The following is a 43,984-nucleotide window of genomic DNA, read 5'->3' on the forward strand; positions in this document are numbered from 1 at the left end:
TCCCAGCGTGTTTTCGGCAACTAGGTCGGAAAGGGATGGATTTATGGATTTGGAATAGATCGCTTTTGTCCCAACAATATTGAGATAAGTTGAATAATTCGTGATGTTCGAGAACGGCTGTTCGCGAAAGACCGCTTTCGGCCAGAAGCAGTCATTCGGATATGGCCATAAACTAGGAGGATTCGAACGAGAGAGCAGGTATCTTTAGAGTAGAGTCCTTTAGGTCTAGGCCCAATATTTGACTGACGGCTTCTGCCCACAAGGGCGGCTAGAAACAGACATTGACCATTATCGATAATGCTCTCTCACTGGATTATAAATTTCAATTTCTCAGGAGTAAATCGATAGTATTTTTAAGATATTTATATAGTCTATCATGAGCGAGAGACTTATTTTTTATCCGGGTGATAGGTATGGATGCTGCGCTAAGCGAATTTTTTAGGTTTCTAGGATTGGTTCCCGATGTTGTTTGGTCTGGGATTATTGCTTCTTTGCTGACCTTTATAGGTGTGATGCTGTCCAATGGGAGCAATACTAAACGCTTAAAAATTCAACTTGACCATGATGCTAAAGAGAAAGCCAAAGAGCGCACATCCGTTCTTCGCAGAGATGTATATCTTAAGACGATTGAAGAACTTAATCGTGTGAATGCGAAGCTGGTGGCACTCGCGCAAGCTGATTTTGTTAATTCAAATCCAACAAATGATCTGCAAGATTTTTACGCTGCAGCATCTAAGCTGCAGCTGATAGCAGAACCGAAAACATCAATTCTCGCTAGCAAACTGGTGGCAGCTTACGGGATTTTAACGATGCGACTGCTGGCAAAGCTAGGACCGCTTAATGACATTAAAATTGAAATAAACATTAACGATCGCGCCTATGACGTTGCGGCTGCGGAAGTAGATAGAGTATTGGAGAAGCAACGCCTTCTTGTAGAGTCTGGTCAGCCTGATCAAGCACAAATGGCCGCGCTGAATAATGCCTACGATTATAGTAGCTCACAAGCAAAGAAGTATGCTGATCAACGTGCCGCAGCATGGGCAGCCTTTCATCTGCATCACGTCGAGTATGTGAAGATGGTGATGCTTGAATTAAAGATTATCGGTGAGCAGCACCCCCCCCTAATGATTGCAATTCGTAGGGATCTAGGACTTACAGAGCAGATTGAGATCCTTCAAGAGCATCTAGATTCACAATGGAAGGAAATGGAAGAGGCCGTCAATGAGTCTCTGGATTTAATTTCAAAGGATAGATAGGCTAGTAAAAAAGCCTTGTAATATAATTTCCGTCGAGTGAATTAAATCCGATTTAGTAGGTGTATTGAACTCCCGGTTTTGGTCAAGCGACGATTTTGGTACAAAGTCCGCTTTTGGCCGGTTAGCGATTCACTCATTGGGCAAGTGAACAGTTAGCGCTGCTCTTTAGTGCATCCTATCGCCAGCAATGCCTTGCGTAGTTCCTCGGTATCGATCCAGCGGACGCTGAGTTCATGGCGCTGGCGTCCCGGTTCGCCACCTACGTACGCTGCGTATCGAGGCTGCGAAGTTCCTGAAGCGCATCGGCCAGTGTCCGCCCACCCAACAAACGCGACACCGACTCATCGACTTCGTCAGCCAAATTCCCAAAGAACCGTTCAACATTACAACTGACGAGACAGCGGTGAGGGATATCGCTGCGCCCGACCCACAGCTTCTTGCCCCCCATCGACACCTTGTAGATATCGCGGAGCGTGATCGCAGTGGCGTCAACACCAAGGCTCACCCCCCCGTCTCGCCCCATAGTCGAGTGAACAAGGCCCGCCTGAATCAAGGGCACCAACAATCGTCTGACAAAGGTCGGATTGGAATCGACCCCCACAGCCAATTGAGCAGAACTCAAGCGTTCGACGCCTTCGGCCTGAGCCAGCGCCAGGCTGAGCATCATCTGCAAGGCCGTTGGGAAACGGACATCGATCATTTACGACTCCTGACATTTTAATATGCATCCATTATTGTTGCATATATGTCGCGATGGATGTATTTCTATGGGCACACATTATCCCCAAGGAGAACTCCGATGTCCGAAGAACGTGAAATTCAGCAGGTCATGGCGCGCTATGTCAGGGCGGCTGATTACCGAGACGGCGCGTCCATGAGCAACCTCTTCCTACCCGATGCCAAGGTCGAGGTTTTCTACAACAATGCAGGTACGCCTGAGCTTTTTGGCGAGTTGGCCGGATCGCAGGCCATTGGCGCAGCTGTTACCACGATGATGAAGCCCCATCCACCACGGGGTTGGAGCCACCACACCACCCATGACCCGCTCATCGAAGTGAATGGCAACACCGGAACGCTGGACGTTCATTTTGTAGTGTTCAACGTCGTCGGCGCAGAAAAGCCCGAAGACGGTTGGCCGCAAGGGGCGTTTGGCGCGCAAGGCACTATCACCCCGATCGAGAGTGGCTACTACCGGCCGATCCTGCAGAAAGTCGATGGGCGTTGGATGATCGCGCACATGCGCATTTATCACGACATCCCGTATGCCTTCTAGGAGAAGTACTATGAAGGGTGTTTTTTATAGTGGCTTCGGAGGATCGGAAGTCCTCCAATACGGTGATTTGCCAGAACCGAAGCTGTCGCAGAACTCAGTGATCGTGCGAATGAAAGCCGCGACCGTCAACCCGGCCGATATCGCATTACAGGCCGGTTTTGGCGAGCGCTTCATGGAGACCTGGTTTCCGGTAGTACCTGGATGGGACCTTGCCGGCATCGTCGAGCGTGTGGGGGCCGGGGTAGTCGAGTTCCAACCAGGTGATGAAGTCATCGCCTATACGCATCAAGACATCTTGCATAACGGCACCTATGCCGAACTGGTGAGCGTGCCCGTGGAACGCTTATGGCGAAAGCCGAAGAACGTGTCATGGGCCGAAGCAGCCGGACTGCCACTTGCCGGTCTGACGGCCTATCGTGCGGTGATTGAAACGTTGCGTGTGTTCGAAGCAGATACCGTTCTAGTGCTCGGTGCATCAGGAGGCGTAGGCTCGCTGGCGACCCAACTCGCGGTGCTCTCAGGCGCTACCGTCATTGGCAGCGCTTCTGCCCAACACCACGCCTATGTGAGGTCGCTCGAAGCAGAACCCATGCTGTCGAATGATGTCGCCGAACTCAGAAGGCACACATCCACAGACGTGACGGCCATCGTGGATTGCGCCGGCCACGGCAGGTTGGCGAAGGCTATGGCTGCTGCCCCAAATGCAAGAGTCTGCTCAATAGCGGACAGCGGCCCCGGAATAAGTACAGTTTTCGCCCGACACGATACTGAGATTCTCGCACGACTTGTCGACCTGGTTGAAGCCGGAGCTCTAAGAGTGACGGTTGCAGCCTCGTTTGTCTTGGCAGATGCCGCACTCGCACAGGACGTGCTGAAGGCAAGGACCTGCGGACCAGGAAGATTAGTCCTAGTTCCAGGTTTTACCTGACAGCATCGGATGGACTCGTGGAGGGTCACTGCTCACACACCCTCCTCAAAGATGGCAACCGCCCTCACAAAACCGGCCGAGGCGTGTTTAATCTTGTAGGGGAAACACGAGACCTCAAAGCCGTGGGCCGGCAACGTTTCCAGATTAGAGAGTTTCTCCATCTGTCCGTAGCCGATCTCCCGTCCAGCCTTGTGCCCTTCCCATATCAGGGAACTGTCCCCATAGGACCAGTAGCCGCAAGCGGAAAAATACTCAAACCAGCAGATTTTTTCGATAGAACTCGGTGAGCCTCGCTATCGCTGGCGTTACGTACTGCTCTTTGTCGTAGAGATCGACGTGACTCGCACCTTCTACCCAAAGTAACTCCTTCGGCTCTCCTGCCCTGGGGAAAGCCTCTTCCGTCATCCACTTGGTGGCGGCTTCCGTTCCTACAATGGCTAGCAAGGGACGTGGTGCAACCCTGTCGATGAAGCGGAAACCCTCAAATAGCGCCATCTTGTCGACGCTGACCCAAGGCATCTGTTTAGTAGATCGCGGATGATAAGCACGAGGAGTGCAGTAGTACTCCCATCCTTCGTATACGTACTGACCGAGCGTGCGGGCCGCCGCTTCATCAGACGGAAAAATCGGGAAGGTTTGTGTCCCCTCGCTGCGCTCTTGGGCAGTACGTGCCTTCGCAGCACTATCCAGCATCATCTTGAGAACCTCAGGAGGCTGCTTCCCGTCATAACCCACCCGGAAGAATTCGCCAATACTGACGCCACTAACCATAGCGACAGCTTTAACTCTATGGTCGGTCGCGGTGGCCGGAATCACATACCCGCCAGCGGCGCAAATACCCAGCAGGCCAATTCGCTCTGAATCAACGTCATCACGAACGCTCATGAATGAAACTGCAGACTTAATATCCTCAATGCGATGTGCCGGATCTTCCAAACCACGCGGCTCACCCGCACTTTCACCGCTGTAAGCTGCGTCGAACGCGAGCGTAATAAAACCCTGCTCTGCGAGGTGACGGGCATATAAGGCAGCGGTTTGTTCTTTGACGCCGCTGGCAGGATGCACCACTACAACTGCCGCTTGTGGCCCGCTCGCCAAGCCATCTGAGCTGTAAAGATTGCCCACGAGGTTGAGCCCGGCACTTTCGAAAGTAACGATTTTTTGCTTCATGTTGAAACTCCTTACCGGCTTAATTGCTGGAGTGAACGTGCTGCCTAAAGCCTGGCGACTGGCATTGACGCAATTGAACAATGCCAGGCAATTTCAGAGGTAGCCTGAAGCTGCCATTCATCTGCACAATCCTTCCAAATGTGATTTCATCGGGTACGCATCGTTTGCCGGCGAGGTAGAGTTTCGTCATGAAAAAGAACACAAGTTTGCTGGACGAGTTGAAGCAACTCATCCTTCGCCATGCCGCATCGCACGCTGCTCGACCCGCGCTGCCAAACGTCGTGTTATCGAGCTATTCCGCGCCGACGCAGCCAGTCCGCCACATCGCCGAACCCGCCCTGGCCCTCGTGGTACAGGGCGCTAAACAGGTCGCCCTAGGCGAGCAGGTATTTCGATATGCCACAGGGCAGTATCTGATTTACCTGGTCGATTTGCCGCTTAGCTCCAATGTGATACAGGCAAGCGAAGAGGAACCACTGCTGGGCCTTGGATTAGTCCTGAGGCCCGAAGCAATAGCTTCGTTGTTGCTAGAAAGCAGCGCGCCACAAAAAATGAAAGGTGAGCAGTCCAGTATTGCTGTAAGTGAATTAAGTGATGATTTACTTGATCCCGTTGTCCGGCTCATAAGGCTTTTAGATAAACCAAACGACATTCCAATTTTAGCGCAGTCAATTGAACGCGAAATTCTGTGGCGCCTCATTAACGGGGAACAAGGTGCAATGGTCCGGCAGCTTGGTCTTGCTGACAGCCGAACGATGCAGATCGCACGAGCGATTAAATGGATCAGAGACCACTACGCACAGACCATCCGAATAGAGAAGTTGGCAGACGTAGCAGGTATGAGTACTACGTCGTTTTATCGGCATTTCCTAGCGGCGACATCATTAAGTCCTATTCAATTCCAAAAGCATGTTCGACTCCAAATGGCTCGATCACTGTTGGCCTCTTCCTTGAGAGGGATAGCGGATATAGGTCTTGCGGTCGGCTACGAGAGTCCTTCTCAGTTCAGTCGTGAATACCACCGTTTGTTCGGACGACCTCCACGTGAGGATGGGAAAATACTCAGAAAAATTGAGAGTGACTAACATCCAGCAATCCTCCGTAGCATTGGTACACGCACCTTGGCCAAAGAGCTGTAAGCTAATGGACATCGTGTCGGGCGATACATGGCCCGCAGCTTGATGCGCGAAGCTGGTATCGCCAGTCGTCAGCGCCGGCGCCATAAGTACAAATCGCCCGGCGTTGAGGCGTTGGTGGCGCCGCACGTCCTCAAGCGCAAGTTTGATGTCACGGCGGCCAATCAAGTGTGGTGCGGGGACGTGACGTATATCAAGGTCGGTAAGCGGTGGCTGTATTTCGCGGCGGTTCTGGATTTGTACGCCCGCCGGATCGTGGGCTGACGACCGGCTGCAAAGGATCGGTTAGCGCCCGATCCTTTGCCTATGGGGTCCATGCTTGTCTCTCCACACATACGGAGGACACATCATGCCTAGTACAGCCTTCCAATCGAAAAATCCTTGGAACAAAGGAAAGTTGATAGGGCAGAAAGCTCCGCTCCGTCTCAGAGACATCTGGGAAATCCGGGTCAGGCTCCAGATAACGGGCAAAAGCAGAGACGAGGCGCTCTTCGATCTGGCCATCGACAGCAAACTACGTGCGTGCGATCTGACCAAGCTGCGGGTTAGCGACATCTCCCACGGCCAGCACGTCGCGCCTCGCGTAATTGTCATGCAGCAAAAGACTAAACGGCCGGTTCAGTTCGAGATAATGGAACAGACTCGAAAGGCGCTGGAATCCTGGATGCGGATCGCACATCTCAAAGGCGACGATTTTTTGTTTCCCAGTCGCATTCGAGATTCCGAGCACCTGTCTACGCGGCAATACGCCCGTATCGTCAAGGCGTGGGTGGCTTCAATAGGTCTCGATCCAGTTTTATACGGTACACATACGTTGCGCCGAACCAAAGCGACGCTGATCTACAGAAGAACCAAAAATTTGAGAGCGGTGCAGCTGCTCCTCGGCCATACCAAGCTGGAAAGCACGATACGCTACCTAGGTATTGAGGTAGACGATGCTCTGGAGATTTCTGAGCAGACCGAGGTATGAACTCTTGGCGGCGGGAGGGATACCGTCGCTATCCGACCCATAGCAGCCGGTGGTGAAAAGGTCTCAACCGACCTAAAGCGGACTGGGTCTCCCCAGCCCGCAAACTAGGATCAGCTTTGGCAGAACCGGATTCGATTGCCGAATGGGTCATAGACTTCCAGAACTTTGCCCCAGTCCTGCTGAACAATATCCGGGCGTCCATTTCCGTAGCGTTTGCCCTGTAACTCGTCCCGCAGCAGTTCGATATTTTGCATCGGAACAAATATCGTGGATCCCGGGCTCGCATCGCCATGATGTTCAGAAAGATGGAGCTGCAAACCGTTTCGGTTTATCCCCAAATACAGCGGTAGGTCAGCTTCGAATCGGTGCTCGAATTCGACGCTAAAACCTAGAAAATCAAGATAGAACTCACGCGCCTTGGTTTCGTCAAACATCCGCAAAATCGGGATGGCTTTGTCGAATGTAATCGCGGGTTGGGTATCTTCCAGGGGTAACATGGCTGACGCGGTGTTCCAGTCCTTGTAGCCCAGCTGGTGCGCTACCGTTTCTAGAGCCGTTGAGTGAGTCACTGCTTGATTGCGCGACTCTAGCGAGGCACGCAGCCTCTTGGCCATCTGCTTGGCTTGTTCGATTGAAAACATCGTTCCTCCTGTAGCCGAGGCATTTTGGTGCTCGCGTTGCCAAACCTCGACTCTCAAGAGATGCGACAGGATTTGGGAAGAGAAGAAATGCTTTCACCTATCCTTTCGGATGCGAGCGGCGGGCAGCATCAGCCCGCGCTGATGATACACAGCGGCTCCCGTCAGCGAAAGTTCTCCCGGTTGCATGTCTCCGGCGCGAATCATCAGTCCGCTTTTGGCTGTGGATGCAATCGGCCCAAGGTAACCTCGCCACCGTTCCAAAGCACGTCGCACTTAGGCATCAGGTGCAGCAAACGCTCTACTGGAGATAGAAATAGAATTGCCGTCCGGATCTTTAGCGTTAGCAAATGAATAGCCGTCCGCCCTGTGCGTCGCTCCAAATTTCAGGCCTTGTGCCATGCACTGTTCTTTGAAACTCTCGACGTCCTTGATATCAAAGATAAGCTTGACTGTAACTTGTCCTGTTTTAACGCTTTTCGCTGCTTGATGAGCCATCAGAATCGCCCCGCCGTTTGCCGACTTCAATTCGACGACGCGATCATCGGCATGTCTTTCACTGACAAAGCCGAAATGACGCTCATAAAAATCGCAGGTAGCTTGGACGTCTCTCACATACAACATTATCCGATTAAGTAACGGTTCCATATTTTCTTCCTTGATTACTGCTGACGATGAGATTTGAGAATCAGGGCATCTTCGATGCTTGCCGTTCGATTGTCGAGTGGCCGCTTCTGGCCGATAGCAGCCGGTCGTTCCGTAAGCTGCATGCCATCGTTGAGCAGGCAGCATCACGTGCTTAACCACCATTAGCCCGGTTGAACTGCCAACGCGTGGAACGACCCGCTATGCCGGTAAGTCTACCTGTATCTACTCATGGGTAAGGTACAGCGCAATGGATAAGACAATCACCGTCGATCAACTAGAGACCACCGACCTTGGATCAATCAATGAAATATGGCTTGGCGAGACGCATACCCAGCTATGCCTATGGCGTGGCGAACAAGTCTTCACCCACGAGATGATGAGCGAGGGCACCCACGATCAGAATGTCCAACGCCTGTGCTTGCAGTTGGTCAACCCTGACGATCAAACCGCCGTAGCCAGTGTCGAGGTAATTGTGCGCGAACGGCTGAAAAAAATGGGGAAGGAGGGCGAGTTTTACCCCGCAGAGGAGGCTGATACTCATCAATAAGAAAAGGGGTATCGGTCATTCAGGGGGAGTTGATCCAAGGCCTGTTGTCGCTTGGAGGCGTATCTTTCGATGAGGATCCTGGATCGCTTAGATGACTCACTCAATTCAGCAACTCCATGGAGCAGCCAACGGGTTATGGATATCGAATTTCGCGGTAGTGGCATGCGTGATAACCCGTCTGTGGGTACATGAATCGCCCCTGATTTCATAGGCGCGTTATGGATTCAACCGGTTTGTGCAGCCATCCAGGTCAAAAAACGATGGAGCTGAGTCGTAAACTTCTTCGGCTTGGCATCCGGGTTCCTTGCCTGGGACAAGAAAAAAGAGATCTGCATCCTCATACTCGGGTAATGCTGAACAAACTGCTCTACCAGCTCTTCCAGTGTTTGCGGCCACATCAGGTCCTGTTCAGAGCGAAGCACTTGAGTTGACCGGATGAGTTTGCGCGAAGCTTCGCGCTGCAAGCGTAGCGATTGCGTCGGTATGGTCGCCTGGTCGATAAGGTCGGCATACCGGGTCAGTACGGATTCAAAGTCACCATTCACAGCAATGGCGATATTGCGCGACGGCTTGGACCGGTCGAAGCGTTGGGTCAGATCATTGCCCCATAAGCAACGACAGTGATGCTTGAGCCAATACCCCCAGCTCAATCGATTGTCAGGTGCCAATACCTCAGCACGACTACCGATATCGAAATCGATCTTGGTGACTTCGGCATGCCGACTTTCCAGCGTGCGCCTTTTCGACTCCAGCATTTCCAGATCCTGCGACGTAGGAGGACTGTGCAGAATAAGGGTTAGGTCAAGGTCGGAAACCCCCGGCACGGCGTCGCCTCTAGCGACACTGCCATAAATATAAATCCCGTCCAGCACAGGTTCCGGCTGCGCGAGCGTCATGCAAACGTCCGTCAGCAAAGCCTGAAACTGTGGCTGCATCTCGACGTTGGACACGGTGAGGATATAACCGTCCGCATCAATGCCACGAGGTTGGAGTCGTTCCATGAAGCCGTCCGTGAGTGGTGCTCAGTGAAAATCGGGGTCAAACCCCATCAAGACGTGCGCCGGCCTTCCAGGCTGGAAAACACATACATACCCGCCAGCATCGCCACTACAAAGATGAGAATTTGCCAGTGCCCGGTAAACAGAATGGCGACCGCAGGCCCAGGGCAGATACCCGAGAACAAACACGCTGACGGCCAGCCCGATCAAGGCGCCTCCGCCTAATGAAGCCCAAGGCGTGAAGTTGATCCAATCAATGCTCATTTTGCAGTTCCTGCACAGGAGAGTGGGTGAGGGCTGTTGATCAGCGAACCATCATAACCATCCGCGCGGGTCTGGGTCTGTGCAAGTCAGATTTTGCTGCCGCCCCCCATGGAATGGTGAAGCCCTGCTTCCAGTACTAAAGGAGGTGGCAATGCCCGCTAAAGGACCATTTCGGTCTGACGCCATAGGTTTAGGCTCAGCTTTGTGATCGTCAACGATGACAACAAGACGCGCCGCATCACCTGCGAGATGAGTAGAAAACCTCACTGACTCCCGTGTCTCCATAATAAAAAGAGGATTTATCATGAGTAGCACCTTCTTCATTCCTTCCGTGAACATGATGGGCATTGGCAGCCTCGACGAGGCGATGCTCGCAATCCGCAAGTACGGATTCCGCAAAGCCTTGATCGTCACCGATGCCGGCCTGGCCAAAGCCGGCGCGGCGGCCAAGGTCGCTGGCCTGTTGGCCCAGCAAGACATCGACTCCACCCTGTTTGACGGCGCCAAACCGAATCCGACCGTCAGCAACGTGGAGAAGGGCCTGGAACTGCTGGCCCGCAGCGACTGTGATTTCATTATTTCCCTGGGCGGCGGTTCACCCCATGACTGCGCCAAGGGCATTGCCCTGTGCGCCGCCAACGGCGGGCACATCAGCGACTACGAAGGCGTGGACCAATCCGCCAAACCACAAATGCCACTGATCGCCATCAACACCACCGCCGGCACGGCGAGTGAAATGACCCGTTTCTGCATCATCACCGACGAAGTTCGCCACGTGAAAATGGCCATCGTCGACCGCAACGTCACGCCCCTGTTATCCGTCAACGACCCTTCGCTGATGGCCGCCATGCCCAAAGGCCTGACCGCCGCCACCGGCATGGACGCACTGACCCACGCCGTCGAAGCCTACGTGTCGACCGCGGCCACGCCGATCACCGATGCCTGCGCACTCAAGGCCATCGAACTGATCTCGGCCAACCTGCGCACCGCCGTTGCCCAGGGTGACAACATGACCGCCCGGGAAAACATGGCCTACGCGCAATTCCTTGCCGGCATGGCCTTCAACAATGCTTCGCTGGGATATGTACACGCCATGGCGCACCAACTGGGCGGGTTCTACGACCTGCCTCACGGCGTGTGCAATGCGATCCTGCTGCCCCATGTGTCGAGCTTCAACGCCAGCGTATGCCCGGCCCGGTTTAAGGATATCGCTCATGCGATGGGGGTTGAGACTCAGCAATTGGATGCGGAGAAGGGTGCGGCGGCGGCTATCACGGCCATCCGTAAACTGTCTGCGGATGTGGGGATTCCGAGCGGCCTCGTTGAGCTGGGTGTGAAGGCTGACGATATTCCGACCCTGGCAACCAACGCCATGAAAGACGCCTGCGGTTTTACCAATCCGCGTCCTGCCAATCAGGATGAGATTGAGCAGATTTTTCATACGGCGATGTGATTGATGTGAAGTGATGCTGGAGAGAACGCCCCGCCTTTGGTTGAAGTGCGGGGTGTTTTGGTTTTGTTCGCCGATAGGGTTGGAGTGGCTCACTGGCTGGCCGGCGGTCTGTCACGAGGGGGCTACTGTCTGCCAAAAGCGGACGACCGACGACAGGCATGAGTCTGACGGCGGCTCTCTTAAAACTTCGAAAACCTAATAAGATTGGAATAACCGCCCTGTTATTCACTTAAGGTATAAAAAGCCAATTGAACAGAAAATATGAATGCGGTAATGTCAATTTGGCATGAGCGTTTCGCTCATATGTTGCACTTGAGCAGAAAATCCCGAGATACCTTGCTGTGTCCTTAAATGGAAACGGCGGTGGTGCCTGATTTTAGGTATTACCAAGTGGGCTGGCGGCGGCAAGGAACCAATCCGCACCGACGATACCATCTCAATGATTAGCTCCGCTCGTAGGGTAGAGGCAAGCCAGTTTCGGGTTGCTCAAACGTACGCATCTCTGCTCTTTTCCTTCGCGAGAAGGCAGCGGACTAATACATTAAAGGATCATCAAGCAGCATGGATGAATATGCCCCCAAGAAAACCACCAATGAATCAATTTTTTCAATAGATAATTTGCTTGCGGCACTAGGCCTTAGTGAGGCCGAGTATGAGAGCATTCAAAATTTAGAAGAAAAAAATCGATACACGCCATTACATCTTAAAAAAAAGAATGGAGATGACAGGATCGTTTTCGACCCTCATCCACTCGTAAGGAAATTTCAGCGCAGAATAAAAAACAGGCTATTCAATCAAATCAGATACCCTACGTACCTTTACGGTTCAATTTCTGATCCAGAACACCCACGGGATTATATATCCTGCGCACAACAACATTGTAAAGCCAAGACGATATTAAAAATTGATATAACTTCATTTTTTGACTTTATAGATTATGATTTAGTATACAAAATTTTCAATGAGTTATTTTTTTATTCCGACGAAGTATCTGAAGCACTAGCAGATATTTGCACTAGAGAGGGAGTTGTACCACAAGGAGCACCGACATCTAGCTTTATAGCAAACTTGTGTTTTTTTGACGTCGAAGGACAGATCGTTAAAGGACTAGAGCGGCAAAAACTAAGTTACACTCGATTAACTGATGATATCACTGTGTCATCATCGATACAGGATAAAGATTTAAATAAAGCCAAATTCACTATTGTATCAATGATCGAGCACGCAGGATTCAAAGTAAACGAAGCGAAAACAAGTATAGAGTCAATTTCAACAACCGCTTTCAAAATTCATGGACTGAGAGTTAACAAGGAAACCCCCCAGCTTCCGCGAGATGAGATCAGGGCGATCCGGGCTGCGGTCAACAACCTAAAAATTCTTTCGCGAGAACCCAATGCGAGGACGAGCTTTGACTATAGAAAACGTTATGAAAGCATATCTGGTCGAGTTAATAAGCTGGCGCGCACAGGACACCCGAGATATAAAAAACATCGACTAGAACTAAAATCCATATTGCCCCTTCCGTCCCAAAAAGATATTCGGCGCTGCCTCACTATGCTTTCTACTTTAATGAGGGACTACGACGTTTTTTGTAGTACTCCACTTTACATGAAGCGATATCATCGCCTTCGGCACAGATTGATATTATTGCAGAGGGTTTATAAGCATGAGGCAAAAAAAATATGGGGGGAATTGAAAGTGCTAACTCCGACAAAAAGCAAAGCTGAACATGAACTATAAAGGATGCTTTTTTTTAATAACCGTTTTTTCCGCAACGGTTTTGTGCGCAATCACACTCATATCTATATTTTTGACTCTATTAATAGCTCATAATAACTCTCTAGAATTTTGTTTCTCACCTGGATGTTTTGATTTCGCTGCAAAAGCTTTTCAAGAACCTATAAAGATCTTCAAAATCGGCGTTGAGTTTGGAACGTATGCATTCACTGCAATCGGAGCGGCAACCGCCATATTGACTTATGTAAATTCTGTAAAGGCAGAAAAAAACAACCGACATTTTCAAAAGCACTCTGAATTCAAAGCTTTTACTTCGGGGCTGGTAGCGCAACATAACTCTGGCATAAGGCAAGAAAATTTCAACGCCAACAAATACTATGGTTTTTTATTCCCCCTATCGGCTGAGGCATATTTCATTCCCTCCGAGTCATACGATATTATTATCAACAGTATTGAACGGCAGATCGCAGAAACTCAAGCAAATTTTATTCCTGGTGATATGCGATCAATTGAAGAGCATTGCAGGAATATGTTGGCGTACTTCCACTCTTTGGGGATAGCTGTAGAAGAGCCAACTGAGGAAGTGTTGATGATGCTTGAGCCCAAAATATTTTCTTTTATAGACAGTATAAATCAACAGTTTACAAATATTGAGGTCAGCCTTAGAAGCAAGTCAAGGGACTACATACGTAGCATACAATAACGCGGCTCAAATTATGCTTTTACGGCTTTCCTCTAGGGCCCCACGACCATAGCCTAGCGCTTTGCGGTCTAAACTTGGACGAATGGGGGGGCAGATCCTTGCAACCATAATCGAAGCTTTTGGTATGGGTATAGCTTTCGAGAGCCTTTTGCAGATTAATACGTGATTCTGGCCGGTGATCTTTGTTGTCTGCCGTCACCATCAGCTTCCGATCCCACCGGCGTTTTGGATTGAGTCGCTGATACTGATGTCCAAGCAGGGAAATGCGTTGGGCTCGATGCATAATGTGAAGCTAGGAAGGGATTAAATGCATATATCACGAGTGAGCATCACGAATTTTGCCAATTTCAGTTCTCTTGATGTCGATACGGGCGAGAGTATTGTCATCGTTGGGGAGAACAAAGTAGGCAAGAGCAATTTCCTTCGAGCTTTACAACTAGTTTTGGATCCTGGGCTTTCCGAGCTTGATAGACAGCTTGGACTGGAGCACTTTTGGGATGGCCTTGGTGACGAAAAATTGGGTGCTACAGTCGAAGTTTCGATTGAACTAACGGACTTCGATGATGATCCAGATTTGATTGCCGTTCTGGCCGATAGTCTGATCGATATCGGTCCGCCAACCGTCGCGCGCATTACTTACAGGTTCAGGCCCAAGGCCGCACTGAATGGAGATGCCCCACAAAGCCTTTCGGACTACGAGTATTTGATTTTTGGTGGCGACGATGAAGACAATTCAATTGGAGCGATGCAGCGGCGCCAAATGCCGCTTGATGTGCAAGCGGCCTTGCGCGACGCAGAGAAAGATCTTTCCAGCTGGAGACGCTCTCCGCTGCGGCCGTTGATTGAGGAACTGACCTCCGATCTCGATGCCGATGCTCGTGAAGAAATTCAGCAAATGGTAAGTGAGGCACAGACTGATCTTGCTGATCGTGACGAGGTAGTTCGCACCGCAGAGAGAATCGGTAAGCGATTGCTAGACATAGTGGGGAGCAAGCACACTGTCCCTATAAAATTAGGCTTAGCCCCAACGAGAGTAGATGCTTTACTCCGAAGTCTTCGTATTCTCATTGATCATGGCGTACGTACCATAGGAGATGCCAGCCTAGGCACTGCGAATTTGATTTTTATGGCTTTGAAAAGCTTGGAGCTTGACCGGTTGGTCCTCAAGGGCGAGCGAAGCCATACTTTTTTCGCTATTGAGGAGCCTGAGGCGCATCTACACCCCCATGTGCAGCGCTTGGTTTATCGCTATTTTCTCGGTGCTGAGCCGGCTGGCGATAACAAGCAAACTTCAAATCTCACTACAATTCTGACCACTCATTCACCGCATATTGCCAGCGTGGCTCCTATAAGATCAGTGGTACTTTTGCGCCACAATGCCGGCGCGACTATCGCTACATCTACCGCCAAGGCGCCCCTAAACGAATGGGATGAAGAGGATCTTCAGCGATATATCGATGTTACTCGTGGAGAGCTCTTTTTCGCCCGTGGTGTTATTTTCGTGGAGGGAGACGCAGAGCGATTTCTGATCCCGGCATTTGCCGAGGCGCTGGGTATTCATCTAGACGTCTTGGGAATCTCTATATGCTCCGTAAGCGGAACCAACTTCGCTCCGTACATAAAACTAGTTGGAGCCAGCGGGCTTGATATTCCACACGTTATTTTGACCGACCTTGATCCAATTGAAGGAAAGAGCGCGCTTGCTAGGCAGCGCATCATCAGTTTGCTTGAGCTTGCAGATGATGATGGCGACCTCGACAATCTAGAGGATGACCAAGTACTTGCTTTGGCTGAGGAAGTAGGTTATTTCGTCAATAATAGTACGTTGGAAATCGAGCTATTTACCTCGGGTCTCGGTGCAGCTATGAAAGAGATTTTCGAAGGTGAGTGGGAACTTCGGCAAAAGTCAAAAGCCATATTGGATAGTTGGATTGCGAATCCCGACACCCTAGATAGTACTAGGCTGTTATCGCGGATTGAACGGATAGGTAAAGGTCGTTTTGCGCAAATGCTTGCGCCTTTCGTCACAGCCCGTTCCTGTCCCGCTTATTTTCAACGCGCACTGGAATATATTCGCAATGCCGTTGCGTAGCGTAAGCACCGCTTATCTTGCGCAGGCCAGAGAGTTGCGCGACAACGATCAGCAGTGGGCTGCCTATGAGTCTACTAGGCATTGCATTGTCTTGGCCGGGCCTGGAAGCGGTAAGACCAAGACGCTTGTACTCAAATTGGCACGCGTCCTGGCTGAGGACGTGCGAGCACCACGCGGAGTAGCCTGTATCACCTACAGTCAGGAGTGCACGCGTGAACTTACCCGACGAATGGAGTTGCTCGGCCTGCGTGAGTCGTCGCGTCTATTCATAGGTACGGTACACGGATTCTGCCTTCGCCATCTGCTAATTCCATATGGGAAGTTAGCGAACTTAGGTCTTCCCGATCCAATTACTATTTCGACCACCGATCATTGCCAACAGGTGTTCGCGAGGGTCAGGAACCGTCTATTCGGTGAAACCCGCACCTACAAAAAAATGGATATGGATAAGTACCGGCGCGTACATTTTGATCGGACAGCACCAGCATGGCGAGAGGTTGCGGAGCTTGCTGCCTTGGCCGAGGCCTACGAAGAGGCGTTGCACCATGAAGGTTTCGTCGACTTTGAGGATCTAGTTATCTACGGGGAACGGCTAGTAGCTCAGCATGACTGGGTCTTGCCGCTCGTAAGCGCGCGCTTCCCAATGCTAGCTGTTGATGAGTATCAGGATCTGGGTATAGGCCTACACCGCATCGTTAAGCGACTCGTGTTTGACGGAGGAGTTCGCTTGTTTGCAGTTGGGGATGCTGACCAGTCGGTGTATGGTTTTAATGGTGCTGACTCTAGCCTGCTACATGAGCTGGCTGAGCGACCGGATGTCGAATGTGTGAAATTGGAAGTGAACTACCGTTGCGCTGAGACCATTGTACGGGTATCTGAACGTGCCTTGGGCGAGTTGAGAGGTTATCGTTCTTACTATCCGGATAGGAAAGCGCATATTGCTATAGTTGAGTGCCCTGATGGGCTGACACAACAAGCAAGTCGTGCGATCAAGGAAATCATTCCTGCTGCCTTGGCGAGCAAGCCGGGGCGACAAGTTGGTGACATAGCTATTCTTTATAGGAATGCGGGCATTGGGGATGTAGTCGCAAGTGCAGCTGCCGAAGCAGGATTGAGTTTTATCCGAGTCGACACTTCAGCACCTTACCGAAAATGCGCTATTACGAGCTGGATTGAGGATTGTTCAGCATGGTGTGCAGGAGGGTGGCGTGAGACGGCGCCTCTATTACATGGGTTGATTGATCGGTGGTTGGCATTTCATCGCCTGCGCTTGTCAGACAACAATGCTCGAGTCGAACGTAAGAAGCTAACTCAGTTCCTGTGGACTCATAGACAAAACCGATCTGCTCTCTACTTTGTGAGCACCATACGCGAAGAGCTTCTTGATAACTTAATTGCGACCGATGCCAGTTTGCTTGACCAGGCTGCTCAGGTGGAAGCGATGACTCAAGCGTTCCAGGAGGGCGGCACCCTGCAAGAGCTAGATATGGCACGTCTCGGCGGGCGCGACGGATCTCCCGACCAGCTGAATTTGTTGACACTCCATTCCGCAAAGGGGTGCGAATACGACGTGGTAATCATGCTTGGCCTGGATGAAGGTTCCTTTCACTGGACGAATGTTCAAGGTAATGATCTTCGTGAAAGCCGTCGCCTTTTCTATGTTGGGTTTACACGTGCTCGTGATGAGGTGCATATGTTGTATTCAGGCTGGAACGAGAACCGTGGCCGTCGTTACTACTCAGGCCGTTTGCGCTTTCTTGAGGAGCTTATTGCAGATTAAGCGAGATAATCTGAGTGACCACTGGCGGAAAGCGCTCCGCAGTTTTCCACACTACAGAAACTCGAAAGCTGTGCAGGATAATAAAAGTTTACTTGTCCACCAGCGTCTGCGATTGGCCGCAATGGATCGATTTCTGCCTGTCACGATGGGCCGAAATCGACTCAAATGGCCTGTCACGCGTCGATAAAACTAAGATGATTTAGCCGGTCCGGAAATGTTATCTATATGACAACTGGGAAGAAGAAAATGATGAATGGAAGAATTAAAGTTGCCCTGCTATTCGGCCTGTTACTTTCTTCGTCAAGTGCTTTTGCTGGTTGTATAGGCTATACGGGCCCCGGTGGTCCTTGCTCAACAGGACCCGGTGGTGGTCTCTCGACTGGCCCAGGTGGAGGCCTCTCTACAGGGCCAGGTGGTGGCCTCTCAACAGGACCTGGTGGTGGTCTCTCAACAGGGCCTGGCGGCGGACTTTCTACTGGTCCCGGTGGCGGCCTCTCAACGGGCCCTGGCAATCATTGGCGTCCCGTACCTACTGGGCCAGGTAATAACTGGCGCCCTGTGTCCACGGACTCTGATGACTAATCAGTCCGTAATTGTTTTACGATGACAGCTTCTTGCCATTTTTGTCCGTTACCACCGGCAGCTTCTGGCCGAAAGCCGACATTCAGCATAGTCGGAGAAAAGCAGTGCCTTGGCACGTGTGCCGTCGCTGAGCCGCTGTAGATGCCTACAACGCCCCAGCGGCTAATCGATTGCGTGCGCTGAACGGTAAGTGCTATTGGACTACGTCTGATTTCAGCTACACGGCACCTCCCGATCCATCAACTTACCCACCAACAGCACCCCCAACTCACTAAGCTGGTGAATCGCCAACGCCACATCACGGTCTTTCCCGCTCAGTTCTTCCGACAGATCAAGCAGCAACGCGCTGACCGAGGCGAAGGTTTCATAGCTATTGGTAATCAGACTTTCACTGCTGGCATCAGCAGCCACACTGAACAGCGCACCCGACGGCGGGGCGGTTTTGGCGGAGGAGGGATTGAGATAGTGATCCAAGGCACGGTGCGCGGCTTGGTTGAGTTTCAAATCGGGAGTTCCCGGAGGATTCGGCGTTACCTTGAACATACTTGGAATTACCTATTCTGGGCCATCACCCCTTGGCTACTAAACAAAGGGGTGGCAGCTGTGCGCAGGTTAGTAGACCGGGGAACTCCAAGGAAGCCGGCGCGCCCGAGGGCGCCCTGCACACAGCCACCATCAAGCACAGACGGGTACGTCTGATGGAGGAAGCTCATGCTCTTAGAGTTAAACCTCGGGCTACTAAACCCGATCACTGAGTTTTCAGCGACCGAGCAACCTTAGAGACGCCCACCCAGGTGCACAAGCCGGCGGATTCTGACGCAACTGTAGGCAATGGAGCAAGGCGCCGTGCTCACTGCCTCAAGCCACGGGACTGAAATCCATCAGTCCCGTTTTTTTCTCAGGCCGGTTGCGCCGCCAGGCTGTTACTCACCTTGCGCCCCAACACCAGCACCGTCACAAACCCGGCGCCCACCAACGCAGTCGCCAAACTCAACAGCACCGACGTCCCCATCTTGTCGACAATCTGCCCACCAAAGAACGAGCCCACGGCAATGATCACCTGGAACAACGCGACGAACAGCGGCATGCCACGTTCCACATCCTTGGGCGCCACCACAAACATCCAGATACTCGCGCAGGCCGGGAAGGCGCCGAAGGCGAAGCCCCACAGTGCGATCAGCATCACGGCGCCGCTCATGCCGGTGGCGAAGTAGGGGAACAGGGCGGTGCTGGTGCCGATCATCAGGGCCACCAGCAGCAGGGTGTGGCGCACGCTGCGGTTGGCGGCGAAGCCGGCGAAGACGTTGCCCATTACGCCGGCCACGCCGTAGAGCAGCAGCAGGGAGCCAATGGTCGGGCCGTCGAAGCCGGAGCTGTTTTTGAAGAACGGGGCGACGTAGGTGTACGCGGCAAAGTGTGCGAGGCCGATCAGCAGCACGGCGATCAAGCCGACCCGGGCTTGTGGGTTGATGAACAGGGCCGGCAGGTCGCTGATGCGGATGGCTTTTTCCGGTTCAAGTCGGGGCAGCAGGAACATCTGCGCCAGCAGTACCGGGATGCCCACCAGTGCGGTGACGAGGAAGGTCATGCGCCAGCCCATCAGGCCGCTCAGCCAGGTGCCGACGGGTACGCCGAGGACGGTGGCCAGGGTCACGCCCATCATGATGATCGAGGTGGCTTTCGCTACGCCGACGCCCTTGGGCGCCAGGCGGCCGCTGAGGGCGATGGCCGTGGCCCAGAAGCCGCCGATGCTGATGCCCAGCAATACGCGGCCGAACAGCAGCAGGCTGAAGTCGCTGGCGTAGGCCACCACCATGTTGGCGATGATCATGATCAGGGTCAGGCCGATCAGCAGGTAGCGGCGGTCCATGGCGCCAATGCCCACCGACAGCAGCGGGGCGGCGAGGGCGGCCATGATGCCGGGCAGGGTGACCATCAGGCCGGCGTGGCCGGCGCTGATGCCGAGGTCGGCGGCGACGTCGTTGAGTACGCCTACTGGCAGGAATTCGCTGGTGACCAGGGCGAAGGCGCCCACGGCAACCGAGAGAATCGCCAGCCACTGTTGCAGGACGGTTTGTTGATTATGTTCGGGGAGGCCGCTAGGGGCCCGGCTTGCGCTTGGCATGGTGTCGGGTTCCGGGAGGATATTTCGCCTGAGGACAGACGGGAGGGAGAAAGTGGAGGCGATTATAGGAATGGGTTTTGGTAAGCCAATAGGCGACCGGTTCGATAGTAATCATCAGTCTCGTTGATAAGACGGCCTGAGTAGAGCGGTCGCTTCTGTGTCGACCGCGAGTTCCCAGTGGGCCAGTGAGGGGACTGCTGCGCAGTCCGACGGGAGCAAGCTCCCTCGCCACAGGTTGTTGGGTGACCCACACGCGGTGGTGTTCAGGCGTGGGTTTAGCGTAATGCTCTCTCCACTAAGGCTGAACCCTGAGCGCCCGGATGATGAACGCATGCAGGCTGTTCACCGCTTTGGAGCTGCGAGAGGCCCGGCTACGTAGAATCGAAACGTCCATGGGTTCAATGGCTGCCAAACCGTGCTCCTCACCCAAGACCTGAAGTGATGGCTGTACGGTGCATTGCGTGATCGCGGCAATCGCAAGCCCGCCCTCGACGGCGGCCACCTGGCCGGCAAGGCTGGAGCTGTTGTAGACCACCTTGAATTCGCGGCCCTGTTGGGTCAGTGAGTTCACCGCATACCGCCGCGCCAGGCTTGCGCTTTCGTAGACGGCGATGGGGAGCGGGTCGCGTCGCCACAGTTCGAACTGGGGTGAGCCGACCCACACCATGGGTTCCTGGAACAGAAAGGTGCCGCTCTGGGGCGAGTCCCTGGACACCAGCGCCAGGTCAAGGTCGCCGCTGCGCAATTGCGGGATCAGGGTGGTCGACTGTTCACAGGTCAGTTCGATTTCCACACCGGCGTAACGCGGCGAGTAACGCTTGAGCAGCGGTGTGAGGTACCTGGCCGCGTAGTCTTCCGCGACGCCAAGGCGGATGCGCCCGGTCAGCTCTTCACCGTGGAACGCCGCCTGGGTTTCAGCGTGCAGGGCGAGCATCCGGCGGGCGTAGCCCAGCAGTGTCTGGCCGTCGGCGGTCAGTTGCAGGTGCCGGGGGCCTCGACTCAACAATTGCCGTCCAAGGGCGGCCTCGAGTTTTTTCATCTGCATGCTGACGGCGGACTGCGAGCGGTTGACCTCATGGGCGGCACCCGACAAGGAGCCGGCATCCACCACGGCCACAAAGCATTTGAGCCAATCGAGTTGCAAGTCGCTGGCCGGCATTGCGCTTACCTCTATTCGTTAATCGAATGGCTGTGACGTGAATTATGCGCTTTTCATGACTGTTTGTTCACCCGCAAGATTCTGGCCTGGCTCACACCTACTGGATCGGATCATGCCCTTTGATACCTGGCTGCTTTACCTGGCTACCTGCTTCGGCATCGCGGTGGTGCCGGGGCCCAATGCGTTGTTGGCGCTGACCCATGGCGCGCTTCACGGCAATCGGAAGACGCTGTTCACCATCACCGGTGGCGTGCTCGGTTTTGCCATCGTGCTGTCGCTTTGCGCATTGGGGTTGGGGGCGCTGATCCAGGCGTCGGCCAGTTGGTTTTTTGCGTTGAAGGTGGCCGGCGGGCTGTACCTGATCTGGCTGGGCTTCGGGCTGTGGCGGGCGGCACCGGTCAGCCTTGAGGCGACCGGCGCGACCAGCTCGCGGAGCTGGTCGCTGTTCCGTCAGGGGCTGGTATCGGCGATTTCAAACCCCAAGGCCTTGCTGCTGTTTACGGCGTTTATTCCACCTTTCCTGGATTCCCACCGCAGCATCATCGCGCAGACGATCACCATCGCGCTGACCTACGCCGTGGTGGAGTTCATCGTGGAATACCTGGTGGCGAGCGCTGCGCACCGGGTCCGGCCTTGGCTGGCTCGAACCGGGCGCCGGTTCAATAAAGTCTGTGGCGGGTTCTTCGTACTGTTTGGGTTGGCCCTGCCTATCCATGCCTGAGGGCACATGCCCACCCCATCAAGGGTGCTCGATCACCATCACCGCGGTGGTATCCGCTTCAAGCGCTTCAAACACATGGGGCGCATTCGCCAGGTAGCTGATGTAGTCGCCAGCGTATAGCAGCACGGGTTCATTGGCCGGGCCGATATTCGCGCTGCCGCTGCACAGCACCACGTGCTCGACGGTGCCGGCCGGGTGCGGCTGTGACAGGCGCACTTCACCGGGCTGGACCTTGAGGCGGTAGATGTCGCGCCGCATGCCTGCCGGGCAATCCGCAAGCAGTGTTGCCGCGTAGTGGGCGGTTTCGGCATAGGTGGTCAGACCCTCGTTGGCACGAATCACCCGCAGGTGCTGCTGGGGTTGTTCGAAGAACCGGGTCACCTGTAACCCCATCGCCGTGGCCAGCGACCACAGGGTTTCAATGCTGGGGTTACCGATCCCGGACTCCAGTTGCGACAAGGTGGACTTCGCCACTCCGGCGCGTTTCGCCAATTCGGTCAATGAAAGCCCGGCTGACTGGCGCTCGCGTTTGATCGACAAGGCCAAGAGGTCGATTCGGCTCGTGTTGTTGTTGAATGAATTGTTCGTTATGTCGGTCATTTGTTCTCTAAATCATCCTGAATCAGGTTGACGCCTAGGTATTCGTTGTTCAGCATAGCAATCATTCGTTCATTATAAAATCCGAGTCGCCGAATGATCTGGTTTGTATGCTATTGGCCGTGGCTGCTTTGGCAGGCGCTGTCCTATGACCTCGAAGGGTGGCGCAGCCTGCTGGTGGCGACGCATCTGGTTCAACAACATTGCCTGGGGCTATTTTGCGGGCCGCTATGATTCCTTTTTGCCATCCATCATGATCGGGCTATGATCGGCAAATCCGAACCAGACGCTTCACAGACCTATGCCCGTTGACCTGCAAGCCCTCTATCCCAAACTGATCCACTTGATGCTGGATACGGTGTTCGTGGTCGACAGTGAAAACCAGATAGTTTTTGTGAGTGATGCCTGCGAAGCGCTGCTCGGTTACCGCGCCGACGAACTGACCGGCACGCTGATCACCGACTATATGCACCCCGAAGACCTGGCACGCACCCGCGCCTCCATTGTCCGGGTCATGAATGGCAAGCCCCACGTCGACTTCCGCAACCGTTACCTGCGCAAGGATGGCAGCGTGGTGCACATTTTGTGGGCGGCCTTCTGGTCTGAAGAAGTGGGCGCGCGGATTGGTGTCGCGCGGGACATCACGGCCCTGACACAAGCAGAGGAAGAGCTACGTTTCCTTGCCCATCATGACTCGCTGACGGCCCTCACCAATCGATCGCTGTTCAATGATCGACTGGACACAGCCCTGCAAGGGGCCCTGCGGCACAACAGCAAGCTGGCGCTGCTGTTTCTGGACGTCAATGACTTCAAGTGCATCAACGATGTGCATGGCCATGCCATCGGCGACCGCTTGCTCTGCGTGATTGCACGGCGGCTGGAAGGCTGTGTGCGTGGCAGCGACCTGGTGGCGCGAATGGGCGGCGATGAGTTTACGGTGCTGCTGACGGACATCCAGTCGGAAGACGCCGTTTCCGCAAAAGTCGCGCAGATACTCGCCGTCATGGCCGAGCCGCTGAGCGCTGAGTTTGGCGCGGTGAAAATGCCGTCCTGCAGTATTGGCGTGGCGTTTTATCCCGCGGACGGGAAAGACGCCGACACGCTGCTCAGCCATGCGGACGGCGAGATGTACCGGGTAAAAAGAAATCGGTTTGCAGGTGAGTGACCTGGGTCAGGCCTCTACTGATGGAACCTGCGCCCCAGCGCATCCAGCCGCACCGCAATCGGCGGCAAACGCTCACTGCTCCTGGCCAGTGTTTCCACATCCTGCGCGGTGTTCTGGGCAATGCTCTGCACTGATTGCAGCCGTCCCACAATCTCCACATTCGCCGTTGATTGCTCTCGGGTGGTCGACACAATCCGCCCATTGAGCTGATCAATCTGCGAAATATCATTGCCCACCGCTCGTAGCATCTCCACCGCCAGCTGGCTGTCTTCCACGCAGCGTTCCACCCCTTGGCGGCTATCGTGCATGGCTTCAACCGCTTGCCGGCTGCCGTGTTGCAAGCCTTCAATAATCGTCTTGATCTCCTGGGTCGACACCGCCGTGCGCTGCGCCAGGCTGCGTACCTCATCGGCGACCACGGCAAACCCGCGTCCTTGCTCACCGGCGCGGGCGGCTTCGATGGCGGCGTTGAGAGCCAGCAGGTTGGTCTGGTTGGCGATGCTGCTGATGACTTCCAGCACCGAGCCGATCTGTTCGGCTTGCACGGCCAGCCCTTCGACCGTCTCGTTGGTGTCGTGGAGGCGGGTGGCGAGCTGGGTGATTTCCTGCTGGGCGCGACCGACGCTTTCCTGGCCACGGATGATTTGCTGGCTGGCTTGGTCCGCGTGGTCGACGGCCTGTTCGACGTGCACGGCGATGTGGCCCATGGCGTCTTCCATGCGCTGCATGGAATCGGTCATTTGCGCGATTTCCGCCAGTTGATGGCGCGCGCCTTTTTCCAGGGTGCCGCTGGCGTGGGCCAGTTCCTGGCCGAGTTGGCCGAGGCCATGGGAGTCGCGGGCGACGCCGTCTATCAGGCCGGTGATCTGGGTCAGAAAGTGGTCGAAACGCGTCGCCAGTGAGACATGAGCTTTTTCCGGGCTGCCCTTGGCGGCCTCACCGCTGAACTGGGTGGTGACGGCGAGCATCTTTTCGAGCATCTCCTGACTTTCTACCGCCTCTTTCTGGCTGTGAACCGCGAGGTAGAGCAGGGCGACCGTCTCCATCACCACGTAGAACGCGTGGACGAAAATCATGCTCCAGCCCCCGTGATGCTCCATCACAAACACCGGGAAACCCTGGTGTTGCAAGGCATGGAACACCACGTGGTGCACCGCGATGGTGGCGGCGGCCACCAGGATGGGCAGCCAGTCGCGGTAGAAGGTCAGCACCGCCAGCAGTGCAAAGATACCGAAGTGCGATTCGATGACGCCCTCAGCCTGGTTGATGTGTAATGCCGCCATGATCATCAGGCCAACGCCAAGCGCGCAGCGCATCAGGCGAGTGCCGCCTATGACGCGATAGGCCAGGGTAAGCACCACGCTGGTGCCGCCCCCGATGATGAGCGCTTGCAGCAGCGTGTCGTGCCAGAACGCCAGGCCGAGGGAAAACAGGGCCATCAGCCAGATCAGGGCGAGCATGATGCGGTCGGCTTTGCGGTAGTGCTCGATGAAACGGGCTTGCGCGGGCATTCACTCGTACTCCATGTGGTCTGGCCAGGATCAGGCAAGCATGCGACGTGCCACACGCGCATGCGGGGGAGCGAATCAGCTGTAAGGGAACTCGGATTGATTGATGCCAGGAGGTTATCGGCATGGGTGGGAGGGGCTTTAGAGGGGATAACGGTCAAAAGCGGTACTTATCGGACAACAGATTCAGCCGATATCGACCTTCATGGATATGTCCCAGGTGCCGGCACCGTTTTTAGCCAGACCGATCATCATCAGGCCGAGCCACTCGAGCGACTGGGCCATCTGCAGACCGCCGACATCCAGCGGACGCAGCCCGAGACTCTCGAGGAAGGTCGAGACGCGCGCCTTGGCGTCTGCATCGTCCGCCGCGATGAACGCATCGAGGCGTTTATCCTTGGCCAGTACGTGACCGAAAAGGGTATTGAACGCCTTGACGACCTGCGCGCTGGCCGGGGCGAGCTTGGCGATTTCCTGCGCGCCGGAACTGCCGTGGGGGGTAACAAGGCCAGTAAGATCGGGAGCGACCGGGTTGGTGATGTCGATGATCACCTTGCCGTCGAGCGCTTTCCCGAAGTCGGCCAGGACCGCCACCGCATGGGTGTAGGGTACGGCGAGAATGACGATGTCGCCCGCCGGAATGGCGCCGTAAGTCCCCGTGATCGCTGCGCAAGCGAGCTTGTCGGCAAGCGCCCGTGCCTTGGCGGGATCGCGGCTGACCACCTCGACGGTGTGTCCGGCCTTGGCGATCCGACCGGCGATCGCCGTGGCCATGCCTCCCGAACCGATGATGCTGATAGTGCTCATGTGTGGTCTCCGGCCGGGAAGTAATGACCGCTATCGAGATCGGCGAAGAGTCCGGGTTGGGTCGGTTCCCAGCCAAGCACCCGGCGCGTGATGGCGTTCGATGTCGGGGTGTCCAGCGTGACCAGATTCGCAAGGAACCCGAAGTAGCCAGGCAACATCAGCACGTCTGCGGGAATAGACACGGCCGGCAGGTTCAACCGGCTGGCAATGGCTTCGGCGATCTGACGGTAGGGGATAGCCACCTCGGCGATTGCATGCCAGCTTCTGCCCGGTGCGCCTTTTTCCAGCGCCAGGCGAAACACAGTGGCGAGGTCACGTGCGTGCACGGCCCCCCAACGGTTGGCACCCTCTGCGGGGTAACCGACGACCCCCTTTTCCTTGGCCAGCCCGATCAACAACGGAAGGAAGCCCGCGTTATCGGTGGCGCTGTGCATGATCTCGGGGATCCGCACTATCGAAGACCGTATGCCTTTTTCGGCCAGACCGATCACCGTGGTTTCCACGATGTTCCGAACCCGCAGGGTGTTCTTGTACGGATCGCCGCCGGGAAGGGGTGGATCCTCCTCGGTGGCCGGCCGGCCCAGGCCCGCCCACCCGGGTGAGCCGACGCTTCCAGACACGACCAACGGCTTTGCGCTTCCGGCCAGTGCTTCGCCATAGGCAAGCATGATCTCAAGCTCTGCGGCCGCAACGGCGTTGATCCCGCCGGTTGGAATCAGGTCCTGCCGGTGCGCGAGGTGAATCACGCCGTCCGAGGCAGCGGCCGCCTCCTTGAGCCCGTCGAGGTCCTCGAGATTGCCGCGACGCACCTTGGCGCCGAGCGCCGCAACCTGCGCCGCAGCCTTGTCGGACCGAGCCAGGGCAGTGACCTCATGGCCGGCGGCGATAAGGTCGGAGATGACGTACGGACCGGAGTGGCCGGTGCCGCCGGTAACAAAAACGTGCATATGCGTTCTCTCATGGGCAGAGCGTCGAACGATTCGGCGACTGCATCAGGTGTGGAAATCATGCTGGGCTTTTCACTTGTATAAAGCAAGTGAAATGCTGAAATTTTACTTGTGATGTGCAAGTGATGCTAAAGTTCGGCCATGAAAACGACACGAAAAGAGACCTTTCGGTCTCACTGCGCAGTGAATTACGGCGTGGAAGTATTTGGCGATCGGTGGTCGCTGCTGATCATCCGCGACATCGTCTTTACTGGGAAAAAGACCTACGGCCAATTCCTTAAATCGGAAGAGGGAATCGCAACCAACGTCCTGGCTTCTCGCCTTGCCTTTCTTGAGGAGCAGGGCATTCTCTCGAAGGCGCCCAACCCCGATGACCGGCGCAAGGATTTTTATGGGTTGACGGAGAAAGGCATAGACCTCATTCCGATCCTGCTGAACATCGTTTTGTGGAGCGCGAAGCACGATTCGCAATCGTACGTGCGTCCGGACTCAACGCTCTTTGAGCAGTTGAGCCAAAGCCCCGCACAGGTGATCGAAGAGGTGAAAGCGCTATTGCGTGGGGGCGGATGCATCTTTCCAGCGGCTAACGAATGAGCCGGCTGCGAGCGGGTATCGTCGCAGCCGCAGGCAGCCCGTCTGACTTTCACGCAGGGCGGCAAACTCGGTTGGTGTCTCTGGAGGGCGGACACCCAAACTGGCGACTGTACTCTCGGCTGAATTGCGACGGGCTTTCGTAGCCCACTCGATAGCAGGCACTCGCCACATCCAGGCCTTCGACGAGCATCAGACGGCGGGCTTCTTGCAGACGGAGTTGTTTCTGATACTGCAACGGACTCATGGCTGTCACCGCCTTAAAGCGATGATGCAATGTAGAGCTGCCCAAATTGGCTACCCGGGCGAGTTCTTCGATGCGTAAGGGTTGGGTGTAATGGTTATTCAACCAATCGATTGCCCGGGTTACCCGACGCGTTTGCGAATCACCGAGGGCAAGCTCATACAGGCGGCGTCCGTGCACGCCCCGCAGGAGGCGGTAATACAGCTCTCGCAGGGCGAGCGGAGCCAGCATGCCGATGTCCTTCGGCGTCTCCAGCAGCCGTACCAGGCGAAGCATTGTTTCCAGCAGCGGCATGTCGACTTTTTCAAGGAAAAGGCCAAGCTCCGGCTCGTCCGGCACGCCCGTCGGGGGAGCATCGGCGATGACCTGAGCGATTTCCGTGGCCTCGAAATCAAAACGGATACACAGGTAGGGCGCCTCCGGACTGGCCATCAGCACGCGACCCGAAACCGGAAGTGTCACCGATACCACCAGGTAATTGAGCGGGTCGTACAGATAACGGTCGTCACCCAGGCCGACTTCTTTTTGCCCCTGCACGATCAGGCAAAGTGCCGGCTTATGGACGGTATGGATAATTTCCGAGGGCGCGTCCAGGCGAATGACCTGCAGGGGCGCTATCGCGGTCTCATAGGCCCCGGGCGCCGTAAACCGTTGCGTCAGCAGGCGAACCAGTTCATCACGGTAGATGGCTGTGTTTTGAAGGATGAAAGCATGGTGCTGTTCCATTTCAAGGCTCTCACACGTATTCATGAGCGTCTGCCTGGGGGTTCCAGGCACTCTTGTTTTTACCACGAGCCCGTCGTAACGCCCAGTCGCGTGCACAGACACGAATAGGCAAAAGTTGCGCAGGTTTTGGCACGCGTCGATCAGGCCCGTACCCTTAATCTTTTCGACGTACCCCGCAGCAACGCCCGCGCCATCGGCGGTCGATGCTGAACTTCAATGCATACAGCAGGAGCTACGGATATGTCGAACATTCAAAACAAAGTCGTCCTGATTACCGGTGCAAGCAGCGGTATTGGCGAAGCGGCCGCCAGGTTGATCGCCGCCAAAGGCGCTCAGGTGGTACTCGGTGCCCGCCGTACCGAGCGGCTGGACAAACTGGTGCGCGAGATCCAGGCCGAGGGCGGCTCGGCAAGTGCCAGCACACTGGACGTTACGAATCTGGAGTCCATGCAGGCGTTCGTGGCGTTCGCCAAGGCGCAGCATGGAAAGGTCGATGTGATCATCAACAACGCGGGCGTGATGCCTTTGTCTCCCTTGGCTTCGTTGAAGGTCAACGAGTGGAACCAGATGCTCGATGTGAACGTTCGCGGGGTGCTGCACGGTATTGCCGCCGTCTTGCCGGGCATGGAGGCGCAAGGGTTCGGCCAGGTCATCAATATTTCATCGATCGGCGGTCTTGCGGTTTCTCCGACAGCTGCGGTGTACTGCGCGACCAAATTCGCAGTCAGGGCAATCTCGGATGGCCTGCGACAGGAAACGGACAAGATCCGGGTCACCGTGGTGTGCCCGGGCGTCGTCGAGTCCGAACTGGCCGATACGATTTCCGATGAGGGAGCCCGCGAGGTAATGAAAGCCTACCGGCGCGTGGCTATCAACGCAGACGCCATTGCGCGAGCACTCGCCTATGCCATCGAACAGCCCGACGATGTGGATGTGAGTGAGATTGTGGTTCGTCCGACCGCCAGCCCACACTGAGCCGTTCGGATGGATGGCATGCTTGAGTTCGCAGGCAGTCGTTCATGAACGGCTGCTCTCGTCCGATTGCGGCACGTCACGAATGGCAGCTGGCGAAAGTGGCATTTGGAACAGCCCAGCCCCGCGTTGGGCTATTTGCCTCGCGGCTCAGTCACCTTCCTGGTTTCGAGCTATTGCGATGCCTTGCGACAATGCATGCATGACATTCGCCGCCATTTCCTCAGTACTGTTCAACCCGTCCACTCTGACAATCGGTACTGTTTGCTGCGACATCCAGCGCTCGTGCCACGCCCTGTTGCGTCCGGCAAAGGTCGGGTCGTCGTACTGGGATGCCCATTTCCGGAAGGCCACATGTATTTCATACATGTCGCCGCCTGGCGCGATTCGATCTCCGAAGAGCGCCTTTTCACGTGCAGCCAAGCGTTCAAGACGAACCGAGGTAGGCGTTGCGACAAACACAATCAGGTCGGCGTCGTTGATCAGTGCATCTCCCCAACCCATACAAGAACCGGTGAGTATCCAACCGTCATCACCGAAGCATTGCTGAATCAGGGCCACGCGCTCATCGGGCGGGCGCTTGGTTGTAAAAGGAGGGTTGGTGGGCAGCCAATAGAAGTCATCGACATCAAGATGGCGAAGGCTGAGCAAAGAGGCGAGGGTACGGCCCAGCGTGGTCACGCCTGCACATGAGGCGCCTGTGATGTAGATCCGCATGAGTATCCGCCGGTCTTAGCGCTGCTGAAGCGCTATTTTCAGCCCCAGCCCCAAAAACAGAGTACCGATGATCTTTCCCTCCCAGCGGCGCAGCCTTGAAAGGCCCACCATCCATTTGCTCAACGGACGAATAGAGACCGAGATGAGCGTGGTGTACACCGCACTGAGCCCCGAAAAGATCAACCCCAGCACCGCGAACTGCGCCAGGGAAGAACCGGATTCCGGGTGGATGAATTGCGGCAGGAAGGCCAGGAAGAAAATCGCGGTTTTCGGGTTCAGCACTTCGGCAACCACCGCCTGGAAATACGCCTGGGTCGAAGTCACCGTGGGCAGGTCTTTGCGCGTGGTTGCGCCAGGCTTGGCCATAAACGCGCGTATGCCCAGGTAGATCAGGTAACAGGCGCCGACGATTTTGACCACGTTGAACGCCACGGCCGAGGTCATCAGGATGGCAGACAGGCCCAACGCCGCACACAGCGTATGGATAAGGTCGCCCGAGGCCACCCCCAGTCCGGTGGCAATGCCGACCTTGCGGCCACCCTGGAGGGTGCGGGTGATCACCAATAGCACGGCTGGGCCTGGGATCAGGAAAAGGCCGATGACCACGGCGACATACGTCAGGATGGGGGCGAGTTCGAACATGCTGTGTTATCTCAAAGCCGGATGCGTCCTACAGTAATCCTTATCCCGGGGATTAACGCAATACAGATGGGCACCCGCCGGAACCGCCTGGCCTTTTACTTCGCGAACGCGTATTCGCCACCCTGTTCCAGGGCCTTTTGATACGCGGGTCTTGCCTGAAAGCGTTGCACCCACGCCGCCACATTCGGGGACGCCTGCAACTTGCCCTGGGCCCTGGCGATTTCGCCGATGAAGCTCATCTGGATATCCGCGCCAGTCAATTCGTCACCCACCAGGTACGGCGTCAGCCCCAATGCGTTGTCCAGATAACCCAGGTAGTTCGCGACCTCGGATTCGATACGCGGATGCAAGGGCGCACCCGCATCACCCAGGCGCCCAACGTAGAGGTTGAGCATCAGCGGCAGCATGGCCGACCCTTCGGCGAAGTGCAGCCATTGCACGTATTCGTCATAGGTGGCCGTGGCAGGATCGGGTTGCAGGCGGCCGTGGCCGTGGCGGCGAATCAGGTAGTCGATGATGGCGCCGGACTCGATCACTACGTGGGGGCCGTCTTGAATCACCGGTGATTTGCCCAGGGCATTGATGGCCTTGAGTTCCGGTGGCGCGAGGTTGGTTTTCGGGTCGCGCTGGTAGCGCTTGAGCTCGTAAGGCAGGCCGAGTTCTTCGAGCAGCCACAGGATACGCTGCGAACGGGAGTTGTTGAGGTGGTGGACAATGATCATGGTGGCTCCGCTGGGCGAGAATAGGGGCGTATAGGGACAGACCGCTGTGGCGCTGTGGAGTGCCGTGAATTAAATGTGCTTCGATAAAGGCATGAAAGATGGATAATCACCGCGGCAAGCACTGATTACAAACCGGATAAACCACATGAATCGTCAAAAGAAACTACAGCAGCTGTTCAAGGCCAAGGCCAAAAAGGCCAGCGCCAAATTGGCACCCGCCCGCAAGGACAAGTACATCAGTAAAGCAGACCGATTGAAACTGGCTGCTGAATCCGCTGATGAGCCTGCTGTTTCTTCTGAGAGTTGATCCAGAAGGCCTAAGCATCATCCGATAGGGAATCGACGGAAAAACCATGAACACTGCTCAACTTGCGATTCAGCACTACATACTCGCCAAGGACGGCAACCGTCCGCATTTGCTCAGCCGGGCGTTTGTTCCGGAGGCGACCCTGGACATGGTAGTGCGCACCGGTTCCATCTCGTTCCCGCCCCACGTTGAAGGGGTTGCCGGCATCGGCGACGTGCTGGTACGGCGATTCGGGCAGACCTTTGAAAACGTCTATACGGTTTGCCTGGGGCAGCCGCCTGAGGATGGGGCCAAAACCTATCAGTGCAAATGGCTGGTGGGCATGTCCGATAAGAACTCCGGCGAAGTCCGGGTTGGGTGTGGGGTGTATGAATGGCAGTTCAATGCCGAAGCGGGGCTGGTCGAAAAGCTGACGATCACCATCGAGCATATGAAGACACTGCCGGCGTCAGACCTGGGGAGCGTGATGAGCTGGGTGTCCCGCCTGAGTTACCCATGGTGCAGCCCGCAAGCCGCCGTGAGCGAGGCTCCTGATATTGACGGGATTGGAGAGGTGCTCCAGTACTTTGCGGCCTTATGACTCGGTGTTGCACCGTAGATCGAAATCCGCCCGTGCCTGTTCAATCTCCTCCAGATTGTTAGCCGCCCAGACCCACACGCCACAAAAGGCGGAACCCAGCGTAAAGCCGAGGGTTGTCAGGCTGTATTCGACCTTCGGCGGTACGACGGGGTAGACCTTGCGCACCACCAGGCCGTCCCTCTCCATTCCTCGCAAGGTCTGCGTCAGCATCTTCTGGCTGATGCCGCTGACTCGCTCACTCAAGCGCGTGAAGCGCAGCGGCGTCGTTTCGATCAAGGCTTCAAGAATCAGCATGGTCCATTTGTCCGCAACGCGACCTATCAGGTCGGTCACCAGGGGCGCGATCCGTGGGTCCAGGTCCTTCGGGGGCGTTTGCCGGGCATAAAACTGGGCGGCGGCAATCTGCTCGTCGGTAAAGCCAGGGTGTTTGTTCATTCGTTGGACACTCTCTTTCAGGTGCGTATAGATCTTTTGGGTGCCTACTTACTTAAGGCCAGTGTATCCCTCAAGCTTCTTGCGTGTGACCCACCAGTGGAGAGTTTCGATGAAGATGACCGGACGAACAGTGCTAGTGACGGGAGGTTCGAGTGGTATCGGGCTTGAGCTTGCCCGCCAGCTTGTGGCACGAGGCAATACCGTGATCGTGACGGGCCGCGATCAGCACAGGCTGGACGAGGCGCGGCAACTGCTGCCGAGTCTGCACACGTTTCAAAGCGACGTGCGCGACCCCGCCAGCATCCAAACGCTGTTTGCGGCAGTCACCGGTCAGTTCCCTGGGCTCGATACGCTGGTGAATAACGCGGGCGTGATGCGCAACATCAAGCTGGCCGGGGAGCGGGCGCTGGAGGACGTGACTGAAGAGATCGAGATCAACCTGAACGGGCCGATCCGGATGATCCAGCAGTTTCTTCCCGCTCTACTCAAACAACCGCGCGGCTTGATTGTTAACGTCTCGTCCGGGCTGGCGTTTGTGCCGTTTCCGGCGGCGCCTGTCTACAGTGCGTCCAAGTCGGCATTGCACGCTTACACCCAATGCCTGCGGGCACAGCTTCAGCACAGCGCCGTCACCGTGGTGGAGCTTGCCCCACCCGGCACCGAAACACCGCTGCTCAGGGCCGAGTTCGCGGAAGAAATGAAGAATGAAAAAGGTATGGACCCAGTGCTGATGGTGCAGCAATGCATTCGGCAAATTGAAGCCGGCCAACTGGAAATATGCCCAGGGCTGAGCAAGGTGCTGAAGGTGGCCAGCCGGGTTGCGCCTGGCCTGATATTCAAACAGATGACCAAGCTCAGCCGGTTGGCGCCGTTGCCGCCTTCAACATGATTGGACGATTCAATGCGCATCCGCCGTCGGCTGCTTCGGCGGCTGCACCTTGCGCATCAACGGCACCAGCAACACCGCGACAACAAAGCACACCATGATCATCAGGAACGCATCCGCATAAGTCAGCGTCTGCGCCTCGCGCCAGGTCAGTGCCCACAGCTGATGCAGCGCAAACTGGCTCGCGTCCAGGCTGTTTTGCCCGAGCAACTGCGCATTTCCCGAAAGCTGGTCAAGCCACACATTCATCGACTCGTTCCGGATGTTCAGGTGCTCGGCCAGGCGCAGGAAGTGCAGGTTAGTGCGATCGTTGAGCACCGTGGCGCAGGCGGCGATGCCGATGGCGCCGCCGAGGTTGCGCATCAGGTTGAACAGCCCCGAGGCGAGTTTCAGTCGGTCGGGGGCCAGTGCGCCTAGGGTCAGGGTGACCACGGGCGGCACCGCCATTTGTTGGGCAAACCCGCGTATGGCTTGGGGCAGCAGCAGCTCCTTGGCGCCCCAGTCGTGGGTGATGGGGGAGAAGTCCCACATCGACAGGGCGAATAATGACAACCCGAACATCAAAATCCAGCGCAGGTCGAAGCGGTTGGCCAGCAACGCGTACACCGGGATCGCCAGCAGCTGGAACACCCCCGTGGAAAACACCGCCAGGCCGATATCCAGTGAGCCGTACCCGCGCACTCGCCCGAGAAACAGCGGCGTGAGGTAGATGGTGGCGAAAATGCCGATGCCAGTGATGAACGAAAACAGGCAGCCCAGGGCGAAGTTTCTATCCCGAAGCGCGCGCAGGTCGACGATCGGCTCCTTGATCTCCAGGCAGCGCCAGATAAACAGCCCGCCGCTGATGGCGGCGATCCAGGCGGTGGTGGAGATGGTGCTGTCGCTGAACCAGTTCCAGCGTGGGCCTTCTTCCAGGGTGTATTCCAGGCAGCCGAGAAACACCGCCATCAACGCCATGCCGATATAGTCCGCGCCCTTGAGCAGCGACGGGTTGGGGCGGTCGACCTTGACCAGCATCGGCACCGCAAAGGTCACGAACAGGCCGGGCACCAGGTTGATGTAGAACAGCCAGTGCCAGGAAGAAATATCGGTGATCCAGCCGCCCACGGCCGGGCCCAGTGTGGGCGCCAGGGACGCAATCGCGCCGATGGTGGACGCGGCGATCACCCGTTGCTTGCCGTTGAAGTACATGAACGCGGTGGTGAACACCAACGGGATCATCGAGCCCCCCAGGAACCCCTGCAAGGCGCGAAAGGCGATCATGCTCTGGATGTTCCAGGCCATCGCGCACAACAGGCTGGTCAAGGTAAAACCGGCCGCTGAGGCCGCGAACAGCCAGCGTGTGCTCATCACCCGCGAGAGCCAGCCTGACATGGGGATCACGATGATTTCCGCGATCAGGTAGGCGGTCTGCACCCACGCCGTATCGTCCGCACCGGCAGATAGCCCGCCGCCGATGTCCTTGAGGGAGGCGGAGACGATCTGGATATCGATCAAGGCGATAAACATGCCCACGCACATGGTGGCGAAGGCCGCGACCTTTTGCGCGGTGCTGAGGGCGGGCAACGGGCTGTTCATAGCTGGGCCTTGAGGGCGCTGGCCTGGTCCTCGAACGCTTCATCGGTATTGACCTTCGCCATCACCGACAGGCCTGGGCGCAGGGCGCCGAAGTCGGCGTCGTTGCTGTCAAGCCGCACGCGCACCGGCACACGCTGCACGATCTTGGTGAAGTTGCCGGTGGCGTTTTCCGGCGGCAATACACTGAATTGCGCCCCGGTGGCAGGGGCCAGGCTCTCGATATGGCCGTGGAATTCGCGGCCCGGGAGGATGTCGGCGCGGATGCTCACGCTTTGCCCAATCTGCAGGCGGCCCAGTTGGTCTTCCTTGAAGTTGGCGTCCACCCACAATCCCTTCGCCGGCACCACCGAGATCAGTTGGCTGCCGGCCGCGGCGTAGGCACCGACCCGGGCGCGACGGTTGCCCACGTAGCCGTCCACCGGAGCCCGCAGTTCGGTATAGCTGATGTTCAACTGCGCCTGGTCGCGTTCGGCTTGGGCCTGTTGCAGCGCTGCGCGTGCCTGGCCGCGCTGGGTTTCAATCACGTCGATTTGCCGGTTGGCCGCCTGAAGCCCAGCCTGTGCCCGGGAATGATCGGCGCGAGCGGTTTTCCACACGGCGCTGACCCGTTGTGCGCTTTCCACCGACACGGCCTGGCTGCGCACCAGGTTCTGGTAACGGGTCTGATCGTCGCTGGCCCGTTGCGCTTCGGCATCGGTGGCGTCGATCTGCGCCTTGGCCTGGTTGATCACCGCCAGTTGCAGTTGTTCGGTGGCGTCCAGGTTGGCGAGCGTCGCCTGTTGCGCGGCCACGGCGCCGTCGGCTTTGGCCAGGGCGGTGCGGTAGTCGCGGACATCGATGCGGGCCAGTACGTCGCCGGCGCGTACGAACTGGTTGTCCTGCACGGCCACTTCGCTGATATAGCCCGGCACTTTGGCGCTGATTACCGTTACGTCTGCACCCACATAGGCGTCATCGGTGTCTTCGATAAACCGGCTGACCAGCCACCAGTGGCTGGCGTACCAGACGCCGCCCACCACGGCCAGGGTCAGCAGCCCCAGGCGCAGGGCCTGTTTGCGCCGGGAAGTTTTCGTGGGTTCGGGCACAGCGCTGACTTGAGCGTCCATGGCGAAATGACCTCGTTGAGTATTAGTGGGGGAAGGGGCTGACCAGTTGGTCTTTTTCCGCGTAGGCCCGGCCGGTTCGTGCGCGCCACAGGGTCAGCGGTTCGGCATCGGCGGTGACATGTACACGGTGGCCCTCGCGGGTGATGGGTTTACCGGTGTTGGCGTCCATCAAGGCCAAGGTCACGGGCCGTCCGGTGGCTTCATCGGCGAGAAACACCTTGGTCGAGCCTTCCGCATGCCGCGCACCCCAGGCCATCAGGGTGAGGATGACCTGACGCAAGTCCCGACCAGCTTCGGTAAGGTGGTACTCGTGGCGCGGCGGGTTGTCCTGATACGGTCGCCGTTCCAGCAAGCCACCGGCCACCAACGCGTTGAGGCGGCGGGTCAGGGTGTTCGAGGCAATCCCGAGGCTCTGGAGAAACTCGTCGAAACGGCGCAGCCCGTAGAACGCATCACGCAGGATCAACAGGCTCCAGCCATCGCCGATGTGCTCCAGGGCACGGGCGACCGGGCAGGGCATGGGCTGGAAGCTGGCTTTCTTCATGAGGTACTCCGGGATCTGTTGCTAAATATTACGTTAGTAATATTGCACAGTGGATTTCATAATGAAAGTAACTCGGTGAAAAATTTTTACGCGCACAAAAAAGCCCTGACAGGCAGGGCTTTTTCAAAGGAGGCGTCAGCGGATTTTCAGTCTCAAAGCACCGTCAGTTCTTCCCCTAAGCAGGCCTTCGTCCGTGTTGCCCGCAGCGCCATGACCAACGCCAACATCGGTGCCAGGGTAAACACGGCGAACAACCAGCGTGCCGCATTGGCGACGCCGGCATCACTCGCCACGTCATTGATGCCCGCCATGTTCGAGATCACCCCCGCCAATGCTGCGCCCATGGCCATGGCGAACAGTTGCAGGGTAGTGATCGACGACGCGGCCGTGTCCTTGTCTTGCTCCGACGCCACTTGCAGGATGCGCGTCAGCAGATGCGGCCAGCCCAGGCCGATGCCGAAACCCACCAGGAACAGCCCGAGGCAGATAGGTGCCAACAGTGACCAGTCCCCGTGACCGGCGATTGGTGTAGTGATTGCCAGCATCACCAGTCCGGCCACGATAAACAGCGGCCCTGCGAGGATGGCGCGGTTTGGTCCCCGGCCTGTCCAGCCCGAACTGAGGATTTCCGATACCGTCCAACCGGCCGCCATCAACGCCGCCATATAACCGGCGACCAATGGTGACTGGCCATGCAGGTGCTGTAGAAAATACGGCATGAAAATCTCGCTGCTCATGCCGATCACCAACAAACACGTGGTCGCGTACAGCGCGCAGAGCGGGGTGCTGAATTTCAGCGCATCTCTGGGCAAAAGACGCACTGTGGCTTTGGATTCCTTGCGGATCAGCAGCCACACCAGCAACGCACAGGTCGCGATGCCCAGCAGGTTCCAACTTGGCAGCGACGAGACGCTGCCCGCACACACCGCCAACACCGCGCCGGCCAACAGCACCAACTGCGGCACCGGTAAACGAGCGGTGGCAGTCACGGTGGTGTTCCGTGGGGGCAGCGCACGGCTGGTGAGCACCATGTACGCCAGGCTCACCGGGACCATCGAGCCGAAGGCGAAACGCCAGGCGTCTATTTCCGCAAACACACCACCCACCGCTGGCCCGACGAGCGTCGCCACGCCCCACATGCCCGATACCAAGGCCATTGCCCGAGGCCACAGACGTTCTTCGAACACCAGCTGGATCATGGAGTAACACAGCGCCAACAGAACCCCGCCGCCCAGGCCCTGGATAAAGCGTCCCGCCAGCATCACCGGCATGCTCGGCGCCAATGCGCAGATCAGCACACCAGCCATGAACACCAGGGTGGCCACGGCATACGCCTGCCGTGGACCGGTACGCTGCAACAGCTTGGAGGTGAGGGCCGAACCCAGGATCGAGGCCACCACATACAAGGTGGTACTCCACGCATAGAGCTCCAGGCCACCGATTTCTGCCACCACCGACGGTAGGATGGTGGTGGCGATGTAGGTGTTGGTGGCATACAGCGCAATGCCGCCTGAAAGCGCGATGGAGCGGGTGGCGTTTTTGCCCCGGAGCAACTCGCCCCAACTGCTGTCTTGGGTTTGCATCAACGATTCCTTGTAATGCGTTCGCGGTGTAGGCGCCGGCGAATGGCATGGGCGTCATGGTTAGTGTTAATTATCCAAGTTGTCGCTTTGAATATTGAGGCGAGGCGAAATATTTTGCAAGAAGTGACGTGTCAGGCGTTGAAGCCGTTCGTGGAGACGAAGCGTTTCCCAAGGCTCACACCGTCAATTTCCGGCTGAACTTGGTTTCCATCACGATATGAGACGCGGTGTGGGCCACGCCTTTGATCATGTTGATCCGGGTGAGCTCGGCGTTGAGCTCGCTCAAGGTGGAGGTGGCGAGATGGATGATGAAGTCGGACTCGCCCGAGACCGCATACACGGCCTGCACGGCGTCCATCTTGCGCAGGGAAGTCATGACATCGGTGTAACTCTTGTTGGTGCAGGAGGTCATGGTGAAGCAGATAACCGTCTGCTGCAGCCGGTCCTGGTCGATGCGCACGCTGTACCCGGTGATGACACCCGCCTTTTCCAGGCGGGTAATCCGTTCCTGCACCGCAGAGCGCGAGACGCCGAGCTTGCGGGCCAATGACGCGGTGGGTTCGCGGGCGTTGGCTTGCAGGAGGCCCAGCAATTGCCGGTCCTTGTCGGTGAGGTTAAACAGTGGACCGGGATTGTGCGTATCCATGGACATGTCCTTGACCTCGCTGGGTTTTAGTTCTTATGAGTTGCCCTGTGTTGCGAACGCCTTTCCTGAAACATGTCCATCATCTTCAGGCCGGCGTAAACCGTTTGTGCGGCCGCCGGGCCCAGCGGGCCGCCGTTCCATTCCAGGCCATAAGCATCGAACAGGCGGTAGCGATCGGTTTCGCCGCAGATCGCTTCAGCGATGACGCGTCCACCAATCGGCGCGGTGTTCATACCATGGCCACCAAATGATGTACATGTCCACAATCCCTGCCCGAGCGGGCCAATGTGCGGCATTTTGTGCCGCGCATAGCCCATCAGCCCGGACCAGGCTTTGTCGATCTTGATGCCGCGCAATTGCGGATAAACGTCGAGGATGTCTTGGGTCAGCAACTGCCCCAGGCGTTTTTCATCCTGCAGGTTCCGGGTGGTGATACGCCCGCCCCAGAGCAGGCGGTCGCCCTCGACGACGCGGTAATAATCCGAGGCCCGGCGGTTATCACCCACGGCATCGGTGGTACGCACCGCCTCTACCAGGCGATCACCCAGATGCTCGGTCAGCACCGCATAGGTCGCGATCGGCAGGAAGGCGCGGCGTAACTTGCCGAACTCCGGCCCGCCATAGCCGCCGCAGCAGTACACCACATGGGCACAATCGACAGTGCCCTGGTCAGTGATGACCCGGTGTCGCCCGTTGCGGCTCTCCACGCTGATCATGGGCGACCGTTCATGAATTTTACCGCCGCTGCCTTCGATCAGCTGGGCCAGGCCAAGGCAATAGTTCAACGGGTGGAAGTGAAAGCCATGGCTGTCGCGCAGGGCCTGGAAATACCGCTCGGTCTTGAGCTTTTCACGCACCGCCTGGCGATCCAGGTACTCGAGGTGAAAGTCGAAATCCGCCGCCATTTTGTCGCGCATGCGCTGGAGGTTATCGCCGTCTTCGTAGCGAACCACGCTCAGTTTTCCAGGGGTTGGCGTACAGCCTGGGAATTGATGATGGGTGATCATGTCTCGAACAATATCGACACCTTCAAGCGACAGTTTGAACAGCGCGGCAGCGGTGGGTTTACCGCAGCGCCGCTCGATGGAGGACAACCCTTCCGACCAGCCCTGAAGCACAAAGCCCCCGTTACGTCCCGAGGCGCCCCAGGCCACACGCCCGGCATCCAGCAGCACCACGGACTGCCCGCGTGAGACCAGCTCCCACGCGGTGCTCAACCCCGCCAGCCCCGCGCCGATGATGCAGACATCGGCCTGGGCATTGCCACACAGCGCCCCACGTTCAGTCGTCTCGCGCATCGTGGCGGTGTAGTAATTGTTGTTATAGGTGTACATGAAGTCCGTCGTCCTTTTTTCGCGGCGCAGGCGTACAGCGCGCCACGTCGAGGACGGGCGCCTGGTAGGCCAATGCTTGTTTTATTGCACTTGGGTGAGGTCGGCGCCGTACCACTTTTCAGACAGCTGCTTCAGCGTGCCGTCGGCTTTCATGTCGGTGACGATCTTGGTCAGGGCGTTGTTGAACGCCTCATCACCCTTGTCCACGGCGATGGCCAGGGGTTCGTAGTAGGCCGGCTTGCCTTCCACTTTGACGACGGGATAGCCATTCTTGATGGCCGCGACGATGGTTGGAAGCGCGGACAAGGTGGCGTCCAGGCGAACCCCGTTACCCATGCGCAGGTCATCCAGTGGGCCCATGCTGTCGCCGTAGGTGCGAACCTCACCGGGTGTGACGTCATAGGTAAATGGCGGCACGTCGGCGGCGTCGATCTTGAGGCGACGATTGATATAGTCCTCCGACGTTGTACCGGCTTCGACGCCGATAATCTTGCCGTTCAGGTCCGCCAACTTCGTCCCCACAGCGTCCTTGTGCACGGCGAATACGTAAGGCGTGTAGTAGTAGATAGCGGGAAAGTCGAGCACTCGGGTGCGCTCGGTGGTCGGCGTCATGGAGCCCACCGACAAGTCCCAGCGATTCGACCAGCGCCCGGCAGTGATGATCCCGTACTCGGGCGTCACGAAGTCGACTTTGCTGCCCAGGCGCTTGCCGATTTCGCTGGCGACATCGATATCAAAGCCTTGCAGCTGATTGTCCGGGCCCAGGAACGATTGCGGTGGCCAGTTGGCCGAAGTCGCCACTTTGAGCACCTTGGTTTCATGGATGCGGTCGAGGGTTGAACCCGCCCAGGCGGTGCCTGTGAGGGCGGTGGCGACAGCGGCTGCTGCGACGAAGCGAGTGAGCGAGATCATGGGTAAGCCTCCAGATATCGTGAATGCGGATTTTTGTTGTTTTGGTCGATGTCCGACGATGCTTCTCAGTGGCTGAGAATCTGCGACAGAAACTCCCGGGCACGCTCGTGCTGCGGGTTGTCAAAAAACTCGGTGGGTTTGGCTTGCTCGATGATGCAACCCTGGTCCATGAAGATGATCCGGTCGGCAACTCGCCGGGCAAACCCCATCTCGTGGGTGACGCAGACCATGGTGATGCCGTCCTGGGCCAGTTCGCCCATCACGTCCAGCACCTCCTTGACCATCTCCGGGTCAAGGGCGGACGTGGGCTCGTCGAACAGCATGATGCGCGGGCGCATGCACAGGGCGCGGGCGATGGCGACGCGCTGCTGCTGGCCGCCCGAGAGTTGGCTGGGGTATTTGTCGGCCTGGTCCCCGATGCGCACTCGGTCCAGGTATTCATGGGCCAGTTCACGCGCCTGGGGCTCGCTGAGCTTGCTCACCAGGCGCGGCCCCACCATCAGGTTTTCCAGCACCGTCATGTGCGGGAACAGGTTGAACTGTTGAAACACCATGCCGACCTGGCGGCGTATGCCGGCCACGCAGGCGGCATCACGGGTCAGCTCGGTACCCTCGATGAACACGTGGCCTTTCTGAAAGTCTTCCAGCAGATTCAGGCAGCGAATCAACGTGGATTTGCCGGAACCCGACGGCCCGCACACCACCACGATTTCACCGCTGGCAATGTGCAGGTCGATGCCCTTGAGCACATAAAAATCGCCATACCATTTGTGCATGTCCTGGATCGATATCGCAGGGTATGGAGCAGGGACTACGGAGGGCTGATTCATCGTCATGCTCCTGATTCAGCGATGGGCGCGGTTGAAGTGCTTTTCCAGGCGGGCCTGAACGGTTTCCAGCACGATCGACAGCAGCCAATACAGCACGGCGGCGGTGATCAGCATTTCCAGGTGACGGAACTCGGCGCGTCCCTGGGTTCGCGCCAGGAACATCAGCTCCCAGACCCCGATCACCGACACCAGCGAACTGTCCTTGAGCATCGAGATAAACTGATTGCCCGTTGGCGGAATGATCAGGCGCATGGACTGCGGCAGAATCACCCGTGTCATTGTCTGGAACGGATTCAGGCCAATCGCCCGCGAAGCTTCCCACTGACCACGCGAGATACTGCTGATGCCCGCACGGAAGATCTCCGTCATGTAGGCGCCATAACACAGCGAAAGCGCCAGGATCCCTGCCGGAACTGCCCCGACGACATAACCGAGTTGAGGGATGCCGAGGTAAATCAGGTAGATCTGGATCAGCAGCGGGACACCGCGAAAAAACGAGGTGTAGAAGCTGGCAATCGCAATCGCGAAGCCGTTGGAAGACAAGCGCGCGGTGGCGCCCAGCAAGGCCAGCACGAACGCAATCGCAATGGAAATCGCCGACACGTAGACGGTGGTGAACACCCCCTGGGTGATCATGAAGCCGATTTTGGTCGCGATGAAACTGTAGGAAAGGTTGAAGGTGTCGAAGAACAACAGGAACAGCACCAGCAACTCGCACCACACCGTAATGATCTGTGCGCGCAAGGGAAACCGGCCAAGGATGAACAGGTTCAGCACCACCGTGAGGGTAAACGTGCCGCCCACCGCGATGTCACGCGCCAGCGGGGCCGACAGGTCGAGAACGATGGGGCCCATCAAGTGGGCAAGGCGGCCTTCGCCCACGCCGCACGCCAGCGTGATGACGAAAATCACCACGGCGACCACGCCCATGAATACGGCGCTGTCCGTCATGCGGGTCTTGACGATATGGTCTTTGTACATGGCTTACGCGCCCCGGGGTGAGCCCCTTTATTGTTGTGGGTTCATTATGGGTTGGCGAAATGCCGGGCGGCACCCTGCGGATTGTTGGGATTTGCGGTTTTTATGGGCGTATGAGGGGAGGAGAGCCGTACATCTGCGAGAGTCTTCCTGCAGTTGTCGCTTGGAGGAGTTTTCACTACGAGCGCGCCATCAACCCGCAAAGCGCGCCGGGCTACGCGGTGCCGGTAGATGATCGATGAGCCGCAGTCGTGACCTGCTGGCGCAACTGGTCAGCTTCGACACCACCAGCCGCGAATCGAACCTGGCGCCGGACCAAGGGCACAAGCCTGACGAGTTCATCAGCGTTGCGCAGCCTGAGCCCTGTGACCGGATGCTAGAGAGGGTGTTGGTGATTGCCAGTCGGCACTCCTGATTCAGCAAGCACTCACCCTGTGGCGAGGGGGG

46 protein-coding genes and 3 pseudogenes are annotated in these 43,984 nt (G+C 56.7%); 20 read left to right on the forward strand and 29 right to left on the reverse strand.

From position 1 onward, the window contains the following. The first annotated feature begins 413 nt into the window (after nt 1–413). Nucleotides 414–1,256: a hypothetical protein gene (locus tag K0H47_RS16485; protein WP_219273230.1), complete on the forward strand. Its 843-nt coding sequence runs from the start codon at nt 414–416 to the stop codon at nt 1,254–1,256. A gap of 259 nt (nt 1,257–1,515) precedes the next feature. Here K0H47_RS16485 and K0H47_RS16490 read toward each other — a convergent pair whose 3' ends face one another. Beyond that, nucleotides 1,516–1,956, reverse strand: a complete 441-nt coding sequence (locus K0H47_RS16490) for an Rrf2 family transcriptional regulator (protein WP_003214506.1) — start codon at nt 1,954–1,956, stop codon at nt 1,516–1,518. A gap of 99 nt (nt 1,957–2,055) precedes the next feature. Here K0H47_RS16490 and K0H47_RS16495 point away from each other — a divergent pair, with 99 nt between their 5' ends. Both K0H47_RS16495 and K0H47_RS16500 read left to right on the forward strand, forming a co-directional pair. Continuing rightward, nucleotides 2,056–2,529, forward strand: a complete 474-nt coding sequence (locus tag K0H47_RS16495; RefSeq protein ID WP_003214505.1) for a nuclear transport factor 2 family protein — start codon at nt 2,056–2,058, stop codon at nt 2,527–2,529. Between the two features lie 10 nt (nt 2,530–2,539). After that, the gene (locus K0H47_RS16500) at nt 2,540–3,457 is read left to right on the forward strand and encodes an NADP-dependent oxidoreductase (RefSeq protein WP_219273232.1); all 918 of its coding nucleotides are present in this window, start codon (nt 2,540–2,542) and stop codon (nt 3,455–3,457) included. Nucleotides 3,458–3,489: 32 nt separating this feature from the next. Here K0H47_RS16500 and K0H47_RS31145 read toward each other — a convergent pair. Both K0H47_RS31145 and K0H47_RS16505 read right to left on the reverse strand, forming a co-directional pair. Continuing rightward, nucleotides 3,490–3,678 (reverse strand): annotated as a pseudogene (locus K0H47_RS31145) (cyclase family protein); the annotation flags it as partial. 31 nt (nt 3,679–3,709) lie between these two features. Beyond that, a complete protein-coding gene (locus tag K0H47_RS16505; RefSeq protein WP_219273234.1) occupies nt 3,710–4,627 on the reverse strand; it encodes an alpha/beta hydrolase in 918 nt (305 codons plus the stop codon). Nucleotides 4,628–4,815: 188 nt separating this feature from the next. Here K0H47_RS16505 and K0H47_RS16510 point away from each other — a divergent pair, with 188 nt between their 5' ends. The 3 genes from K0H47_RS16510 (at nt 4,816) to K0H47_RS16520 (ending at nt 6,733) form a co-directional block, all read left to right on the forward strand. Further along, nucleotides 4,816–5,712 carry an AraC family transcriptional regulator gene (locus K0H47_RS16510; protein WP_219273236.1) on the forward strand — a complete coding sequence of 299 codons (897 nt, stop codon included), beginning with the start codon at nt 4,816–4,818 and terminating at the stop codon, nt 5,710–5,712. 96 nt (nt 5,713–5,808) lie between these two features. After that, nucleotides 5,809–6,027, forward strand: coding sequence for a DDE-type integrase/transposase/recombinase (locus K0H47_RS16515; RefSeq protein WP_242488212.1), 219 nt, complete (start codon nt 5,809–5,811; stop codon nt 6,025–6,027). 85 nt (nt 6,028–6,112) lie between these two features. Beyond that, nucleotides 6,113–6,733: a tyrosine-type recombinase/integrase gene (locus K0H47_RS16520; protein ID WP_201139934.1), complete on the forward strand. Its 621-nt coding sequence runs from the start codon at nt 6,113–6,115 to the stop codon at nt 6,731–6,733. A 110-nt stretch (nt 6,734–6,843) separates the two neighbouring features. Here the strand turns inward: K0H47_RS16520 and K0H47_RS16525 are convergent, their stop codons facing one another. Together K0H47_RS16525 and K0H47_RS16530 are read right to left on the reverse strand one after the other, a co-directional pair. After that, entirely contained in the window at nt 6,844–7,374 is a 531-nt protein-coding gene (locus K0H47_RS16525) for a glyoxalase superfamily protein (protein WP_102605784.1), read from the reverse strand. A gap of 273 nt (nt 7,375–7,647) precedes the next feature. Then, the gene (locus K0H47_RS16530; protein ID WP_102605783.1) at nt 7,648–8,019 is read right to left on the reverse strand and encodes a VOC family protein; all 372 of its coding nucleotides are present in this window, start codon (nt 8,017–8,019) and stop codon (nt 7,648–7,650) included. A 247-nt stretch (nt 8,020–8,266) separates the two neighbouring features. On the opposite strand from K0H47_RS16530, the gene K0H47_RS16535 reads away from it, so the two are divergent. Further along, nucleotides 8,267–8,566 (forward strand): hypothetical protein, encoded by a 300-nt coding sequence (locus tag K0H47_RS16535; RefSeq protein WP_017475289.1) that lies wholly within the window; start codon nt 8,267–8,269, stop codon nt 8,564–8,566. 224 nt (nt 8,567–8,790) lie between these two features. Here K0H47_RS16535 and K0H47_RS16540 read toward each other — a convergent pair whose 3' ends face one another. The 3 genes and pseudogenes from K0H47_RS16540 to K0H47_RS16545 form a co-directional block, all read right to left on the reverse strand. Continuing rightward, nucleotides 8,791–9,567, reverse strand: coding sequence for a nucleotidyltransferase domain-containing protein (locus K0H47_RS16540; protein ID WP_219273238.1), 777 nt, complete (start codon nt 9,565–9,567; stop codon nt 8,791–8,793). Between the two features lie 47 nt (nt 9,568–9,614). After that, nucleotides 9,615–9,740, reverse strand: a pseudogene (locus K0H47_RS31150) (DUF6691 family protein); the annotation flags it as partial. A gap of 1 nt (nt 9,741) precedes the next feature. After that, nucleotides 9,742–9,828, reverse strand: a pseudogene (locus K0H47_RS16545) (YeeE/YedE family protein); the annotation flags it as partial. Between the two features lie 304 nt (nt 9,829–10,132). On the opposite strand from K0H47_RS16545, the gene yiaY reads away from it, so the two are divergent. From yiaY to K0H47_RS16570, 5 genes are all read left to right on the forward strand, one after another. Then, complete coding sequence (gene yiaY / locus K0H47_RS16550; RefSeq protein ID WP_219273239.1) at nt 10,133–11,281, forward strand: L-threonine dehydrogenase; 1,149 nt, start codon at nt 10,133–10,135, stop codon at nt 11,279–11,281. Between the two features lie 561 nt (nt 11,282–11,842). Further along, nucleotides 11,843–13,021 carry a reverse transcriptase family protein gene (locus K0H47_RS16555; RefSeq protein ID WP_219273241.1) on the forward strand — a complete coding sequence of 393 codons (1,179 nt, stop codon included), beginning with the start codon at nt 11,843–11,845 and terminating at the stop codon, nt 13,019–13,021. Continuing rightward, entirely contained in the window at nt 13,011–13,721 is a 711-nt protein-coding gene (locus K0H47_RS16560; RefSeq protein ID WP_219273243.1) for a retron Ec48 family effector membrane protein, read from the forward strand. Before K0H47_RS16555 ends, K0H47_RS16560 begins: the two co-directional genes overlap by 11 nt. A gap of 307 nt (nt 13,722–14,028) precedes the next feature. Further along, nucleotides 14,029–15,813, forward strand: coding sequence for an ATP-dependent endonuclease (locus tag K0H47_RS16565; RefSeq protein ID WP_219273244.1), 1,785 nt, complete (start codon nt 14,029–14,031; stop codon nt 15,811–15,813). Continuing rightward, nucleotides 15,800–17,593, forward strand: a complete 1,794-nt coding sequence (locus K0H47_RS16570) for an ATP-dependent helicase (RefSeq protein ID WP_177067586.1) — start codon at nt 15,800–15,802, stop codon at nt 17,591–17,593. Before K0H47_RS16565 ends, K0H47_RS16570 begins: the two co-directional genes overlap by 14 nt. A gap of 795 nt (nt 17,594–18,388) precedes the next feature. On the opposite strand, the gene K0H47_RS16575 is transcribed toward K0H47_RS16570, so the two are convergent. The 3 genes from K0H47_RS16575 to K0H47_RS16585 all read right to left on the reverse strand — a co-directional run bounded on the left by K0H47_RS16575 (nt 18,389) and on the right by K0H47_RS16585 (nt 21,459). Further along, nucleotides 18,389–18,718 (reverse strand): DUF6124 family protein, encoded by a 330-nt coding sequence (locus K0H47_RS16575; RefSeq protein ID WP_219273245.1) that lies wholly within the window; start codon nt 18,716–18,718, stop codon nt 18,389–18,391. A gap of 355 nt (nt 18,719–19,073) precedes the next feature. Next, nucleotides 19,074–20,300 (reverse strand): MFS transporter, encoded by a 1,227-nt coding sequence (locus K0H47_RS16580; protein ID WP_017475280.1) that lies wholly within the window; start codon nt 20,298–20,300, stop codon nt 19,074–19,076. Nucleotides 20,301–20,595: 295 nt separating this feature from the next. Further along, on the reverse strand, nt 20,596–21,459 hold the full coding sequence (locus K0H47_RS16585) for a LysR family transcriptional regulator (RefSeq protein WP_219273247.1): 864 nt from the start codon (nt 21,457–21,459) through the stop codon (nt 20,596–20,598). A 112-nt stretch (nt 21,460–21,571) separates the two neighbouring features. On the opposite strand from K0H47_RS16585, the gene K0H47_RS16590 reads away from it, so the two are divergent. Further along, entirely contained in the window at nt 21,572–22,180 is a 609-nt protein-coding gene (locus tag K0H47_RS16590) for a LysE family translocator (protein ID WP_017475278.1), read from the forward strand. 18 nt (nt 22,181–22,198) lie between these two features. Here the strand turns inward: K0H47_RS16590 and K0H47_RS16595 are convergent, their stop codons facing one another. Continuing rightward, the gene (locus K0H47_RS16595; RefSeq protein WP_219273248.1) at nt 22,199–22,780 is read right to left on the reverse strand and encodes a helix-turn-helix domain-containing protein; all 582 of its coding nucleotides are present in this window, start codon (nt 22,778–22,780) and stop codon (nt 22,199–22,201) included. 298 nt (nt 22,781–23,078) lie between these two features. Here K0H47_RS16595 and K0H47_RS16600 point away from each other — a divergent pair, with 298 nt between their 5' ends. Beyond that, a complete protein-coding gene (locus K0H47_RS16600; protein ID WP_219273250.1) occupies nt 23,079–23,942 on the forward strand; it encodes a sensor domain-containing diguanylate cyclase in 864 nt (287 codons plus the stop codon). A gap of 14 nt (nt 23,943–23,956) precedes the next feature. On the opposite strand, the gene K0H47_RS16605 is transcribed toward K0H47_RS16600, so the two are convergent. From K0H47_RS16605 to K0H47_RS16615, 3 genes are all read right to left on the reverse strand, one after another. Then, nucleotides 23,957–25,453 (reverse strand): methyl-accepting chemotaxis protein, encoded by a 1,497-nt coding sequence (locus K0H47_RS16605; protein ID WP_177026550.1) that lies wholly within the window; start codon nt 25,451–25,453, stop codon nt 23,957–23,959. 183 nt (nt 25,454–25,636) lie between these two features. Then, a complete protein-coding gene (locus K0H47_RS16610; RefSeq protein ID WP_218263471.1) occupies nt 25,637–26,257 on the reverse strand; it encodes an NADPH-dependent F420 reductase in 621 nt (206 codons plus the stop codon). Beyond that, nucleotides 26,254–27,204, reverse strand: a complete 951-nt coding sequence (locus tag K0H47_RS16615) for an SDR family oxidoreductase (RefSeq protein WP_219273252.1) — start codon at nt 27,202–27,204, stop codon at nt 26,254–26,256. Before K0H47_RS16615 ends, K0H47_RS16610 begins: the two co-directional genes overlap by 4 nt. Before the next feature lie 141 nt (nt 27,205–27,345). On the opposite strand from K0H47_RS16615, the gene K0H47_RS16620 reads away from it, so the two are divergent. Next, entirely contained in the window at nt 27,346–27,798 is a 453-nt protein-coding gene (locus tag K0H47_RS16620) for a helix-turn-helix domain-containing protein (RefSeq protein ID WP_026077702.1), read from the forward strand. Nucleotides 27,799–27,847: 49 nt separating this feature from the next. Here the strand turns inward: K0H47_RS16620 and K0H47_RS16625 are convergent, their stop codons facing one another. Next, nucleotides 27,848–28,765 carry an AraC family transcriptional regulator gene (locus tag K0H47_RS16625; RefSeq protein WP_177072136.1) on the reverse strand — a complete coding sequence of 306 codons (918 nt, stop codon included), beginning with the start codon at nt 28,763–28,765 and terminating at the stop codon, nt 27,848–27,850. Between the two features lie 240 nt (nt 28,766–29,005). On the opposite strand from K0H47_RS16625, the gene K0H47_RS16630 reads away from it, so the two are divergent. Next, a complete protein-coding gene (locus K0H47_RS16630) occupies nt 29,006–29,740 on the forward strand; it encodes an SDR family oxidoreductase (protein ID WP_177072137.1) in 735 nt (244 codons plus the stop codon). A 147-nt stretch (nt 29,741–29,887) separates the two neighbouring features. Here the strand turns inward: K0H47_RS16630 and K0H47_RS16635 are convergent, their stop codons facing one another. The 3 genes from K0H47_RS16635 to K0H47_RS16645 all read right to left on the reverse strand — a co-directional run bounded on the left by K0H47_RS16635 (nt 29,888) and on the right by K0H47_RS16645 (nt 31,818). Beyond that, entirely contained in the window at nt 29,888–30,454 is a 567-nt protein-coding gene (locus tag K0H47_RS16635; protein WP_201139975.1) for an adenylate kinase, read from the reverse strand. A 15-nt stretch (nt 30,455–30,469) separates the two neighbouring features. Next, nucleotides 30,470–31,096 (reverse strand): LysE family translocator, encoded by a 627-nt coding sequence (locus K0H47_RS16640; RefSeq protein ID WP_093198167.1) that lies wholly within the window; start codon nt 31,094–31,096, stop codon nt 30,470–30,472. A gap of 95 nt (nt 31,097–31,191) precedes the next feature. Further along, on the reverse strand, nt 31,192–31,818 hold the full coding sequence (locus K0H47_RS16645; RefSeq protein WP_219273254.1) for a glutathione S-transferase family protein: 627 nt from the start codon (nt 31,816–31,818) through the stop codon (nt 31,192–31,194). Nucleotides 31,819–31,963: 145 nt separating this feature from the next. Between K0H47_RS16645 and K0H47_RS16650 the strand changes: the two genes are divergently transcribed. Continuing rightward, a complete protein-coding gene (locus tag K0H47_RS16650) occupies nt 31,964–32,125 on the forward strand; it encodes a DUF2986 domain-containing protein (RefSeq protein WP_081253170.1) in 162 nt (53 codons plus the stop codon). Nucleotides 32,126–32,171: 46 nt separating this feature from the next. Then, a complete protein-coding gene (locus K0H47_RS16655) occupies nt 32,172–32,705 on the forward strand; it encodes a hypothetical protein (RefSeq protein WP_219273256.1) in 534 nt (177 codons plus the stop codon). Here K0H47_RS16655 and K0H47_RS16660 read toward each other — a convergent pair. Continuing rightward, nucleotides 32,700–33,140 carry a helix-turn-helix domain-containing protein gene (locus K0H47_RS16660; RefSeq protein ID WP_063031121.1) on the reverse strand — a complete coding sequence of 147 codons (441 nt, stop codon included), beginning with the start codon at nt 33,138–33,140 and terminating at the stop codon, nt 32,700–32,702. The genes K0H47_RS16655 and K0H47_RS16660 overlap by 6 nt on opposite strands. Before the next feature lie 109 nt (nt 33,141–33,249). Here K0H47_RS16660 and K0H47_RS16665 point away from each other — a divergent pair, with 109 nt between their 5' ends. Next, a complete protein-coding gene (locus tag K0H47_RS16665) occupies nt 33,250–34,029 on the forward strand; it encodes an SDR family oxidoreductase (RefSeq protein WP_063031120.1) in 780 nt (259 codons plus the stop codon). A gap of 9 nt (nt 34,030–34,038) precedes the next feature. On the opposite strand, the gene K0H47_RS16670 is transcribed toward K0H47_RS16665, so the two are convergent. From K0H47_RS16670 to K0H47_RS16710, 9 genes are all read right to left on the reverse strand, one after another. Then, nucleotides 34,039–35,604, reverse strand: a complete 1,566-nt coding sequence (locus tag K0H47_RS16670; RefSeq protein WP_201141497.1) for a DHA2 family efflux MFS transporter permease subunit — start codon at nt 35,602–35,604, stop codon at nt 34,039–34,041. Continuing rightward, on the reverse strand, nt 35,601–36,710 hold the full coding sequence (locus tag K0H47_RS16675; protein WP_177026543.1) for an HlyD family secretion protein: 1,110 nt from the start codon (nt 36,708–36,710) through the stop codon (nt 35,601–35,603). The genes K0H47_RS16670 and K0H47_RS16675 overlap by 4 nt, the downstream gene beginning before the upstream one ends. Before the next feature lie 22 nt (nt 36,711–36,732). Continuing rightward, nucleotides 36,733–37,254: a helix-turn-helix domain-containing protein gene (locus K0H47_RS16680; protein ID WP_063031114.1), complete on the reverse strand. Its 522-nt coding sequence runs from the start codon at nt 37,252–37,254 to the stop codon at nt 36,733–36,735. Nucleotides 37,255–37,406: 152 nt separating this feature from the next. Continuing rightward, nucleotides 37,407–38,837: an MFS transporter gene (locus K0H47_RS16685; protein WP_219273258.1), complete on the reverse strand. Its 1,431-nt coding sequence runs from the start codon at nt 38,835–38,837 to the stop codon at nt 37,407–37,409. 175 nt (nt 38,838–39,012) lie between these two features. Continuing rightward, nucleotides 39,013–39,483 (reverse strand): Lrp/AsnC family transcriptional regulator, encoded by a 471-nt coding sequence (locus K0H47_RS16690; RefSeq protein ID WP_219273260.1) that lies wholly within the window; start codon nt 39,481–39,483, stop codon nt 39,013–39,015. Between the two features lie 26 nt (nt 39,484–39,509). Continuing rightward, on the reverse strand, nt 39,510–40,817 hold the full coding sequence (locus tag K0H47_RS16695; protein ID WP_177026541.1) for an FAD-binding oxidoreductase: 1,308 nt from the start codon (nt 40,815–40,817) through the stop codon (nt 39,510–39,512). 81 nt (nt 40,818–40,898) lie between these two features. Next, complete coding sequence (locus K0H47_RS16700; protein ID WP_219273261.1) at nt 40,899–41,729, reverse strand: transporter substrate-binding domain-containing protein; 831 nt, start codon at nt 41,727–41,729, stop codon at nt 40,899–40,901. A 65-nt stretch (nt 41,730–41,794) separates the two neighbouring features. Further along, on the reverse strand, nt 41,795–42,559 hold the full coding sequence (locus tag K0H47_RS16705) for an amino acid ABC transporter ATP-binding protein (protein WP_063031104.1): 765 nt from the start codon (nt 42,557–42,559) through the stop codon (nt 41,795–41,797). A 15-nt stretch (nt 42,560–42,574) separates the two neighbouring features. Next, nucleotides 42,575–43,540: an amino acid ABC transporter permease gene (locus K0H47_RS16710; RefSeq protein ID WP_093198133.1), complete on the reverse strand. Its 966-nt coding sequence runs from the start codon at nt 43,538–43,540 to the stop codon at nt 42,575–42,577. Nucleotides 43,541–43,775: 235 nt separating this feature from the next. On the opposite strand from K0H47_RS16710, the gene K0H47_RS16715 reads away from it, so the two are divergent. Then, a complete protein-coding gene (locus K0H47_RS16715) occupies nt 43,776–43,952 on the forward strand; it encodes a hypothetical protein (protein ID WP_218263498.1) in 177 nt (58 codons plus the stop codon). Nucleotides 43,953–43,984 lie beyond the last annotated feature (32 nt).

The sequence above is a fragment of the Pseudomonas sp. Xaverov 83 genome, assembly GCF_019352905.1.
GTDB classification, from domain to species: domain Bacteria; phylum Pseudomonadota; class Gammaproteobacteria; order Pseudomonadales; family Pseudomonadaceae; genus Aquipseudomonas; species Aquipseudomonas yamanorum.

What these genes read in the sequence shown, in the direction of transcription:
- K0H47_RS16485 (WP_219273230.1), top strand. Translation starts at nt 414, where the DNA reads ATGGATGCTGCGCTAAGCGAATTTTTTAGGTTTCTAGGATTGGTTCCC.
- K0H47_RS16490 (WP_003214506.1), bottom strand. Translation starts at nt 1,956, where the DNA reads ATGATCGATGTCCGTTTCCCAACGGCCTTGCAGATGATGCTCAGCCTG.
- K0H47_RS16495 (WP_003214505.1), top strand. Translation starts at nt 2,056, where the DNA reads ATGTCCGAAGAACGTGAAATTCAGCAGGTCATGGCGCGCTATGTCAGG.
- K0H47_RS16500 (WP_219273232.1), top strand. Translation starts at nt 2,540, where the DNA reads ATGAAGGGTGTTTTTTATAGTGGCTTCGGAGGATCGGAAGTCCTCCAA.
- K0H47_RS16505 (WP_219273234.1), bottom strand. Translation starts at nt 4,627, where the DNA reads ATGAAGCAAAAAATCGTTACTTTCGAAAGTGCCGGGCTCAACCTCGTG.
- K0H47_RS16510 (WP_219273236.1), top strand. Translation starts at nt 4,816, where the DNA reads ATGAAAAAGAACACAAGTTTGCTGGACGAGTTGAAGCAACTCATCCTT.
- K0H47_RS16515 (WP_242488212.1), top strand. Translation starts at nt 5,809, where the DNA reads ATGCGCGAAGCTGGTATCGCCAGTCGTCAGCGCCGGCGCCATAAGTAC.
- K0H47_RS16520 (WP_201139934.1), top strand. Translation starts at nt 6,113, where the DNA reads ATGCCTAGTACAGCCTTCCAATCGAAAAATCCTTGGAACAAAGGAAAG.
- K0H47_RS16525 (WP_102605784.1), bottom strand. Translation starts at nt 7,374, where the DNA reads ATGTTTTCAATCGAACAAGCCAAGCAGATGGCCAAGAGGCTGCGTGCC.
- K0H47_RS16530 (WP_102605783.1), bottom strand. Translation starts at nt 8,019, where the DNA reads ATGGAACCGTTACTTAATCGGATAATGTTGTATGTGAGAGACGTCCAA.
- K0H47_RS16535 (WP_017475289.1), top strand. Translation starts at nt 8,267, where the DNA reads ATGGATAAGACAATCACCGTCGATCAACTAGAGACCACCGACCTTGGA.
- K0H47_RS16540 (WP_219273238.1), bottom strand. Translation starts at nt 9,567, where the DNA reads ATGGAACGACTCCAACCTCGTGGCATTGATGCGGACGGTTATATCCTC.
- yiaY (WP_219273239.1), top strand. Translation starts at nt 10,133, where the DNA reads ATGAGTAGCACCTTCTTCATTCCTTCCGTGAACATGATGGGCATTGGC.
- K0H47_RS16555 (WP_219273241.1), top strand. Translation starts at nt 11,843, where the DNA reads ATGGATGAATATGCCCCCAAGAAAACCACCAATGAATCAATTTTTTCA.
- K0H47_RS16560 (WP_219273243.1), top strand. Translation starts at nt 13,011, where the DNA reads ATGAACTATAAAGGATGCTTTTTTTTAATAACCGTTTTTTCCGCAACG.
- K0H47_RS16565 (WP_219273244.1), top strand. Translation starts at nt 14,029, where the DNA reads ATGCATATATCACGAGTGAGCATCACGAATTTTGCCAATTTCAGTTCT.
- K0H47_RS16570 (WP_177067586.1), top strand. Translation starts at nt 15,800, where the DNA reads ATGCCGTTGCGTAGCGTAAGCACCGCTTATCTTGCGCAGGCCAGAGAG.
- K0H47_RS16575 (WP_219273245.1), bottom strand. Translation starts at nt 18,718, where the DNA reads ATGTTCAAGGTAACGCCGAATCCTCCGGGAACTCCCGATTTGAAACTC.
- K0H47_RS16580 (WP_017475280.1), bottom strand. Translation starts at nt 20,300, where the DNA reads ATGCCAAGCGCAAGCCGGGCCCCTAGCGGCCTCCCCGAACATAATCAA.
- K0H47_RS16585 (WP_219273247.1), bottom strand. Translation starts at nt 21,459, where the DNA reads ATGCCGGCCAGCGACTTGCAACTCGATTGGCTCAAATGCTTTGTGGCC.
- K0H47_RS16590 (WP_017475278.1), top strand. Translation starts at nt 21,572, where the DNA reads ATGCCCTTTGATACCTGGCTGCTTTACCTGGCTACCTGCTTCGGCATC.
- K0H47_RS16595 (WP_219273248.1), bottom strand. Translation starts at nt 22,780, where the DNA reads ATGACCGACATAACGAACAATTCATTCAACAACAACACGAGCCGAATC.
- K0H47_RS16600 (WP_219273250.1), top strand. Translation starts at nt 23,079, where the DNA reads ATGCCCGTTGACCTGCAAGCCCTCTATCCCAAACTGATCCACTTGATG.
- K0H47_RS16605 (WP_177026550.1), bottom strand. Translation starts at nt 25,453, where the DNA reads ATGCCCGCGCAAGCCCGTTTCATCGAGCACTACCGCAAAGCCGACCGC.
- K0H47_RS16610 (WP_218263471.1), bottom strand. Translation starts at nt 26,257, where the DNA reads ATGAGCACTATCAGCATCATCGGTTCGGGAGGCATGGCCACGGCGATC.
- K0H47_RS16615 (WP_219273252.1), bottom strand. Translation starts at nt 27,204, where the DNA reads ATGCACGTTTTTGTTACCGGCGGCACCGGCCACTCCGGTCCGTACGTC.
- K0H47_RS16620 (WP_026077702.1), top strand. Translation starts at nt 27,346, where the DNA reads ATGAAAACGACACGAAAAGAGACCTTTCGGTCTCACTGCGCAGTGAAT.
- K0H47_RS16625 (WP_177072136.1), bottom strand. Translation starts at nt 28,765, where the DNA reads ATGGAACAGCACCATGCTTTCATCCTTCAAAACACAGCCATCTACCGT.
- K0H47_RS16630 (WP_177072137.1), top strand. Translation starts at nt 29,006, where the DNA reads ATGTCGAACATTCAAAACAAAGTCGTCCTGATTACCGGTGCAAGCAGC.
- K0H47_RS16635 (WP_201139975.1), bottom strand. Translation starts at nt 30,454, where the DNA reads ATGCGGATCTACATCACAGGCGCCTCATGTGCAGGCGTGACCACGCTG.
- K0H47_RS16640 (WP_093198167.1), bottom strand. Translation starts at nt 31,096, where the DNA reads ATGTTCGAACTCGCCCCCATCCTGACGTATGTCGCCGTGGTCATCGGC.
- K0H47_RS16645 (WP_219273254.1), bottom strand. Translation starts at nt 31,818, where the DNA reads ATGATCATTGTCCACCACCTCAACAACTCCCGTTCGCAGCGTATCCTG.
- K0H47_RS16650 (WP_081253170.1), top strand. Translation starts at nt 31,964, where the DNA reads ATGAATCGTCAAAAGAAACTACAGCAGCTGTTCAAGGCCAAGGCCAAA.
- K0H47_RS16655 (WP_219273256.1), top strand. Translation starts at nt 32,172, where the DNA reads ATGAACACTGCTCAACTTGCGATTCAGCACTACATACTCGCCAAGGAC.
- K0H47_RS16660 (WP_063031121.1), bottom strand. Translation starts at nt 33,140, where the DNA reads ATGAACAAACACCCTGGCTTTACCGACGAGCAGATTGCCGCCGCCCAG.
- K0H47_RS16665 (WP_063031120.1), top strand. Translation starts at nt 33,250, where the DNA reads ATGAAGATGACCGGACGAACAGTGCTAGTGACGGGAGGTTCGAGTGGT.
- K0H47_RS16670 (WP_201141497.1), bottom strand. Translation starts at nt 35,604, where the DNA reads ATGAACAGCCCGTTGCCCGCCCTCAGCACCGCGCAAAAGGTCGCGGCC.
- K0H47_RS16675 (WP_177026543.1), bottom strand. Translation starts at nt 36,710, where the DNA reads ATGGACGCTCAAGTCAGCGCTGTGCCCGAACCCACGAAAACTTCCCGG.
- K0H47_RS16680 (WP_063031114.1), bottom strand. Translation starts at nt 37,254, where the DNA reads ATGAAGAAAGCCAGCTTCCAGCCCATGCCCTGCCCGGTCGCCCGTGCC.
- K0H47_RS16685 (WP_219273258.1), bottom strand. Translation starts at nt 38,837, where the DNA reads ATGCAAACCCAAGACAGCAGTTGGGGCGAGTTGCTCCGGGGCAAAAAC.
- K0H47_RS16690 (WP_219273260.1), bottom strand. Translation starts at nt 39,483, where the DNA reads ATGGATACGCACAATCCCGGTCCACTGTTTAACCTCACCGACAAGGAC.
- K0H47_RS16695 (WP_177026541.1), bottom strand. Translation starts at nt 40,817, where the DNA reads ATGTACACCTATAACAACAATTACTACACCGCCACGATGCGCGAGACG.
- K0H47_RS16700 (WP_219273261.1), bottom strand. Translation starts at nt 41,729, where the DNA reads ATGATCTCGCTCACTCGCTTCGTCGCAGCAGCCGCTGTCGCCACCGCC.
- K0H47_RS16705 (WP_063031104.1), bottom strand. Translation starts at nt 42,559, where the DNA reads ATGAATCAGCCCTCCGTAGTCCCTGCTCCATACCCTGCGATATCGATC.
- K0H47_RS16710 (WP_093198133.1), bottom strand. Translation starts at nt 43,540, where the DNA reads ATGTACAAAGACCATATCGTCAAGACCCGCATGACGGACAGCGCCGTA.
- K0H47_RS16715 (WP_218263498.1), top strand. Translation starts at nt 43,776, where the DNA reads ATGAGCCGCAGTCGTGACCTGCTGGCGCAACTGGTCAGCTTCGACACC.